24 protein-coding genes are annotated in these 50,733 nt (G+C 70.3%); 17 read left to right on the plus strand and 7 right to left on the minus strand.

Going from position 1 to position 50,733, the window contains the following annotated elements; translation table 11 throughout:
- The 10 genes from D7X12_RS07280 to D7X12_RS07320 form a co-directional block, all read left to right on the plus strand.
- On the plus strand, nucleotides 1–358 hold a 358-nt coding region (locus D7X12_RS07280; RefSeq protein WP_147443556.1), incomplete at its 5' end, for a response regulator.
- 88 nt (nucleotides 359–446) lie between these two features.
- Nucleotides 447–1,502, plus strand: coding sequence for a chemotaxis-specific protein-glutamate methyltransferase CheB (cheB, locus tag D7X12_RS07285; protein WP_120624537.1), 1,056 nt, complete (start codon nucleotides 447–449; stop codon nucleotides 1,500–1,502).
- 9 nt (nucleotides 1,503–1,511) lie between these two features.
- Nucleotides 1,512–2,459, plus strand: coding sequence for a CheR family methyltransferase (locus D7X12_RS07290; protein ID WP_120624538.1), 948 nt, complete (start codon nucleotides 1,512–1,514; stop codon nucleotides 2,457–2,459).
- Nucleotides 2,460–2,615: 156 nt separating this feature from the next.
- Nucleotides 2,616–3,479: a tetratricopeptide repeat protein gene (locus D7X12_RS07295; RefSeq protein ID WP_120624539.1), complete on the plus strand. Its 864-nt coding sequence runs from the start codon at nucleotides 2,616–2,618 to the stop codon at nucleotides 3,477–3,479.
- Nucleotides 3,476–3,601 (plus strand): hypothetical protein, encoded by a 126-nt coding sequence (locus D7X12_RS44955; protein WP_279637155.1) that lies wholly within the window; start codon nucleotides 3,476–3,478, stop codon nucleotides 3,599–3,601. The genes D7X12_RS07295 and D7X12_RS44955 overlap by 4 nt, the downstream gene beginning before the upstream one ends.
- 72 nt (nucleotides 3,602–3,673) lie before the next feature.
- On the plus strand, nucleotides 3,674–4,618 hold the full coding sequence (locus tag D7X12_RS07300; protein ID WP_120624554.1) for a bifunctional UDP-sugar hydrolase/5'-nucleotidase: 945 nt from the start codon (nucleotides 3,674–3,676) through the stop codon (nucleotides 4,616–4,618).
- 344 nt (nucleotides 4,619–4,962) lie between these two features.
- On the plus strand, nucleotides 4,963–28,029 hold the full coding sequence (locus D7X12_RS07305; RefSeq protein WP_120624540.1) for a non-ribosomal peptide synthetase: 23,067 nt from the start codon (nucleotides 4,963–4,965) through the stop codon (nucleotides 28,027–28,029).
- A complete protein-coding gene (locus tag D7X12_RS07310; RefSeq protein WP_120624541.1) occupies nucleotides 28,026–28,484 on the plus strand; it encodes a hypothetical protein in 459 nt (152 codons plus the stop codon). Before D7X12_RS07305 ends, D7X12_RS07310 begins: the two co-directional genes overlap by 4 nt.
- Before the next feature lie 175 nt (nucleotides 28,485–28,659).
- Complete coding sequence (rpmE, locus tag D7X12_RS07315; RefSeq protein ID WP_120609568.1) at nucleotides 28,660–28,911, plus strand: 50S ribosomal protein L31; 252 nt, start codon at nucleotides 28,660–28,662, stop codon at nucleotides 28,909–28,911.
- Between the two features lie 206 nt (nucleotides 28,912–29,117).
- Nucleotides 29,118–29,996, plus strand: a complete 879-nt coding sequence (locus D7X12_RS07320) for a DNA-methyltransferase (protein WP_120624542.1) — start codon at nucleotides 29,118–29,120, stop codon at nucleotides 29,994–29,996.
- Between the two features lies 1 nt (nucleotide 29,997).
- Here the strand turns inward: D7X12_RS07320 and D7X12_RS07325 are convergent, their stop codons facing one another.
- Nucleotides 29,998–31,752: a M1 family metallopeptidase gene (locus D7X12_RS07325; RefSeq protein ID WP_120624543.1), complete on the minus strand. Its 1,755-nt coding sequence runs from the start codon at nucleotides 31,750–31,752 to the stop codon at nucleotides 29,998–30,000.
- Nucleotides 31,753–31,880: 128 nt separating this feature from the next.
- Here D7X12_RS07325 and D7X12_RS07330 point away from each other — a divergent pair, with 128 nt between their 5' ends.
- Together D7X12_RS07330 and D7X12_RS07335 are read left to right on the plus strand one after the other, a co-directional pair.
- On the plus strand, nucleotides 31,881–34,271 hold the full coding sequence (locus D7X12_RS07330; protein WP_120624544.1) for a 3-hydroxyacyl-CoA dehydrogenase/enoyl-CoA hydratase family protein: 2,391 nt from the start codon (nucleotides 31,881–31,883) through the stop codon (nucleotides 34,269–34,271).
- Nucleotides 34,272–34,352: 81 nt separating this feature from the next.
- On the plus strand, nucleotides 34,353–35,525 hold the full coding sequence (locus D7X12_RS07335) for a thiolase family protein (RefSeq protein WP_120624545.1): 1,173 nt from the start codon (nucleotides 34,353–34,355) through the stop codon (nucleotides 35,523–35,525).
- Between the two features lie 53 nt (nucleotides 35,526–35,578).
- Here D7X12_RS07335 and D7X12_RS07340 read toward each other — a convergent pair whose 3' ends face one another.
- Complete coding sequence (locus tag D7X12_RS07340) at nucleotides 35,579–37,417, minus strand: MutS family DNA mismatch repair protein (protein WP_208718865.1); 1,839 nt, start codon at nucleotides 37,415–37,417, stop codon at nucleotides 35,579–35,581.
- A gap of 184 nt (nucleotides 37,418–37,601) precedes the next feature.
- Between D7X12_RS07340 and D7X12_RS07345 the strand changes: the two genes are divergently transcribed.
- Nucleotides 37,602–38,516 carry a hypothetical protein gene (locus D7X12_RS07345; RefSeq protein ID WP_120624547.1) on the plus strand — a complete coding sequence of 305 codons (915 nt, stop codon included), beginning with the start codon at nucleotides 37,602–37,604 and terminating at the stop codon, nucleotides 38,514–38,516.
- 99 nt (nucleotides 38,517–38,615) lie between these two features.
- On the opposite strand, the gene mrpC is transcribed toward D7X12_RS07345, so the two are convergent.
- From mrpC to D7X12_RS07360, 3 genes are all read right to left on the minus strand, one after another.
- The gene (mrpC, locus tag D7X12_RS07350) at nucleotides 38,616–39,362 is read right to left on the minus strand and encodes a Crp/Fnr family transcriptional regulator MrpC (RefSeq protein ID WP_014395195.1); all 747 of its coding nucleotides are present in this window, start codon (nucleotides 39,360–39,362) and stop codon (nucleotides 38,616–38,618) included.
- Nucleotides 39,363–39,643: 281 nt separating this feature from the next.
- Nucleotides 39,644–41,101, minus strand: coding sequence for a sigma-54-dependent transcriptional regulator (locus D7X12_RS07355; RefSeq protein WP_120624548.1), 1,458 nt, complete (start codon nucleotides 41,099–41,101; stop codon nucleotides 39,644–39,646).
- A gap of 7 nt (nucleotides 41,102–41,108) precedes the next feature.
- Entirely contained in the window at nucleotides 41,109–42,086 is a 978-nt protein-coding gene (locus D7X12_RS07360; RefSeq protein WP_120624549.1) for a sensor histidine kinase, read from the minus strand.
- Between the two features lie 76 nt (nucleotides 42,087–42,162).
- Here D7X12_RS07360 and D7X12_RS07365 point away from each other — a divergent pair, with 76 nt between their 5' ends.
- Both D7X12_RS07365 and D7X12_RS07370 read left to right on the plus strand, forming a co-directional pair.
- Nucleotides 42,163–45,051 (plus strand): fused MFS/spermidine synthase, encoded by a 2,889-nt coding sequence (locus tag D7X12_RS07365; RefSeq protein ID WP_244224412.1) that lies wholly within the window; start codon nucleotides 42,163–42,165, stop codon nucleotides 45,049–45,051.
- 179 nt (nucleotides 45,052–45,230) lie between these two features.
- Entirely contained in the window at nucleotides 45,231–45,497 is a 267-nt protein-coding gene (locus D7X12_RS07370) for a hypothetical protein (protein WP_120624551.1), read from the plus strand.
- 100 nt (nucleotides 45,498–45,597) lie between these two features.
- Here D7X12_RS07370 and D7X12_RS07375 read toward each other — a convergent pair whose 3' ends face one another.
- Both D7X12_RS07375 and D7X12_RS07380 read right to left on the minus strand, forming a co-directional pair.
- Nucleotides 45,598–47,070 (minus strand): hypothetical protein, encoded by a 1,473-nt coding sequence (locus tag D7X12_RS07375; protein WP_120624552.1) that lies wholly within the window; start codon nucleotides 47,068–47,070, stop codon nucleotides 45,598–45,600.
- A 17-nt stretch (nucleotides 47,071–47,087) separates the two neighbouring features.
- Nucleotides 47,088–48,263, minus strand: coding sequence for a hypothetical protein (locus D7X12_RS07380; protein WP_244224413.1), 1,176 nt, complete (start codon nucleotides 48,261–48,263; stop codon nucleotides 47,088–47,090).
- Nucleotides 48,264–48,505: 242 nt separating this feature from the next.
- On the opposite strand from D7X12_RS07380, the gene D7X12_RS07385 reads away from it, so the two are divergent.
- Together D7X12_RS07385 and D7X12_RS07390 are read left to right on the plus strand one after the other, a co-directional pair.
- Nucleotides 48,506–49,834 carry an amidohydrolase family protein gene (locus D7X12_RS07385; RefSeq protein WP_120624555.1) on the plus strand — a complete coding sequence of 443 codons (1,329 nt, stop codon included), beginning with the start codon at nucleotides 48,506–48,508 and terminating at the stop codon, nucleotides 49,832–49,834.
- A gap of 14 nt (nucleotides 49,835–49,848) precedes the next feature.
- The coding region (locus tag D7X12_RS07390; RefSeq protein ID WP_147443557.1) for a class I SAM-dependent rRNA methyltransferase at nucleotides 49,849–50,733 on the plus strand (885 nt) is incomplete at its 3' end.

A 50,733-nucleotide genomic window follows, 5' to 3' on the forward strand; every position in this document is an offset into this window, starting at 1 on the left:
CGTGGTGGACGACTCGCCCCTGACGCGCGAACTGGTGGCCAACCTGCTGGAGGCGGTGGGGTACGACACGCTCCGGGCGCCGGACGGCAACGGGGCGTTGGAGCTGCTGGGGCAGGACGGCCCCCCGGTGGAGCTGGTCGTCACCGACCTGGAGATGCCGGAAATGGACGGCGTGGAGCTGACCCGGCGCCTGAAGAGCGATCCCACCCGAGCTCGCCTGCCTGTCGTCATCCTCACCACCCGGGGAGGGGAGGCGGACCGGGCGCGAGGGCTGGCGGCCGGGGCGGACGGCTACATCACCAAGGGGGACCTCGTCCGGCAGGACCTGGTGGACGTGGTGGGCCGGCTCCTGGCCTGAAGCCGGGCGCTGGATTTGCGCCGAGCGTCCCAGGGACTCCACGCGCATTGCTATACTCCCCGTCGCGCGTACGGGGTATGGAACGTCCATGGGCAAGAAAGTGTCGGTGCTGGTGGTCGATGACTCGCTCATCTGCCGACAGCTCATCAGCGCGGCGTTGAGCGACGACCCGGATGTCCAGGTCGTCGGCACCGCGGCGAACGGCCTGGAAGCCGTTGCCCTCACGAAGGAGCTGCGCCCGCACGTCATCACCATGGACGTGGACATGCCCGTCATGGACGGGCTCACGGCCGTGGAGCACATCATGGCCGAGTGCCCCACGCCCATCCTGGTGCTGACGGGCGACCCGCGCTCGCAGGCCCCCGCGCTCACCTACCGCGCGCTGGAGCTGGGCGCGCTGGCGCTGCAGATAAAGCCCTCCATCGACGCGGGCGCGGACGCGTGGAACCTCACCAAGGAGGTGAAGCTCATCTCCTCGGTGCGCGTCATCCGCCACGTGCGCGGCCCCAAGCGCATCCAGACGGGGACGCCGCACCCCACGGCGGTGCTGCCCGCGGTCTCCATGGGCATCGTGGCGGTGGCCGCCAGCACCGGCGGCCCGCAGGTGCTCTACCGGATGCTGTCGGAGCTGCCGGCGGACTTCCCGGCGCCCATCGTCATCGTGCAGCACATCAACGCGGCCTTCTCGGAGTCGCTGGCCAGCTGGCTCGCCAACGCGAGCAAGCTCAAGGTGCGGCTCGCCCAGGACGGCGACACGCTGGCGCCGGGGCTGGTGCTCGTGGCGCCGCCGGACCAGCACACGCTCGTGCCGCTGCGCGGGCGCGTGGTGCTCAAGCCCGGCGTGGAGCGCGACGGGCACATGCCCAGCGGCACCATGCTGCTGGAGAGCGTGGCCAAGACGTACGGCCGGCGCGCGGTGGGCGTCGTGCTCACGGGCATGGGCGCGGACGGGGCGGACGGGCTCTTGGCCATCAAGCAGGCCGGAGGTCTGGCGCTCGCGCAGAACGAGGAGTCCTGCGTGGTGTTCGGCATGCCTGGCGCGGCGGTGGAGCGCAAGGCGGTGGACCACCTCATCCACGGCGACGACGTCGCGGCCACGCTGGCGCGGCTGGCGCGCGGAGAGTCCCTGCCCGCGGGGCGCTGAGCGGGTGCCGTGACGTCCCCTTCCGAGCGCTGGGCTCCCGTGCACGCGTTCCTGTCAGCGCATACGGGCATGGCGCTGAGCGTGGCCCAGCGGCGGCGGCTGGACGCGCGCCTGGAGGCCCTGGGCCCTCCGGGGTCCGCGGAGCAGGTGGTGGCGCACCTGCGAACGGAGGGCGGCGCGGCGGACCTGGCGCGGCTGGTGGGCGCGGTGGCGGTGCACACCTCGGAGCTGTTCCGGGATGACGTGCAGCTCGCCGCCTTCCGCGAGCACGTGCTGTCGCCCCGGGTGCAGCGCTCGAAGCGGCCGCTGCGGATATGGAGCGCGGGGTGCGCCGCCGGCGAGGAGGTGGCCACGCTGCTCGTGCTCCTGGCGCAGGAGGGCGCGGACCCCGGAAGCCGGGTGCTGGGCACGGACATCTCCGAACCGGCGCTCGCCCGGGCGCGTGCGCTGAGCTTCCCCTCGGACGCGCTGCGACGCGTCCCGGAGGCGCTGCACACGCGCTACTTCGAGCCCCGCGCCGGACGTCAGGTGCTGGTGGAGGCGCTGCGCACGCAGGCCGAGTTCCGCTGCCACAACCTGATGGAGACGCCGTATCCGGAAGCGGACGGCGGGTTCGACGTCATCTTCTGCCGCAACGTCCTCATCTACTTCACCCCGGAGGCCTTCCAGCGCACGGTGCGCAGCCTGAGCGAGCGGCTCGCCCCCGGCGGCGTGCTCGTGCTGTCGGCCACGGAGCCCCTGCTCCAGGTTCCGCCGGAGCTGCGGCTGCTGCCCTGTGAGCAGGCCTTCTTCTACGTGCGCGTGGAGGCGCCGGCCGAGCCAGCCCCTCCGCCCCGTCGGGACGGCCGCACTGCTCCAGCAGCATCCCCAGGAGGTAGCGCGCGGCGATGGTCGAGTACCGCCGCGCGCGGGACGCGGTGGACTCCGGCCGGGCGCGGGTGGTGCCCTTCTTCCTGAACCTGGCCCGGCTCCGGGTGGCCTGCGCCAGGGCCGTGGAGCGCCTGGAGGGCGCAAGCCCCCGTTGAAGGCAGGGGGCAGGCCGCCCGCCTGGACGGTGCCGGGAGACAAACAGAAGCGGCGCGCGGAGGGCTTTGGACCTAGGATGCCGGCCCCATGCGCAGGCTCGTTCTCTTCGCCCTGTTGACCGCCGCCGTTCCCGGATGTTTCTACCCCGCCGACCGGGGCCGTGCCCTCGAAGCCAAGGTGGACAAGCTGGGGGCGGACAACGCCCGGCTCGAAGCGGAGCTGAAGGAGGCGCGCTCGCAGCTCGTCGCCACCCTGCCGAAGATCGACGAGAAGGTCGCCCAGGTGACCCAGGCCCTGCAGAGCCTGGACACCGCCGCGCGCCGCAAGGACGCGGACATCGGCGTGCAGTTCCAGAAGACGGTGGAGGACCTGTCGCAGCTGCGCGGACAGGTGGAGACGTACCTCTACAAGATTGGCGAGCTGGAGGCGGCGCTCGGCAAGAACACCGAGGAGACCAACCAGCGGCTCCTGGCGCTCCAGGGCTCCGAAGCGGTGAAGGAAGCCGAGGCGAAGAAGAAGGCAGAGGAGCTCCAGCGCCCCACGGAGAAGAAGGAGTTCCTCGCGCTCGCGCAGGAGAAGTCCAAGGCCGGGGACGTGCTGGTGGCCCGCCAGCTGTACAACGAGTTCTTGAAGAAGTGGGCCAAGGACTCGCTCGTGGGCGAGGCGCACTTCGGCCTGGGTGAGACGTACTTCACGGAAGCCAAGTGCCGCGAGGCCCTCTTCGAGTACGGCAAGGTGGTGCAGGACTACCCGAAGACGGCCTCCGCGCCGGACGCGTACCTGCGCTCCTCCGACTGCTTCCAGAAGCTGAAGATGAAGGAAGAGTCGAAGCTCGCGCTGGAGGAGCTGGTGAAGAGCTACCCCAAGTCGGACGCCGCGAAGGCGGCCAAGACGAAGCTGGCGGAGCTGGACAAGAAGGCCGCGCCCGCGCCGAAGAAGGGGAAGAAGTGAGCCCCCGCCGGTTGGCCGCGCTCGGGCTGCTGCTCCTGCCGCTGGTGGCGGGCGCCGCGCCGAAGAAGCTCGTGCTGCTCTTCACGGGAGACAATGGGGGCGAAATCGCCCCCTGTGGTTGACGCCACAACCCGTCTGGCGGTCTGGCCAGACGAAAGACGGTCCTGAATCAGGAGCGCGCCAGGGGCGTGCCCGTGCTCGCGCTGGATGCGGGCAATGCGCTCTTCAAGAGTCTGGCGGACGGCCAGGACCCGACGGCGAAGCTGCGCGCGGGGCTGCTGCTGGAGCAACTGGGAGCGCAGGGCTACACGGCCATGGCCGTGGGCCAGCGCGACCTCGTGCTGGGCGTGGACTTCCTGAAGAAGAAGACGAAGGGCGCGAAGCTCAAGCTGCTGTCCGCGAACCTCGTGGACGCCAAGGGCCAGCGCCTCTTCCCCGCGTCGGTGGTGACGACCGCGGGAGGCCTGAAGGTGGGCATCGTCGGCGTGTCGCCCGCGTCCGCGGACCCCAAGGTCCCGGCGGCCGGGGCGGATGGTTCCGCCGTGCTGCCCGCGGGCATCCAGGGGCAGCCCGTGCAGCCGGCGGTGGCGGCCGAGGTGAAGCGCCTGCGTGAGAAGGAGCAGGTGGACCTGGTGGTGGTGCTGGCGGCGGTGCCCTACGTGGAGGCGGTGCGGCTCGCGCAGGGCGCGGACGGCGTGGACTTCGTCGTCCAGTCGCACGACGGCCGGGGCGTGGGCATGGCGCAGCGCCAGGGTGTGTCCACGTTGGTGCCTCCCGGCGAGCGGGGCCGGCAGGTCGCGAAGCTGGAGGTGTCCGTGGAGGGCACCGGCCCCTTCACCGACCTGTCCGAGTCGAACCGCGCCCGCGAGAGCCAGAAGCTCGTGGAGGCGAACATCGCGCGGGTGAGCGAGCGCCTCAAGGCGGAGAAGGACGAGGCCACGCGCCGCTCGCTCCAGGAGACGCTGGCCTCCTTCCAGGCCCGGCGCGACGCCCTGGCGCGCACGGCGGCGGCCACGGGCCCCACGGTGGGCCGCACCTACCTGCTGTCGTACGTGCAGCTGGGGGCCGACGTCGCCTCCGATTCCGCCGTCCAGCAGCAGGTGGAACGCGTCGAGCCGCCCGGCTCCGCGGGTCACTGACCTTCCTCGCGGGGCCCGACTCCTCAGGTTCTGGGACGGTGCGTGAGACACGTTGTTTCACGCATCGGTCTCCAGAGCCTCATGGCGGGGCCTCATGGCCTGTCCGGCCCCTGGGGGAGATGGCGAGCCCTTTCCGTTCATGCGCGGGGGGGCGTGAGCATGGCAGGCGGGGACTCGACCGAATAATGTGAACAGCAGGTTTTCGGCCACCCCCACGCCACTCGTTCCAGAGCGGTGGGCCGCGTATGCGACATCAGCCGACGCAGCGTTGAGGCACCCAGGGTGCCCGGTGCTCCGGGCGTCCTTCGCGGGCCCTGTCGCGTCCAGAGTGCGGAGTACGTTCGATGAGCAGCAGCGACCTGTCGAAGCGAATCGCGAACCTGTCTCCGGAAAAGCGCGCGGAGCTCCTGAAGAAGCTGGCCGCGCAGAAGCTGGCCACGGGGAACACGGGTCGCGGCCTGCTGATGGCGAGGGATCGCTCGGCGCCGGCGGCGCTGTCGTTCGCGCAGCAGCGGCTGTGGTTCATCGACCAGCTGGAGCCGGGCAGCCCGCTCTACAACGTCCCGGTGGCGGTGCGGCTGGAGGGCGCGCTCGACGTGGCGGTGCTGGAGCGCTCGCTCCTGGAAGTGGTGCGGCGGCACGAGTCGCTGCGCACCACCTTCCACGGCGGTGACACCGGGCCGGTGCAGCGCTTCCTGGACACGCCCGTGCTGGAGCTGGAGCGGGTGGAGGTGACGGAGGGGGACGCGTCAGCGCGTGAGGCGGAGGCGTGGCGCCGGGTGGCGGCGGGGGCGCTGCGCCCGTTCGACCTCGCGAAGGGCCCGTTGATGCGCGGGCTGCTGGTGCGGCTGGGCGACCTGGAGCACCTGCTGCTGGTGACGATGCACCACATCGTCTCGGACGGGTGGTCGCTGGGCGTGTTGGTGCGCGAGGTGGCGGTGCTGTACGACGCCTTCGCGCGCGGACAGCCCTCGCCGCTGCCGGAGCTGGCGGTGCAGTACGCGGACTTCGCGGCCTGGCAGCGGGACACCTTGCAGGGTGCGTTGCTGGACAAGCAGCTCGGGTACTGGCGCGAGCAGCTGCACGGGGCGCCCCCTGCGCTGGAGCTGACGACGGACAAGCCGAGGCCCGCGGCGCGGAGCCTCCGTGGCGCGCGGCATGAGCTCCAGTGGTCGCGCGGGCTGATGGACGCGCTCAAGGCGCTGGGGCAGCAGGAAGGCGCCACGCTGTTCATGGTGCTGCTGGCCGGCTGGCAGACGCTGCTGTCGCGCTACTCCGGGCAGGACGACGTGAGCGTGGGGTCTCCCATGGCGGGCCGCACCCGCTCGGAGCTGGAAGGCCTCATCGGCATGTTCGTCAACACGCTGGTGCTGCGCACGCGGTTCCAGGCGGACCCTTCGTTCCAGGGGCTCCTTCGCCAGGTGCGCGAGACGCTGGTGGGGGCGACGGACAACCAGGACCTGCCCTTCGAGCGACTGGTGGAGGCGCTCCAGCCGGACCGCGGCCTGGGGCGCAGCCCCTTCTTCCAGGTGATGTTCGTGTTGCAGAACGCGCCTCGCGGCCCCGTGGCCGTGCAGGGCATGAAGCTGCACGCGATGGAGGTGGACACCCGCACGTCGAAGTTCGACCTGCTCCTGCAGCTGGCGGAGACGGAGCAGGGGCTGCGTGGCTACCTGGAATACGACACCGACCTCTTCCACGCTGCCACCCTGGCGCGGATGGCGGAGCACCTGCGCGTGCTGCTGGAGGGCGTGGCGGCGCATCCGGCGCTCCCCGTGTCGCGTCTGCCCTTGATGGGCGACGGTGAGCGCCAGCAACTCGTGGTGGAGTGGAACCGGACGACGGCCGGGTACCCGCGAGAGGTGTCTGTTCATGCGCTCTTCGCGGCGCAGGCGCGCAGGACACCGGACGCGGTGGCCCTCAAGCAGGCGCAGGATGGACGGACGCTGACGTACGGGGTGCTGGATGCCCGGGCGAACCAGCTCGCGCACCACCTGCGCGGCCTGGGCGTGACGCGGGGCACGCGGGTCGGCGTGTACGTGGAGCGCTCGTTCGAAATGGTGGTGGGGCTGCTGGCCATCCTGAAGGCGGGTGGCGCGTACGTGCCCGTGGACCGCAACTATCCGGCGGAGCGCATCGCACTGCTGCTGGAGGACGCGGGCGTCGAGGTGACGCTGACGCAGCAGGCACTCCTGGACCAGCTGCCTGCGAGCGCGGGCACACCGCTCTGCATGGACACGGCGTGGGAGGAGATGGCCCGCCAGTCGGAGACGGCGCCGGACGTGGAGGTGAACGGCGACGACCTGGCCTACGTGATGTTCACGTCGGGCAGCACGGGCCGTCCGAAGGGCGTGTGCATCCCGCACCGGGGCATCACGCGTCTGGTGTTGGGCAATGACTTCATGCGCTTCGGCGCGGACGAGGTCTGGTCGCAACTGGCGCCGGTGGCGTTCGACGCATCCACGTTGGAAGTGTGGGGCGCGCTGCTGCACGGCGCGAAGCTGGTGCTGGCGCCGCCGCACGCGCCGACGCTGGAGGAAGTGGGAACCCTGCTGAAGCAGGAGGGCATCACCACGCTGTGGCTCACGGTGGCCCTGTACGAGCAGATGGCGCTGCATCAGGCCGAAGCCCTGGCGCTGCCAAGGCAGGTGCTCTCGGGCGGCGATGTGATGCCGGTGCAGCGCATGCGCGAGCACGTGGCTCGGTTGAAGCCTGACATGTCGCTGGTGGCCGCCTACGGCCCGACGGAGAACACCACGTTCTCCACCACCCATGCGCTGCGGCAGGGCTCGGAGTTGGAGGCTTCGGTTCCCATTGGCCGTCCCATCGGGAATTCGACGGCGTACGTGCTGGATGCACACGGGGCCCTGACGGGCATCGGCATCCCGGGCGAGCTGTACGTGGGCGGAGAAGGCATCGCCTGGGGCTACCTGAACCGGCCCGAGCTCACGGCGGAGCGCTTCGTGCCGCATGGCTTCAGCACGGAGCCGGGCGCGCGGCTGTACCGCACGGGCGACAAGGCGCGATGGAAGGAGGACGGCACGCTGGAGTTCCTGGGCCGCACCGACTTCCAGGTGAAGGTGCGCGGCTTCCGCATCGAGTTGGGCGAAGTGGAAGCGGCGCTCACCCTGCACGCCAGCGTGGCGGAGGCGGTGGTGGTGGTGCGCGTGGTGGGCGCGGACAAGCAACTGGTGGGGTACGTGGTCCCGAAGGCGGGCGCGCCGCTGGATGCGATGGAGTTGAAGGCCCACCTGCGTCAGCGGCTGCCGGAGTACATGGTGCCCGCCGTCTTCATGGTGCTGGACGCGCTGCCGGTGAGCGCCAACGGCAAGGTGGATCGCAAGGTCCTGCCTCAGCCGGAGGCCCCTCGCTCGGAGCAGGAGTACGAGGCGCCGCGCACGGAGGTGGAGGCGAAGCTGGCCGCCATCTGGGCGGAGGTGCTGCGGGTGCCGCGCGTGGGCGTGCACGACAGCTTCTTCGAGCTGGGCGGGCACTCGCTGCTGGCGACCCAGGTCGTGTCCCGCGTCCGCACGGAGCTGGGCGCGGAGCTTCCGCTGCGCGCGTTGTTCGAAGCGCCCACGGTGGGGGCCCTGGCCCGGCGTCTGGAACAGGCGTCCCGACCGAGCCTGACGGCGATGCGGTCGACGGAGGGAGACCCCACCCGGCCGTTGTCCTTCGCGCAGCAGCGGCTGTGGTTCATCGACCAGCTGGAGCCGGGCAGCCCGCTCTACCATGTGCCGCTGGCGGTGCGGCTGGAGGGCATGCTGGAGGTGACCGCGCTCCAGGCGGCGCTCGACGAGGTCCTGCGCCGCCACGAGGCGTTGCGCACGACGTTCAACGTGCGCGACGGAGCGCCCGAGCAGATCGTACACCCGCCGTCCGCGATGTCCCTGGAGGTGGTGGACCTGCGCGACTTCGACGCGGGGCTCCGGGAGGATGAAGCCCGTCGGCAGGTGATGACGCAGGGACTGCGGCCCTTCGACCTGGCGCAGGGGCCTCTCGTCCGCGCGCAGTTGATCCGGCTGGACGAACGGGACCACCTGCTGGCGATCACGATGCACCACATCGTGTCGGACGGCTGGTCCCTGGGCGTGCTCGTGCGCGAGGTCGGCGCGAGCTACGCCGCGTTCGCGCAAGGACAGACACCGACGCTGCCGGAGCTGCCCGTGCAGTATCCCGACTACGCGGCCTGGCAGCGCGGCTGGCTTCAGGGCGACACGCTCGAGCGGGAAGTGGACTACTGGAAGCAGCGACTCGCGGGAGCGCCGCCGGTCCTGGAGCAGCCCACCGACTGGCCGAGGCCCGCGGTGCGGGGCCAGTCAGGCGCGATGCACTTCTTCCACTGGTCCCCCGCGCTGACGCGAGGCCTGAAGGCGCTGGCCCAGCGCGAGGGCGCCTCGCTGTACATGGTGCTGCTGGCGGGCTGGCAGGTGTTGCTGTCGCGCTACTCGGGACAGGATGACGTCAGCGTCGGTTCGCCCATCGCGGGCCGGACGCGCTCGGAGCTGGAAGGCCTCATCGGCTTCTTCGTGAACACGCTGGTGCTGCGCGCGCGCGTGGAGGGGGACCGCTCCTTCCGCGCACTGTTGAAGCAGGTGCGAGGCACGGTGCTCGAAGCCTACGAGCACCAGGACGTGCCCTTCGAGAAGCTGGTGGAAGCCCTCCAGCCCGACCGGAGCCTGAGCCATTCGCCCCTGTTTCAAACACTGCTGGCGCTGCAGAACGTGCCGCAAGGGGACCTGCGGTTGCCGGGCCTGACGCTCAAGCCGGTGGTCCTGGAGAGCCGCACCGCCAAGTTCGATCTGAGCCTCTTCTTCGTGGAAGAGGACGAAGGGCTCCGGGGAACGCTCGAGTACAGCACGGACCTGTTCAAGGCCGTGACGGTGCGCCGGATGGTGGAGCACCTGCGCGTCCTGTTGGAAGGCGCGCTGTCGCGGCCCGAGGAGTCGGTGACCCGCCTTCCGATGTCGGAGGTGCTGGAGCGCGAGCAGGTCCTCAAGGCCTGGAACCGGACGGCCGCCGAGTACCCGCGTGACGAGTCTGTTCATGCGCTCTTCGCGGCGCAGGCGCGCAGGACACCGGACGCGGTGGCCCTCAAGCAGGCGCAGGATGGACGGACGCTGACATACGGGGTGCTGGACGGCCGGGCGAACCAGCTCGCGCACCACCTGCGCGGCCTGGGCGTGACGCGGGGCACGCGGGTCGGCGTGTACGTGGAGCGCTCGTTCGAGATGGTGGTGGGGCTGCTTGCGATTCTGAAGGCGGGCGGCGCGTACGTGCCCGTGGACCGCAACTATCCGGCCGAGCGCATCGCGCTGCTGCTGGAGGACGCGGGCGTCGAGGTGACGCTGACGCAGCAGGCGCTCCTGGAGAAGCTGCCTGCGGGGGCAGGAGCACCGCTCTGCATGGACACGGCGTGGGAGGAGATGGCCCGCCAGTCGGAGACGGCGCCGGACGTGGAGGTGAACGGCGACGACCTGGCCTACGTGATGTTCACGTCGGGCAGCACGGGCCGTCCGAAGGGCGTGTGCATCCCGCACCGGGGCATCACGCGTCTGGTGTTGGGCAATGACTTCATGCGCTTCGGCGCGGACGAGGTCTGGGCGCAGCTGGCGCCGGTGGCCTTTGACGCGTCCACGTTGGAGGTGTGGGGCGCGCTGCTGCATGGCGCGAAGCTGGTGCTGGCACCGCCGCACGCGCTGACGCTGGACGAGGTGGGCGCCCTCCTGAAGCAGGAGGGCATCACTGCGCTCTGGCTGACGGCGGCGTTGTACGAGCAGATGGCCTTGCATCAGGCTGACGCCCTGGCACTGACGAGGCAGGTGCTCTCGGGCGGTGATGTGCTGCCGGTGCAGCGGATGCGCGAGCACGTGGCCCGGTTGAAGCCCGGCATGTCGCTGGTGGCCGCCTACGGCCCGACGGAGAACACCACCTTCTCCACCACCCATGCGCTGCGGCAGGGCTCGGCGCTGGAGGCTTCGGTTCCCATTGGCCGTCCCATCGGGAACTCGACCGTGTACGTGCTGGATGCGCATGGCGACACGGTGGGCGTGGGCGTGCCCGGCGAGCTGTACGTGGGCGGAGAGGGCCTCGCCTGGGGCTACCTGAACCGGCCCGAGCTCACGGCGGAGCGCTTCGTGCCGCATGGCTTCAGCACGGAGCCGGGCGCGCGGCTGTATCGCACGGGCGACAAGGCGCGATGGAAGGAGGACGGCACGTTGGAGTTCCTGGGCCGCACCGACTTCCAGGTGAAGGTGCGTGGCTTCCGCATCGAGCCCGGTGAAATCGAGGCCGCGCTCCTGGAGCACGCCAGCGTGGCGGAGGCCGCGGTGGTGGTGCGGGACGTCGGTGGAGACAAGCGGCTCGTGGCCTGGCTCGTGGCGAAGCCGGGGCAGGACCTGGACCCGAAGGCCGTGGAAGCAGCGCTGCGACAGCGGCTGCCCGAGTACATGGTCCCGTCGGCCATCGGTGTCCTGGACGCGCTGCCCCTGAGTGCCAACGGCAAGGTGGACCGCAAGGCCCTGCCCGCGTTGGACGTGCCTCAGTCGGGCGTCCACTACGAAGCACCTCGCACGAAGATGGAGGAGCGCCTTTCGGCCATCTGGGCCGAAGTGCTGCGTGTCCCCCGTGTGGGCGTGAAGGACGACTTCTTCGCGCTGGGGGGCCACTCACTCCTGGCCACGCAGGTGGCCTCACGCCTCCGTTCGGAGCTGGGCGTGGAGCTGCCGTTGCGCGCGCTGTTCGAGGCGCGGACGCTGGAGGCGCTCGCCCAGCGGCTTGAAGAGGCCGTGGGCGTGAGTTCGAAGGGTCCGCGGCCGGTGCAAGGTGACGCTCCGCGTCCGCTGTCGTTCGCACAGCAGCGGTTGTGGTTCATCGACCAGCTGGAGCCGGGCACTTCGCTCTACAACGTTCCGGTGGCGGTGCGGCTGGAGGGCACGCTGCGCCAGGAGGTGCTGGAGCAGGCGCTGCGTGAAATCATCCGTCGCCACGAGTCCCTGCGGACCACGTTCGCCGAGACGGACGCGGAGGCCGTCCAGATCATCCATCCGAGCACGGCCCTGCCGCTGGAAGTGAAGGACCTCCAGGGGCTCGGGAAGGGCGAGAGGGGAGAGGCGGCACGGCGTCTGCTTGAGCAGGAGATGCAGAATCCGTTCGACCTGAAGCAAGGGCCGCTGGTCCGAGCACGGCTGTGGAAGCTGGATGCGCAGGAGCACGTGCTCGTCATCACGATGCACCACATCGTGTCGGACGGCTGGTCGGTGGGCGTGCTCGTGCGCGAGGTGAGCGCGCTGTACGCGGCGTTCACGCAAGGGCGCCCGTCCCCGCTGCCGGAGCTGCCGGTGCAGTACGCGGACTACGCGACGTGGCAGCGGCAGGAGTTGCAGGGCGAGACGTTGCAGCGCGAGGTGGACTACTGGAAGCAGCGGCTCGTGGGCGCGCCGCCCGTGCTGGAGCTGCCCACGGACCGTCCGCGTCCGGCGGTGCGTGGCAATGCCGGTGGTACCTACCGTTTCCAATGGCCGCATGCGCTTGAGCAGGGATTGCGCGGCCTGGGCCAGCGCGAGGGCGCCTCGCTGTACATGGTGCTGCTTGCGGGCTGGCAGACCTTGATGGCGCGGTACTCGGGGCAGACGGACGTGAGCGTGGGTTCGCCCATCGCCGGACGCACGCGTTCGGAGGTGGAGGGGCTGATCGGCTTCTTCGTCAACACGCTGGTGCTGCGTGCGCAGGTGGATGGCGCCCGGTCGTTCCGGAAGTTGCTCGGGCAGGTGCGGGAGACGGTGCTGGGGGCGTACGAGCACCAGGAGGTGCCGTTCGAGAAGCTGGTGGAGGCATTGCAGCCCGAGCGAAGCCTGAGCCACACGCCGCTCTTCCAGACGATGCTCGCGGTGCAGAACATGCCCATGGAGGAGGCGAGGCTCCCGGGGCTGGTGCTCAAGCCGCTGGAGATGGAAGGCCGTACGTCGAAGTTCGACGTGAGCATCTTCTTCACGGAGACACCGCAAGGCCTGAGCGGCGCGGTGGAATACAGCACCGAGCTGTTCGAGGCCGGGACAATCCGCCGCTTGGTGGAGCACCTGCGCGTGTTGCTGGAAGGCGTGGTGGCGAAGCCGGACGAGGCGGTAGGCCGGTTGCCGCTGCTGACGGAAGGAGAGCGTCAGCAGGTGCTGGTGACGTGGAACCAGACGCAGGCGGAGTACCCGCGCGACGCGACGATTCCCCAGCTCTTCGAAGCACAGGCCCGGAAGACGCCCGACGCAGTAGCGGTCATCAGCGGAAAGCAAAGGCTGACGTATCGGGAAGTGGAGGCGAAGGCGAACCAGTTGGCGCACCGGCTGCGCAAGCTGGGCGTGGGGCCGGAGTCGCGCGTGGGCCTGTGCGTGGAGCGCACGGCGGACGTGGTGGTGGGGACGCTGGGCATTCTCAAGGCCGGCGGCGCGTACGTGCCGCTGGACCCCAGCTATCCGAAGGAGCGCCTGGGATGGCTGCTGGAGGATGCGCAGGGCCCGGCCCTGGTAGCGCATTCGCACCTGCTGGAGTCACTGCCGGCCTTCACCGCGCAGGCCGTGTGCCTGGACACAGACGCAACGTTGGCAACGGAGTCAGACAGGCCGCTGGACACCCAGGTGCAGCCGGAGAATGTGGCGTACCTCATCTACACCTCGGGCAGCACGGGCCGCCCGAAGGGCGTGGCGGTGACGCACCGGAACGCCGTGGCCTTCCTGGCGTGGGCGCAGGAGACGTTCGAGGAGGAGGAGACGAAGGCCGTGCTGGCGGCGACGTCCCTCAACTTCGACCTGTCGGTGTTCGAGCTGTTCGCGCCGTTGGTACGGGGCGGCAGTGTGGTGGTGGTGCGCAACGCACTGCACCTCGCCGAAGAGAAGGTGGAAGCCGAAGTCACGCTGATCAACACGGTGCCGTCGGCGATGGCGCAGCTGGTGCGACTGGGTGCGGTGCCCCCGTCGGTGCGCGTGGTGAACCTCGCAGGCGAAGCGCTGCCGGAGACGCTGGCGAAGCAGGTCTACGGTGTCTCCACGGTGCGCAAGCTCTTCAACCTCTACGGTCCGTCCGAGGACACCACCTACTCAACGTGGTCGCTGGTGGGACGCGAGGAAGTGCCGAACATCGGCCGGCCGCTTACCAATACACGCGCGTACGTGCTGGACGCGTACCTGCAACCCGTACCGGTGGGTGTGGCGGGAGAGCTGTACCTCGCGGGTGAAGGCCAGGCGCGCGGCTACCTGCTGCGGCCAGAGCTCACAGCGGAGAAGTTCCTGCCGGAACTCCATGGCCCCTCGGGCAGCCGGATGTACCGCACGGGAGACCGGGTGCGGTACCGGGCGGACGGCGTGCTGGAGTACCTGGGGCGCGTGGACTTCCAGGTGAAGGTGCGAGGCTTCCGCATCGAGCTGGGAGAGGTGGAGTCCGCCCTGCGCCAGCAGGACGCCGTGAAGGACGCAGTGGTCGTGGCGAAGGGGGAGGGCGCGGAGAAGCGCCTCGTCGCCTACGTCGCGGCGAAGGCAGACGCCACGCTGGAAGCGGAGGCCCTGAAGGCAACCCTGCGCCAGCGGTTGCCGGAATACATGGTGCCCGGGACGGTGGTGGTGCTGGAAGCACTGCCGCTGAATGCCAACGGAAAGGTGGACCGCAAGGCCCTGCCGGAGCCGGAGGCCCCCCAGGCTGGCAGTGCCTACGAAGCGCCGCGCACCGCGCTGGAATCCCAGCTGGCGGCCATCTGGGCCGAAGTGCTGCGAATCCCCCAGGTAGGCGTGAAGGACAACTTCTTCGCGCTGGGCGGTCACTCACTCCTGGCAACGCAGGTGGTGTCACGGATCCGAGTGGAGGTGGGGGTCGAACTGCCCCTGCGCGCACTCTTCGAAGCGCCCACGCTGCAAGCCCTTGCCCAGCGCGTGGAGAAGGCCAGCGGCTCGCGCACTCCGGCCCCGCGCCACATCCCGGAAGACACGGGGCTGCCCCTGTCCTTCGCGCAGCAGCGACTGTGGTTCATCGACCAGTTGGAGCCGGGCACGGCGCTCTACAACATGCCCGTCGCGGTGCGCCTCGAAGGCGACCTGGACTCCGCGGCACTGGAGCAAGCCCTGCGCGAGGTCGTGCGCCGTCATGACTCCCTGCGCACCACTTTCGAGGAGCAGTCCGGCCAGGCCATCCAGGTCATCCATCCCGACCTGACGCTCGAACTGGCGCGCGTGGACCTGCGGAACGCCGACGCATCCCAGCGAGAGGCCGAGGCCCGCCGATGCATCGATCAGGAGATGATGCGGCCCTTCGACCTGGTGCGCGGGCCGCTGATCCGCGCGCGGTTGTTCACGCTCGGCGAGCGAGAGCACGTGCTCGTCATCACGATGCACCACATCGTGTCGGACGGGTGGTCGCTGAGCGTGCTGGTGCGCGAGATGGGCGCGCTGTACGCGGCCTTCTCCACGGGGCGTCCCTCGCCCCTGCCGGAGCTGCCGGTGCAGTACGCGCGCTACGCGGCGTGGCAGCGCAGCTGGCTCCAGGGTGACGCGCTGGCGCGACAGGTTGGCTATTGGAAGCAGAAGCTCGCGGGCGCGCCGCCCATGCTGGAGCTGCCCACGGACCGTCCGCGCCCGTCCGAGCGCAGCATCACGGGTGCGACCCACGCCTTCCCCCTGTCCCGGCCGCTGGTGGAGGGGCTCAAGTCCCTGGCCCATCGCGAGGGCGCGTCGCTGTACATGGTGCTGCTTGCGGGCTGGCAGACCTTGATGGCGCGCTACTCGGGACAGGATGACGTCAGCGTGGGTTCGCCCATTGCGGGCCGGACGCGCTCGGAGCTGGAAGGCCTCATCGGCTTCTTCGTCAACACGCTGGTGCTGCGTGCCCAGGTGGACGGCGCCCTGCCGTTCCGGAAGCTGCTCGGGCAGGTGCGGGAGACGGTGCTGGAGGCGTACGAGCACCAGGAGGTGCCGTTCGAGAAGCTGGTGGAAGCGCTCCAGCCCGAACGCAGCCTGAGCCATACGCCGCTCTTCCAGACGATGCTGACGCTCCAGAACGTCCCCATGGGAGAGCTGCGGCTGCCGGGCCTGGCACTCAAGCCGGTGGACCTGGAGAGCCCCATCGCGAAGTTCGACCTGAGCGTGACGCTCATGGAGACGCCGCGAGGAATGACAGGCGTCCTGGAGTACAGCACCGCGCTGTTCGACGCGGGCACCGTGCAGCGGATGGCCCTCCACCTGACGACGCTGCTCGAAGGCCTCGTGGCCCATCCCACCGAGCGCGTCGCCCGACTGCCGCTGCTGTCCGCCGAAGAGCGCGCGCAGGTGGTCTCCACCTGGAACGACACGCGGGTGTCCGTGCCCTGGGACGGGTGCTTCCACGAGTGCGTGGAGACGCAAGCGCGGGTCGCGCCCGGCCGGCTCGCCGTCCTGGACGGCACGGTGCGGCTGGACTTCGAGGCGCTCAACGCACGCGCCAACCAGCTTGCCCACTGGTTGCGCGAGCGCGGCGTGGGGCCCGAGGTGCGCGTGGCGCTCTTCCTGGAGCGTTCGGTGGACCTGGTGGTGGCGGCACTCGGCGTGATGAAGGCCGGCGGTGCCTACGTGCCGTTGGATCCGGCATGGCCCTCCGAGCGGCTGGGGTGGCTCGCGAAGGACTGCGGTGCGCGCTGGGTGCTCACGCAGCGCAAGCTCGCCAGGGCACTCCCGGAGGGGCTGGAGACCCTGTGCCTGGATGACGTGGCAGCGCGCGAGGCGCTGGAGCGGCAGTCGCGTGACAACCCGGTCCGCCTGAGCCTCCCGACGCATCTGGCGTATGTCATCTACACGTCGGGCAGCACGGGGCGCCCCAAGGGCGTGATGGTGCAGCACGCGTCGATGATGAACCTGCGCGCCGCGCTCCGGATCAGGGTGTTCGCGGGCATCGCGGAGCCGGTCCGGGTGAGCTTCAACGCGCCCCTGGCGTTCGACGCCTCGGTCCAGCAGTTGGTGCAGCTGGCGGACGGACACGCGCTCTGCATCGTGCCGGCCGACGTGCGTGAGGACGTCGCGCGCACGGCGGCGTGGTTGGAGGAACAGGAGGTGGACGTCCTCGACTGCACGCCAGCGCACCTGCGCCTGCTGCTGGACGAAGGACTGGGCACGCGCCGGCCGATGCGCGTCCTGGTGGGCGGCGAGGCCGTGGACGAGGCGCTGTGGGCGCGGCTCGCGGCGCTCCCGGGGCTCAAGGCCTTCAACGTGTACGGACCCACGGAGTGCACCGTGGACGTCACGGCGCGCGCCATCGCGATGGACACGGCGCGCCCGGTGCTGGGCCGGCCGCTGGCAAACATACAGGCCTACGTGCTGGACCCCGAACTGCAACCGGTGCCGGTCGGTGTGCCGGGGGAGCTGTACCTCGGTGGCGAAGGGCTCGCGCGGGGGTACCTGGAGCGGCCCGAGCTGTCGGCGGAGCGCTTCGTGCCAGACAGCCTGGGTTCGCAGCCGGGTGGACGGCTGTACCGCACGGGAGACCGCGTGCGGTGGCTGGCCTCCGGGGAGCTGGAGTACCTGGGCCGCCTGGACTTCCAGGTGAAGCTGCGGGGCTTCCGCATCGAACTGGGCGAGGTGGAGACGGCGCTGTCGCAACAGCCCGGCGTGAGCGAGGCCGTGGTGCTCGTGCGAGGAGACGGCGCTGACAAGCGGCTCGTCGGCTACGTCGTGGCGAAGGAGGGCCACGCGCTGGAGGCGGACACGCTGCGAAGCGGCCTGCGACAGGGCATGCCCGAGTACATGGTGCCCGCGGCGCTGGTGGTGCTGGAGGCGCTGCCGCTCAACGCCAACGGCAAGGTGGACCGCAAGGCCCTGCCAGAACCGGAGGCGCCTCGGGCGGGCAGCACCTACGAGGCACCGCGCACGGAGGTGGAGGGGAAGCTCGCGGCCATCTGGGCGGAGGTGTTGCGAGTGGAGCGCGTGGGGGTGAAGGACAACTTCTTCGCGCTCGGTGGACACTCGCTGCTGGCGACGCAGGTGGTGTCACGCATCCGCACGCAGCTGGGCCACGAGATGCCGCTGCGGCTGCTGTTCGAGGCGCCGACGGTGGAAGCGCTCGCGCTGCGGCTCTCGGAGGCGGGCCGTTCGGGTGTCCCAGCGCTGGTCGCGCGCAGTCGCCTGGTGTCGGCGCCGCTATCGGTGCCGCTGTCGTTCGCGCAGCAGCGGCTGTGGCTCATCGATCAGCTGGAGCCGGGAAGCCCGCTCTACAACGTGCCGGTGGCGGTCCGGTTGGAGGGCGACCTGGACGCGGGGGCGTTGGAGCGTGCGCTGCACGAGGTCGTGCGCCGACACGAAGCCCTGCGCACCACCTTCTCCGAGGAGGGCGGTCAGCCCGTCCAGCGCATCCATGACGTGGTGGATGCGCCGTTGACGTCCGTGGACCTCGTCTCCTTCGGCGCGGCACGCGAGACGGAAGCCCGACGCCGGGTGGCGTTGGAGCTGGCCTGGCCGTTCGACCTGAAGCAGGGGCCGCTGCTGAGGGCCCTGCTGTTGCGCCTGGACGCGCGCGAGCACGTGCTCGTCGTCACGATGCACCACGCGGTGTCCGACGGTTGGTCGGTGAGCGTGCTGATCCGCGAAGTCGTCGCGCTGTACGACGCGCTGACGCGAGGACAGCCGTGGACCCTGCCGGAGCTGCCGGTGCAGTACGCGGACTACGCGGTCTGGCAGCGCGACTGGCTGCGCGGTGAGGCGTTGCAGCGGGAGGTGGACTACTGGAAGCGGCAGCTCGTGGGAGCCCCGCCGGTGCTGGAGTTGCCCACGGACCGTCCTCGTCCAGCGATGCGAGGCAATGCGGGCGCGACGCGTGGCTTCCTCCTTTCGCCGGAGCTGTCGCAGGGATTGAAGGACCTGGCGCAGCAAGAGGGCGCGTCGCTCTTCATGGTGCTGCTGGCGGGTTGGCAGGCCTTGCTGGCGCGCTACTCCGGGCAGGAGGACCTCAGCGTGGGGTCGCCCATCGCGGGGCGCACACGCTCGGAGCTGGAAGGCCTCATCGGCTTCTTCGTCAACACGCTGGTGCTGCGTGCGCAGGTGGATGGCGCCCGGTCGTTCCGGAAGTTGCTCGGGCAGGTGCGGGAGACGGTGCTGGGGGCGTACGAGCACCAGGAGGTGCCGTTCGAGAAGCTGGTGGAGGCATTGCAGCCCGAGCGAAGCCTGAGCCACACGCCGCTCTTCCAGACGATGCTCGCGGTGCAGAACATGCCCATGGAGGAGGCGAGGCTCGCGGGGCTGGTGTTGAAGCCCGTGGAGCTGAGCGCGGGGACATCGAAGTTTGACGTGAGCGTCTTCTTCACGGAGACACCGCAGGGTCTGAGCGGCGGGATGGAGTACAGCACCGAGCTGTTCGAGGCCGGCACCATCCAGCGGATGGTGGAGCACCTGCGCGTGTTGCTGGAAGGCGTGGTGGCGAAGCCGGACGAGGCGGTAGGCCGGTTGCCGCTGCTGACGGAAGGAGAGCGTCAGCAGGTGCTGGTGACGTGGAACCAGACGCAGGCGGAGTACCCGCGCGACGCGACGATTCCCCAGCTCTTCGAAGCACAGGCCCGGAAGACGCCTGAAGCCATCGCGGTGGTCAGTGGCAAACAGCGACTGACGTACCGGGAGGTGGAGGCGAAGGCGAACCAGTTGGCGCACCGGCTGCGCAAGCTGGGCGTGGGGCCGGAGTCGCGCGTAGGCCTGTGCGTGGAGCGCACGGTGGACGTAGTGGTCGGGACGCTGGGCATTCTCAAGGCCGGCGGCGCGTATGTGCCGCTGGACCCCAGCTATCCGAGGGAGCGCCTGGGCTGGCTGCTGGAGGATGCGCAGGGCCCGGCCCTGGTAGCGCATTCGCACCTGCTGGAGTCACTGCCGGCCTTCACCGCGCAGGCCGTGTGCCTGGACCGTGACGAGGCCCTGGCTGAGGAGCCCACTTCGCCGGTGTCCGTGGGAGTTCAGCCGGAGAACGTGGCGTACCTCATCTACACGTCGGGAAGCACGGGCCGCCCGAAGGGCGTGGCGGTGACGCACCGGAACGCCGTGGCCTTCCTGACGTGGGCGCAGGAGACGTTCGAAGAGGGAGAGACGAAGGCCGTGCTGGCGGCAACGTCCCTCAACTTCGACCTGTCGGTGTTTGAGCTGTTCGCGCCGCTGGTCCGGGGCGGCAGCGTGGTGGTGGTGCGCAACGCGCTGCAGCTGGCGGAGGCTCCGCTCGAAGCGGAGGTGACGCTGATCAACACGGTGCCGTCGGCGATGGCGCAGCTGGTGCGACTGGGAGCGGTGCCCCCGTCGGTGCGCGTGGTGAACCTCGCGGGCGAAGCGCTGCCAGAGACGCTGGCGAAGCAGGTGTATGGCGTGCCGTCGGTGCGCAAGCTGTACAACCTCTACGGCCCGTCCGAGGACACCACCTACTCAACGTGGTCACTGGTGGGGCGTGAGGAAGTGCCGAACATCGGCCGTCCCTTGGCGAACACGCGTGCGTACGTGCTGGATGCGTACCTGCAACCGGTACCCGTGGGCGTAGCCGGCGAGCTGTACCTCGCGGGTGAAGGCCAGGCGCGCGGCTACCTGCTGCGGCCGGACCTCACGGCGGAGAAGTTCCTGCCGGAAGTGCACGGCCCCGCGGGCAGTCGCATGTACCGCACGGGAGACCGGGTGCGGTACCGGGCGGACGGCGTGCTGGAGTACCTGGGGCGCGTGGACTTCCAGGTGAAGGTGCGAGGCTTCCGCATCGAGCTGGGAGAGGTGGAGTCCGCCCTGCGCCAGCAGGACGCCGTGAAGGATGCAGTGGTCGTGGCGAGGGGGGAGGGCGCGGAGAAGCGCCTCGTCGCCTACGTCGCGGCGAAGGCCGGAGTGACGCTGGAGGCGGAGCCGCTGAAGGCAAACCTGCGCCAGCGGTTGCCGGAGTACATGGTGCCCGGGACGGTGGTGGTGCTGGAAGCACTGCCGCTGAATGCCAACGGAAAGGTGGACCGCAAGGCCCTGCCGGAGCCGGAGGCGCCGCAGTCCGGCAGCACCTACGAAGCGCCGCGCACGCAGCTGGAGTCCCAGCTGGCGGCCATCTGGGCCGAAGTGCTGCGTGTCCCCCAGGTAGGCGTGAGGGACAACTTCTTCGCGCTGGGCGGTCACTCACTCCTGGCAACGCAGGTGGTGTCACGGATCCGAGTGGAGGTGGGAGTCGAACTGCCCCTGCGCGCACTCTTCGAAGCGCCCACGCTGCAAGCCCTTGCCCAGCGCGTGGAGAAGGCCAGCGGCTCGCGCACTCCAGCCCCGCGCCACATCCCGGAAGACACGGGGCTGCCCCTGTCCTTCGCACAGCAGCGGCTGTGGTTCATCGACCAATTGGAGCCGGGCACGGCGCTCTACAACATGCCCGTCGCGGTGCGCCTCGAAGGCGACCTGGACTCCGCGGCACTGGAGCAGGCCCTGCGCGAAGTCGTGCGCCGTCATGACTCCCTGCGCACCACCTTCGAGGAGCAGTCCGGCCAGGCCATCCAGGTCATTCATCCCGACCTGACGCTCGAACTGGCGCGCGTGGACCTGCGGAACGTCGATGCATCCCAGCGAGAGGCCGAGGCCCGGCGACAGATTGAGCAGGAGATGATGCGGCCCTTCGACCTGGTGCGCGGGCCGTTGATCCGCGCGCGGTTGTTCACGCTCGGCGAGCGTGAGCACGTGCTCGTCATCACGATGCACCACATCGTGTCGGACGGGTGGTCACTGGGCGTGCTGGTGCGTGAGATGGGCGCGCTGTACGCGGCCTTCTCCACGGGGCGTCCCTCGCCCCTGCCGGAGCTGCCGGTGCAGTACGCGCGCTACGCGGCGTGGCAGCGCGGCTGGCTCCAGGGCGACGCGCTGGCGCGACAGGTCGGCTATTGGAAGCAGAAGCTCGCGGGCGCGCCGCCCATGCTGGAGCTGCCCACGGACCGTCCGCGTCCGTCCGTGCAGAGCATCACGGGCGCGACCTACGCCTTCCCCCTGTCCCGGCCGCTGGTGGAGGGGCTCAAGTCCCTGGCCCATCGAGAGGGCGCGTCCCTCTTCATCGTGCTGCTCGCGGGCTGGCAGGTGTTGCTGTCGCGCTACTCCGGCCAGACGGACCTCAGCGTGGGAGCGCCCATCGCGGGGCGCACACGCTCGGAGCTGGAGGGCCTCATCGGCTTCTTCGTCAACACGCTGGTGTTGCGGACGAACGTGGACGGGCGCGCGTCCTTCCGCGACCTGCTCGCCCAGGTGCGCGAGACAGTGCTGGAGGCGTACGAGCACCAGGAGGTGCCGTTCGAGAAGCTGGTGGAAGCGCTCCAGCCCGAACGCAGCCTGAGCCACACGCCGCTCTTCCAGACGATGCTGACGCTCCAGAACGTCCCCATGGGAGAGCTGCGGTTGCCGGGCCTGGCGCTCAAGCCGGTGGACCTGGAGAGCCCCATCGCGAAGTTCGACCTGAGCGTGACGCTCATGGAGACGCCGCGAGGAATGACAGGCGTCCTGGAGTACAGCACGGCGTTGTTCGACGCGGGCACCGTGCAGCGGATGGCCCTCCACCTGACGACGCTGCTCGAAGGCCTCGTGGCCCATCCCACCGAGCGCGTCGCCCGGCTGCCGCTGCTGTCCGCCGAAGAGCGCGCGCAGGTGGTCTCCACCTGGAACGACACGCGGGTGTTCGTGCCCTGGGAGGGCTGCTTCCACGAGTGCGTGGAGACGCAAGCGCGGGTCGCGCCCGGCCGGCTCGCGGTCCTGGACGGCACGGTGCGGCTGGACTTCGAGGCGCTCAACGCACGCGCCAACCAGCTTGCCCACTGGCTGCGCCAGCGCGGCGTGGGGCCCGAGGTGCGCGTGGCGCTCTTCCTGGAGCGCTCGGTGGACCTGGTGGTGGCGGCGCTCGGCGTGATGAAGGCCGGCGGTGCCTACGTGCCGTTGGATCCGGCATGGCCCTCCGAGCGGCTGGGCTGGCTCGCGAAGGACTGCGGTGCGCGCTGGGTGCTCACGCAGCGCAAGCTCGCCGGGGCACTCCCGGAGGGGTTGGAGACCCTGTGCCTGGACGACGCGGGAGCGCGCGAGGCGCTGGAGCGGCAGTCGCGTGACAACCCGGTCCGCCTGAGCCTCCCGACGCATCTGGCGTATGTCATCTACACCTCGGGCAGCACGGGGCGCCCCAAGGGCGTGATGGTGCAGCACGCATCGATGATGAACCTGCGTGCCGCGCACAAAGTGACGACGCTCGCGGGCATCACGGAGCCGGTTCGGGTGGGCTTCAACGCGCCCCTGGCGTTCGACGCCTCGGTCCAGCAGTTGGTGCAACTGGCGGACGGACACACGCTCTGCGTCGTGCCGGCCGACGTGCGTGAGGACGTCGCGCGCACGGCGGCGTGGTTGGAGGAACAGGAGGTGGACGTCCTCGACTCCACGCCAGCGCACCTGCGCTTACTGCTGGACGAAGGACTGGGCACGCGCCGGCCGATGCGCGTCTTGGTGGGCGGCGAGGCCGTGGACGAGGCGCTGTGGACGCGGCTCGCGGCGCTCCCGGGGAGCAAGGCCTTCAACGTGTACGGACCCACGGAGTGCACCGTGGACGTCACCGCGCGCGCCATCGCGATGGACACGGCGCGCCCGGTGCTGGGCCGGCCGCTGGCCAACATGCAGGCCTACGTGCTGGACCCCGAACTGCAACCGGTGCCGGTCGGTGTGCCGGGGGAACTGTACGTCGGCGGTGCGGGTCTCGCGCGGGGGTACCTGGAGCGGCCCGAGCTTTCGGCGGAGCGCTTCGTGCCAGACGGCCTGGGGCCGCAGCCGGGCGGACGGCTGTACCGCACGGGAGACCGCGTGCGGTGGCTGGCCTCCGGGGAGCTGGAGTACCTGGGCCGCCTGGACTTCCAGGTGAAGCTGCGGGGCTTCCGCATCGAGCTGGGCGAGGTGGAGACGGCGCTGGCGCAGCAGCCCGGCGTGAGCGAGGCCGTGGTGCTCGTGCGCGGAGAGGGGGGCGACAAGCGGCTCGTCGGCTACGTCGTGGCGAAGGAGGGCCACGCGCTGGACGTGGACACGCTGCGAAGCGGCCTGCGACAGGGCATGCCCGAGTACATGGTGCCCGCGGCGCTGGTGGTGCTGGAGGCGCTGCCGCTCAACGCCAACGGCAAGGTGGACCGCAAGACCCTGCCAGAACCGGAGGCGCCTCGGGCGGGCAGCACGTACGAAGCGCCGCGCACGGAGGTGGAGGGGAAGCTCGCGGCCATCTGGGCGGAGGTGTTGCGAGTGGAGCGCGTGGGGGTGAAGGACAACTTCTTCGCGCTCGGTGGACACTCGCTGCTGGCGACGCAGGTGGTGTCACGCATCCGCACGCAGCTGGGCCACGAGATGCCGTTGCGCCTGCTGTTCGAGGCGCCCACGGTGGAAGCGCTCGCGTCGCGGCTCTCGCAGGTGGGCCGCTCAGGGGGCCCGGCGCTGGTGGCGCGGAGTCGTCCGGCGTCGGTGCCCCTGTCGTTCGCGCAGCAGCGACTGTGGTTCATCGACCAGCTGGAGCCGGGCACGGCGCTCTACAACATGCCCGTGGCGGTGCGCCTGGAAGGCGAGCTGAACACCCCGGCGCTGGCGCAGGCCCTGGGCGAAGTCGTGCGCCGGCACGAAGCCCTGCGCACCACGTTCGCCGTGGGGAATGCCGAACCGGTCCAGCGGATCTCCTCCGCTGGAGCCTTCTCGCTGACCACGGAGGATCTGAGCACGACGTCCGCGGAGGCGCGTGAGAGGACGGTTCGGAGGCGGGTGGAGCAGGAGGTGCTGCGGCCCTTCGACCTGGAGCACGGGCCGCTGTTCCGGGCCCTGGTGCTGAAGCTGGACGCGCGGGAGCACGTCCTCGTCGTCACGATGCACCACATCGTGTCGGACGGGTGGTCGCTGAGCGTGCTCGTCCGGGAAGTGGGGATGCTCTACGCGGCCTTCGTGCAGGGGCAGCCGTCTCCGCTTCCGGAGCTGCCCGTGCAGTACGCGGATTACGCCGCATGGCAGCGCGGCTGGTTGCAGGGGGCGACGCTCCAGCGGGAAGTGGACTACTGGAAGCGCAAGCTCTCCGGAGCGCCGCAGGTGCTCGAATTGCCCACGGACCGTCCGCGTCCGGCGGTGCGCGGCAATGCGGGCGCGACGCTCGGCTTCACCCTTCCGCGCGAGCTGGCCGGGAAGCTGCGGAGCCTGGCCCAGCGTGAAGGGGCCTCGCTGTACATGGTGTTGCTCGCGGGCTGGCAGGTGTTGCTGTCGAAGTACTCCGGGCAGGACGACATCAGCGTCGGCTCCCCCATCGCGGGCCGCACCCGCAGGGAAGTGGAGGGACTGATCGGCTTCTTCGTCAACACGCTGGTGCTGCGTGCCCAGGTGGACGCAGCCCGGTCGTTTCAGCAGTTGCTCGGGCAGGTGCGGGAGACGGTCCTGGAGGCGCAGGAGCACCAGGACGTGCCGTTCGAAAAGCTGGTGGAAGCGCTCCAGCCCGAGCGCAGCCGAGGCCACACGCCGCTCTTCCAGACGCTGCTGGCGCTCCAGAACCTGCCCGTGGGCGAAGCGCAACTGCCGGGCCTGACGCTCAAGCCCGTGGAGCTGGAAGGCGGCACGTCGAAGTTCGACCTGAGCGTCTTCTTCGTGGAGACCCCGGACGGGCTCAGCGGCGTGCTGGAATACAGCACCGACCTGTTTGAAGCCGCGACGGTGCGCCGGATGGCGGACCACCTGCGCGTGCTCCTGGAGTCCGTGCTGGAACACCCCGAAGCCCCGGTGAGCCGGCTGTCGATGCTGGATGTCACCGAGCGCCGTCAGGTCGTCGAGGACAGGAACCGGACGGCGGTGCAGTACCCGCGTACCACGTCGGTGCACGCGCGGTTCGAGGCCCAGGCAGGGAAGACGCCCGACGCGGTGGCGCTGAAGCTCGCGGAAGGGGAGGGGACGCTGACGTACGCGGCGCTGGACGCGAAGGCGAACCAGCTCGCGCACCACCTGCGCACCCTGGGTGTGAAGCGGGGCACGCGGGTGGGTGTCTATGTGGAGCGCTCGTTCGACATGGTGGTGGGCCTGCTGGCCATCCTGAAGGCCGGCGGCGCGTACGTCCCGGTGGACCGCAACTACCCGGCCGAGCGCATCGCCATGCTGCTGGAGGATGCGGGCGTCGGGGTGACGCTGACGCAGCAGTCGCTCCTGGCGAAGCTGCCTGCGAGCGCGGGCACCCCGCTCTGCGTGGACACGGCGTGGGATGACCTCCGCCGCCACCCGGAGACAGCAACCGGCGTGGAAGTGGACGGAGATGACCTGGCCTACGTGATGTTCACGTCCGGCAGCACGGGCCGCCCGAAGGGCGTGTGCATCCCGCACCGGGGCATCACGCGCCTGGTGTTGGGCAATGACTTCATGCGCTTCAGCGCGGAGGAGGTCTGGCTGCAACTGGCGCCCGTGGCCTTCGACGCGGCGACGCTGGAGGTGTGGGGCGCGCTGCTGCACGGCGCGAAGCTCGTGCTCGCACCCCCGCATGCCCTGACGCTGGAGGAAGTGGGCGCGCTGCTGACAAAGGAGCGCATCAGCGCGCTGTGGCTGACGGCGGCCCTGTACGAGCAGATGGCACTGCATCAGGCCGAAGCGCTGGCGGGAGTGGAGCAGGTGCTGGCGGGGGGCGACGTGCTGCCCGCGCAGCGCGTGCGCGAGCACCTGAAGCGATTGCCCGAAGGCGCGGTGCTGGTGAATGGGTACGGCCCCACGGAGAACACCACGTTCTCCACGACGCACACGCTGACGAGGCACAGCGCGGTGGAGACCGCGGTGCCCATTGGCAGGCCCCTCGGGAACTCCACGGCGTACGTGCTGGATCCGCACGGCGACGCGGTGGGCGTGGGCGTGCCCGGTGAGCTGTACGTGGGCGGAGAGGGGCTCGCGTGGGGCTACCTCGACCGTCCGGACCTCACGGCGGAGCGCTTCGTGCCGCATGGCTTCAGCACGGAGCCGGGCGCACGGCTGTACCGCACGGGCGACAAGGCCCGCTGGAAGGAGGACGGCACGCTGGAGTTCCTGGGCCGCACCGACTTCCAGGTGAAGGTGCGGGGCTTCCGCATCGAGCCCGGTGAAATCGAGGCCGCGCTCCTGGAGCACGCCAGCGTGGCGGAGGCCGCGGTGGTGGTGCGAGACGTCGGCGGGGACAAGCGGCTCGTGGCCTACGTGGTGTCGAAGCCCGGACAGGATCTGGATCCGAAGGCCGTGGAAGCCTCACTGCGACAGCGGCTGCCCGAGTACATGGTGCCGTCGGCCCTGGGCGTGCTGAACGCGCTGCCCTTGAGCGCCAACGGCAAGGTGGACCGCAAGGCGCTGCCCGCGCTGGAGGTCTCCGCCACCCAGGCCGAGGACTTCCTCGCCCCCCGGGACGAACTGGAGTCGCAGCTCGCGACGGTGTGGGAAGAGGTCCTCGGCGTGCAGCCCGTCGGCGTGCGCACCAGCTTCTTCGCGCTCGGAGGCCACTCGCTGCTCGCGGTGCGCATGGTGGCCGTGTTGCGCGAACGCCTGGGCCGACACGTGCCCCTGGCCGCGCTCTTCCAACACCCCACGGTGGAAGCGCTGGCGAAGCTGCTGCGCGACGAGGCGGGGGCGTGGTCGCCGCTCGTCCCGCTGGAGCAGGGTGACGCGGGTCGCCGGCCCCTGTTCCTCGTGCATCCCGGTGGCGGCAACGTGCTCGCGTACCCGGAGCTGGCGCGGCGACTGGGCCCGGGCCAACCCGTCATCGGCATCCAGGCGCGAGGCCTCCAGGCCGGCCAGTCCGTGGTGGAGACCGTGGAGGAGATGGCCGCCCTGTACCTGGGCGCCATCCGCGCCGAACAACCCGAGGGCCCCTACCTCCTCGCCGGCTGGTCGCTCGGCGGTGTCATCGCCTACGAGATGGCCCGGCAGCTGCGAGCGCAGGGGCAGGCCGTGGGGCTGCTGGCGCTCGTGGACGCCTTCGTGCCCGGGGTGCAGGCACCCTCCGACGAGGCCCGGACGGAGGACCCCGACGGCCGCGTGCGCGTCGCCTTCGCCCAGACGGTGGCCCAGGCCTTCTCACTGACGCTGCCCGTGTCCGACGAGGCCCTGGCGCGCCTGGACGACGAAGCAATGCTGGGAATGCTCCTGACCCTGGGCGTCCAGGCCCGCCTCCTGGAGGAGGCCACGGGCCGCGAGCAACTGCGCGCCCTGTTCCGCGTCTACCAGGCCAACCTCCGCGCCATGGACCGCTACGTGCCCGGTCCCTACGAGGGCCCGGCGCTGCTGCTCGCCGCCACGGAGGCCACCCCCACGACGGGCGTGCCCCGCCACCGGGGCTGGGCGCCGTGGGTGCGGGGGGGGCTGGACGTGAGGGACGTTGCTGGGGGACACCACCAGCTCATGCAGGAGCCGTACGTGCAACACGTGGCCGCGCTGTTGCGCGAGGCCCTGGAGGACAAATCATGACCGTTGAAACACAACCGACATCCAGCGGGGGCTCGCCTTGGCCCAACCGCCTCATCCTGGCCGTGTACTTCGTGTGCTTCTCGGTCGGATCCCTGGCCCACATCGCGCAGGCGGTGATGGTCGGCTTCTTCGCCAATGATCCCGTGAACCCCCTGCCCATGGGGTTCGTCTACGTCAACGAGCTGTTCACCTTCCTGAACCCGCTCACCATCGTGCTGCTCATCTTCAAGCGGCGCGCGGGCATCATCTCCGCGCTCGCCGTGGTGGGGCTCGTGTTCGCCCTCAACCTGGCGCTGATGGCCTGGCTGTGGACCACCCAGGAGAAGCTCCACATCGTCTGGCTCTACCTGAACGGCACCATGGGCCTGTTCATGCTCTTCACCGCGAAGCGCCTGTGGCGGGCCGCCCCCCCGGAGAAGGCCCTCCCACCTGCCACCACCCCGAGTACGACCTAGCGCCCGTCCCCTCGGAAGGCCCCCCGGGCGACCCCGGGTTTCCCTCTGGGGAATCCTCGCGACATCACCTGCCCTTGAGAAAGGGCGGGCCGGCCGTTATAAGCCCCAACCCCACTACAACGCTGGACCTCCCACCCGTCAGGGGTGGGGGCAAGGCGCACTGGAGAGAAGCACCATGAAGCCCGACATGCACCCGGTCTATCCGCCTGCTCGCGTCACCTGCGCGTGCGGCAACGTCATCGAGACCAAGTCGACCCGCGGCTCGTTCAGCGTCGAAGTGTGCTCGAACTGCCACCCGTTCTTCACCGGCAAGTACAAGCTGATGGACACGGCGGGCCGCATCGACCGCTTCAAGAAGCGCTACGCGAACAACGCGCCCAGCATCAAGACGGGCGCGAAGACGGCCGCCGAGCCCGAGAAGGCGTAAGCCGCTTCAGACATCCCGCAGCACCCCACGAGCAGGGTCGTGGAGGGCCTCTCCAGACAGAGGCGCTCCCCGCCCTGCTCGCGGTGTTTCCAGCATCCGTCGTACGTCAAGTTTCAGGGTGCTACAGGCCAGAAATTCGACGTAGCAGAAGACTGACCGCACAGTCCGCCCCGTCCCGAAGACGTGTGTCCCAAGACGGAGGCGAGATGTTCGCGGAAGCTGCTGCCCCTAACCTGAAGATTGTCCGACGCTCCAACACCGACGACGTCTTCGCGAAGCGTGGGCAGGACTACACGCTCATGCAGGGCGACAGCCTGGAGCTGATGGCGAAGCTGCCGGAGCAGTCCTTCGACCTCATCTTCGCGGACCCGCCGTACTTCCTCTCCAACGGCGGCACCACCTGCAAGAACGGCAAGCGCGTCTCCGTGGCCAAGGGCCAGTGGGACGTCTCCCGCGGGGTGGAGGAGGACCACGCCTTCACCACGAAGTGGCTCGCGGCCTGCCAGCGCCTGCTGCGCCCCTCCGGCACCCTGTGGGTGAGCGGCACCCAGCACGTCATCTTCAACGCCGGCTTCGCCATGCAGAAGCTGGGCTACAAGCTGCTCAACACCGTCACCTGGTACAAGCCCAACGCGAGCCCCAACCTGGCGTGCCGCTACTTCACGCACTCCACGGAGCTGCTCATCTGGGCCTCGCCGAAGACGGGCGGCAAGCTCCAGCACGTCTTCAACTACCAGCGCATGAAGGCGGAGAACGGCGGCAAGCAGATGCGCGACGTGTGGGCCCTGCCGCGCAACGGTGACGAGGAACTCACCGCCGACGGCGCCGGCCGCATGTGGACGCAGACGGCCCCGCGCGGCGAGGAGAAGGCCTTCGGCAGCCACCCGACGCAGAAGCCGGTGGCCCTGCTGGAGCGCATCCTGGAGGCGAGCTGCCCGGAGAACTCGCTGGTGTTGGATCCGTTCAACGGCAGCGGCACCACGGGCGTGGCCGCCCTGAAGCACGGCCACCGCTACGTAGGCATCGACATGAACCCGGAGTACCTCGCCCTGTCCAAGAAGCGCCTGGACGCGGTGCTGAAGTAACTCACGCTCGGGCGAGGATGAGCTCCACGCCCTGACGGGCGATGGGGTGGTAGCGCGCCCCGTTCTTCTCGAACGCGGCGCGGGCCGTCTTGCGGTACTCGCGCGACGAGGCGAGCACGCTGTAGAGCGGCTTCAGGTACTTCATGCGGCCCACCTCGCCGAGGAACGCCTCGGCCCGGGCCAGCGCCGGCTCCCAGCCCGCCCGCAGCGCCGCCACCAGCCACGCCACCAGCACCTCCGAGTTGCGGCTCTTCGTGAGCGCGTACTTCGCGTCGAGCAGGCGGAAGACGTCCTTCGACGTGTCCGGCGGCATCGACTCCAGGTAGAGCTGCCACTCGGTGGGCGTCCAGTCCCGCACCTGCTCCTCCGACGGCACCAGCCCGCGCAGCCTGTCCAGCGCCTCCAGCCGCGCGGAGCGGGGACGGGGGGCGCTTGGAGGCACGCCGGGCCGGTGCAGGTACGCGTCCGCGTCCACCTTCGCCAGCGCCCCCGGCAGCTCCTTCTCCGTGAAGAGGACGAACTCCTCCGTGGTGAGCGCCTGGAAGCGGTACGTCGCCAGGTAGCGGCGCAGGAAGCCGTCGAAGGTCGGCCGGCCCACCGCGTCCTCCAGCGCGCGCAACAGCAGGTAGCCCTTCTCGTAGGGAATCTGGGAGAAGGCCTCGTCCGGGTCCACGCCCGACAGGTGCGTGCGCAGCGCCGTGAGCTGCGGGTGCGCGCGGAAGTGGTGCAGCGCCTCGTCCAGCGCCCTGCGTCCCAGGGCCGCGTGCAGCGCCGCGACCTCCGGCCCCGCCAGCGCCTCCAGGATGCGGCGCTCGGCGAAGACGGTGAAGCCCTCGTTGAGCCAGAAGTGCTCCGCGGACGCGTTCGTCACCAGGTTGCCCGTCCACGAGTGCGCAAGCTCGTGCGCCACCACGTTCACCAGGCTCTTGTCGCCCGCGATGAGCGTGGGCGTGAGGAACGTCAGGCGCGGGTTCTCCATGCCGCCGTACGGGAACGAGGGCGGCATCAGCAGCAGGTCGAAGCGCTCCCAGTCATACGGCCCGAAGAGGGACTCCGCGGCCTTGAGCATGTCGTCCACGCCCGCGAACTCGTCCGCCGCCTCCTCCAGCGCCTCCGGCTCCGCCCACACCCGCGAGCGCGGCCCCAATTCCTTCGGCGCGAGGCTGCCCACCGCGAAGGCCAGCAGGTACGGGGGCACCGACTGCGGCATCTCGAAGTGCTCCTCCGCCTCCACGCCGTGCTCCTCGCGGCCCACGAAGCTCGCCGCCATCACCGCCTTGAGCCCCTTGGGGATGCGCAGGGACGCGCGGTAGCGGATGCGCAGCCGGGGCGTGTCCTGCAGCGGCACCACGCTGCGCGCGTGGATGGCCTGGCACTGGCTGAACAGGAACGGTTGCTGTCCGCCCGCCGTCTGCGAGGGCAGCAGCCACTGCAGCGCGCTCGCCTCCGGGGACGTGCGGTAGCGCACCGTCAGCTGCTTGAGCCCGGCCGGCAGCTCGATGCGCAGCCGACTCCCCAGGATGGGCTCGGGAGGGGAGAGGATGTAGGGCAAGGGGCGACCCTGCGCATCCACCACCGAGCGGATGTCCAGGTCGCGGGTGTCCAGGTCGAGGGGGCCCGCTGACGCCTCCTTGAGGGTCAGCGTGGCCTCCGCGTGCAGGCGGCGCGTCCGGAAATCGACGCGGGCCTTCCAGTCCAGCGTTTCTGTCTCCGGCTGCGTGCTGTCGTTGTACGAGTGCGGGTCGAGGCGGGCCATTGCCTCCGACTTGTAGTCGGGGACCCGACCTCATGGCGAGCACACCCGGAGGTGTTGTCGGTTGACTTCCGGGTCAATCGCCTACATTTGTGCAGTCCCCTACTTCCTTTCAAGGGAGCCAATTTCCGATGACGACCCGGATCCGAAAAGTGGCGGTGCTTGGCGCTGGCGTGATGGGCAGCGGCATCGCCGCGCATCTGGCCAACTCCGGCGTTCGCGCCCTGTTGCTGGACATCGTTCCCCCCAAGGCCGCACCGGGGGAGGACACCGCCTCCAAGGCGTTCCGCAACAAGTTCGCGCAAGGGGCCCTGGCCAACCTGCGCAAGCAGAAGCCCAGCCCCATCGTGTCCGAGCAGGTGTTCACCTCCATCGAGGTGGGCAACCTGGAGGACGACCTCGCCCGGCTCGCCGAGTGCGACTGGATCATCGAGGTGGTGAAGGAGGACCTGGCCGTCAAGCAGGCCCTGTTCGCCAAGGTGGAGAAGCACGCGCGCAAGGACGCCATCATCAGCTCCAACACGTCCGGCCTCTCCATCGTGGGCATGACGGAGGGCCGCGGCGCGGACTTCAAGAAGAACTTCCTCGTCACGCACTTCTTCAACCCCGTGCGCTACATGAAGCTCCTGGAGCTCGTGTCGGGCCAGCACACCGACCCGGAGGTGGTGAAGACCATCCACCGCTTCGGTGAAGAGGTGCTCGGCAAGGGCATCGTCTACGGCAAGGACACCACCAACTTCATCGCGAACCGCATCGGCGTGTACGGGATGATGCGGACCATCTCCGAGATGACCAAGACGGAGATGACCATCGAAGAGGTGGACAAGATCTTTGGTCCGGCGATGGGCCGTCCCAAGTCCGCCGTGTTCCGCACCGCGGACATCGTGGGCCTGGACACGTTCACCCACGTGGCGAAGAACTGTTACGACACGCTGACCCACGACGAAGAGCGCAACGTCTTCGCGATTCCCGACTTCCTCCAGAAGATGGTGGAGAAGGGGATGCTGGGCGACAAGAGCGGCGGCGGCTTCTACAAGAAGGACAAGTCCGCGGGCGGCAAGGACATCCTCGCCCTGGACCTGAAGTCACTGGAGTACCGGCCGCAGACGAAGGTGCGCTTCGACTCGCTGGGCGCCGCGAAGGACATCGAGAACGTCCGTGAGCGCGTCGCGTCCGTGATGAACGCGAAGGACAAGGCGGGCACGTTCGCCGAGCGCGTGACGCTGGACGTGCTGGCCTACTCCAGCCGCCGCATCCCGGAGATCGCGGACGACGTGGTCAACGTGGACCGTGGCGTGCGCTGGGGCTTCGGCTGGGACCTGGGGCCCTTCGAGGTGTGGGACGCGTACGGCGTGCAGAAGGGCGTGGAGCGCATGAAGGCGCTCGGCCTGAAGCCCGCTGCCTGGGTGGAGGAGATGCTGGCCAAGGGCCGCACGTCCTTCTACGGCGTGCAGGATGGCCGCGACACCTACTGGGACATCCCCACGAAGTCGGTGAAGACCGTCGTTGAGAACGCGCGCACCTTCCGCGTGGAGTACCTCAAGCGCGGCAACAAGAAGATCACCGGCAACGACAGCGCCACGCTGTGGGACACGGGCGACGGCGTCACGCTGCTGGAGTTCCACTCCAAGATGAACTCCATCGACGATGACATCATCGCGATGATGAACACCGCGCTCGACGAGACGGAGAAGAACTTCAAGGGCCTGGTGATTGGCAACGACGGCTCCAACTTCTCCGCCGGCGCGAACATCATGGCCATGCTGATGGCGGCCAAGAGCGAGGACTTCGACTCCATCCGCAAGATGGCGTCCGCGTTCCAGCAGGCCAACCAGCGCATGCGCTACAGCCCCGTGCCCGTCGTGACGGCGCCCTTCAACCTCACGCTGGGCGGCGGCGCGGAGGTCACCATGGGTGGCAACGCGGTGCAGGCGAGCGCGGAGCTGTACATGGGCCTCGTGGAAGTGGGCGTGGGCCTCATCCCCGGCGGCGGCGGCACGATGATGCTGCTGCGCAACGTGTTCGGCGCGTACGCGGCGGACAAGGACTTCGACGCGCTGCCCTTCCTCAAGAAGGTGTTCCTCGCCATCGGCACCGCGAAGGTGGCGACGAGCGCGGAAGAGGCGCGCGAGTTCGGCTTCCTGTCGGCTCAGGACGGCATCACGGGCAACCGCGACTTCCTGCTGTCGGACGCGAAGTCGCGCGTGCTGGGCCTGGCCAATGGCGGCTTCCGCCCGCCGCGTCCCACGCGCTTCCGGCTGCCGGGCCCCAGCGGCGCGGCCACCATCGACATGATGTTGTACGACATGCAGCTCAACAACCAGATCAGCGCCCACGACCGGAAGATCGCCCAGAAGCTGGCGCGCGTGCTGTCCGGCGGCGACACCAGCGCGACCGCGCTCGTGAGCGAGGAGAAGCTGCTGGAGCTGGAGATGGAAGCGTTCCTGAGCCTCATTGGCGAGGAGAAGACCCAGGACCGCATGATGTTCATGCTCGAGAAGGGCAAGCCGCTGCGCAACTAGCGCGAGGCGTTTACCCAATGGGTTGCCAGATTCGAAATCCGATGCACGCCCGGACGCTGTCCGGGCAGGGAGACACCTGACATGTCCGGTCGAGTCGTGATTGCCAGCGCGGTGCGCACCCCCTTCACCCGCGCGCACAAGGGAGAGTTCAAGGACACGCGGCCGGATACGCTCGCGGCCCTTGCCATCAAGGAGGCCATGGCCCAGGTCCCCGGCTTGAAGCCGGCGGACGTGGAGGACGTCATCATGGGCTGTGCGATGCCGGAGGCGGAGCAGGGCATGAACGTCGCCCGCAACGCCAGCCTGCTCGCCGGCCTGCCGGACACCGTTCCGGGCATGACCATCAACCGCTTCTGTTCCTCGGGCGTGCAGTCCATGGCCCAGGCGGCGCAGGGCATCAAGTCCGGGATGATGCAGGTGGCCATCGCCGGTGGCACCGAGTCCATGACCATGGTGCCCATGGGCGGCAACAAGGTCTCCGCCAACCCGGAGATCATGGAGAAGCTGCCGGAGGTCTACACCTCCATGGGCGCCACGGCGGAGAACATCGCGTCCCGCTACAACGTCACGCGCGAGGACTCGGACAAGTTCGCCGCGGAGAGCCAGCGCCGTGCGGCCACCGCGCGGGAGCAGGGCAAGCTCAAGGATGAGATCTTCCCCGTCACCACGACGATGTACGACGAGGACGGCGTCCCGAAGCAGGTGACCGTGTCCGTGGACACCATCATGCGTCCGGAGACGACGGTGGAGGGCCTCGCGAAGCTGCGTCCGGCCTTCAACGCCAAGGGCGTGGTGACGGCCGGCAACGCGTCGCCGCTCACCGACGGCGCGGCCGCCGCGGTCATCATGAGCGAGGAGAAGGCGAAGGAGCTCAACGTCAAGGCGCTGGGCTACTTCGTGGACTACGTGGTCGCCGGCGTGCCGCCGGAGATCATGGGCGTGGGTCCCGTCCCCGCCATCCGCAAGCTGCTGGAGCGCAACAAGCTGAAGGTCGAAGACATCAGCGTCTTCGAACTCAACGAGGCCTTCGCGGCGCAGGCGCTGCACTGCATCCGTGAGCTGGGCATCCCGCTGGACAAGGTGAACCCGAACGGCGGCGCCATCGCCCTGGGCCACCCGCTGGGCGTGTCCGGCGCGCGCATGGTGGCCACCATCTTGCGCGAGCTGAAGCGCCGCGATGGCCGCTACGGCGTCGTCAGCATGTGCATCGGCGGCGGCATGGGCGCCGCGGCGCTCGTGGAGCTGGCGAAGTAATCCGCTTCCACTTCGCGCCCCTTGGGTTCAACCCGAGGGGCGCGGGGTGGCTGTCAGGAGGCCGGGGCGTCCGGGTCGTGCACCGGGACGCCCGCCAGGCGCAGCACCCGCAGCGCGTTGGTGGTGTCCACCACCCCCTGCCGCAGCCGGTAGTCGAACACCATCTTCCCGTCCTCCAGGTGGTCGCGGAAGTGCACGTTCACCACGTGCGAATCCTTCTCGTCCGCCAGCACCGCCAGGGACAAATCATGCGTCGTCACCGCGCCACACGCGCCGGAGGCGAGCAGCAGCCGCAGCACCTCGCGCGAAGCAATCTGGCGCTCGCGGGTGTTGGTGCCCAGCAGGATCTCATCCAGCAGGAAGAGGACCTGACCGTGCGCGGCCTGCGCCGCGTCCAGCACCATCTTCAGCCGCTGCACCTCCGCGTAGAAGTACGACACGCCGCGCTCCAGCGAGTCCTTCACGCGCATGCTGGTGAGCACCTGCAGCGGTGACAGGCGCAACGTGGCCGCGCACACCGGCGCGCCCGCCAGTGCCAGCACCACGTTGGCGCCCAGCGCGCGCATCAGCGTCGTCTTGCCGCTCATGTTGGAGCCGGTGATGAGCAGCGCGTGACGGGCGCCGGGCAGCGACACGTCGTTCGCCACCGGCGCGTCCAGCAGCGGGTGCCCCAGCGCGGTGGCCTCCACGCGCGGGCCCTGGGACTCCAGCTGCGGCCACGTGAAGGCGGGCCGGTCATGCGCCAGCCCGCCAATGCAGCAGAGGGCCTCCAATTCCGACAGGCCCTCGAACCACTGGCGTACCTGCTTCCCGTGCGCGGCCCTCCAGCCCTCCAGCGCGAAGAGGGCGTGGATGTCCCAGAGCGTGAGCCAGTGCACCAGCGCGTGGAACTGGTGCCGCTTGAACTCGATGAGCGAGTACAGCCGGCTGAAGCGGCGGAAGAGGTGCGACACCGGGGCGCCCTGGCCCGGCTGGAGCCCGGACTGGAGCTGCTTCAAGCGCGGGTGCTCGAAGGACTGCTTCTCCACGCGCTCGAAGAGGGCCGCGTAGCGCACGAAGCCGCGCTCGCCCTGTTCCACGGCCTCGTCCATCCGCTTGAGCGTGGGGCGCGTGGCCACCGCGACGCCCAGCTGCGCGAGCAATCCCAGCCACACGAGGCTGTCTGGAATCACCCCCACGGTGCCCAGGATGAACAGGGTGAGCGTCACCAGAGGCAGCACCACCGCCAGCGGGCGCGACCAGCGGATGGCGTCCAGGGACGGGCCGGCCTCCGCCCACTGGATGAAGAGGGAAGGGTCCGCCTTCTCCTTCGCCACCACGCGGGCGTCCACGCAGAGCTCCTGGCGGAAGTCCACGCGCGGGGCCAGCTCCCGGGCCGCTCCCTGCCGGGTCACCACCGTGTCCGCGTCGGCCGGCGCGGACAGCCACGCCGCCAGCCGCTCCTCGCCCGCGCGGGTCGCCGTCTCGTTGATGAGCTGGAAGAGGCTGCCCTGGCCAAAGACATCCAGGTCCGTGGCGTAGAGGTGGTTGGGGGACAGGAACCGCTCCCCGGTGTCCGTGAAGGCGTGCCAGCCGCCCTCCAGCCGCGCCAGGCCCCGCTCGTTGAGGAGCACGAAGTGCCGCGCCCGCTGCTCCTTGAGGAACACCTGGTGGTGCAGCACCGCCAGGAGCCCGTAGACGGCGAGCGCGCCCGCCGCCGCCCACCACCACGGCTTCGGCAGCCGGCCCAGCAGCGTGAACAGCGCGATCCCCGCGGCGGCCACGAAGGCCACGGTGCGCAGGTTGGCGTACCTCGCGCTGATGCGATCCAACACCGTCAGCTCCGCCTGGGCGGCGGCGCGACGGTCGGTGTACGTGCGGTGGGGACTCGGGGACTCAGTAGGGGCGGGCACGATGGCCGCGCATGCTGAGCGGCCCCCCGTCCGAGGGCAAGCGCGCCAAGCGCCGGCGCCTCCTGAATCCTCACGGCGGCTCACCTGGCGGGCCCCGTGAATTGACTTTCCGTGCTCCCCCGGGATTTGAATGCCCGCGTGAGGGGCGACCGGCCGGGCCGCCCGTCACGGACAGGGTCACCCCATGTCATTGCCCAAGGTGTTGCTGTGCGGGGGGCTGCTCGTCGGCACCCTCGCCGCGCCTCCCGCCGAAGCCCGTTTTGGCAAGCGCTCGGACTCCAACGAAACGTCGAAGCCCGTCCACCCGGCCACGGCCATCGGCGTGGACGACGACGACGATGATGACGACGACGACGCGAAGCCGGACGAGGACGAGAACCGGCCGCAGCGGGCCCCGGTGACGGTGTCCTCCTCGGAGGACTCCTTTCGCTCCAGCGCATCGGACGACGCCGCCGCGGTCATCCTCGGCGCTGTCTTCGAGCTGCTGCTCAGCGGCCTGGGCGAGGTCATCATCACCACCGGCACGCACCACGGGGCCCAGCCCTCGGACGACCCGAACGAGGTGCCCCTGCCGGGCTCGCTGAAGCACGCCGTCCCGTTCTCCTTCCGCCTGGGGATGCAGATGGCGTCCTACTCGCGCGGGACGGGCCTGGACTTCGCGCTCGGCTGGGACCTCCACCGCTTCGGCGCGGACCTGCGCCTGGCGCGGCTGGAGGTGGCGCGAGGGGCCACGGACTTCCGCGATCCGAACTTCCTGGGGGCGTTCCACCTGGCGTACGCCCCCATCGTCCAGGACACCCTGCGCGTGCGCGGCGAATTGGGCGTCTCCACCGCGACCCTGGCCCGGGGCTTCTACGTCGGGCCCAGCCTGGGCATGTCCCTGGAGGCCTGCGTCCTGGGGCCGCTGGACGTGGAGGCCCGCATGCAGGTGACGCCCTTTCCGTACCGGCAGGCGGACCTGCGCGCCGGGCTCGCGCTGCACCTGGGCAGCCTGATGCTGCGCGGCGGGGTGCACGGCCTCTTCCTGGACCCCGACGTGAGCCCCACGGCCCGGGACAGGCTCTTCGGCCCCGAGTTCGGCCTGGGCTTCACGTTCTAGAAGGGCAGGGCCCCGCAAATGCCACGGGCCCGGCCGCGGGGGTGTACGCGGTCAGGCCCGTTGGACGTCATGTGCCCGCCGCAAGGCGGGCCGTGCGGCCTACTTCTCCTTGGAGGCCAGCTTGCGCAGGGCCTTCTGGTCACGCACGCAGAGGATGCGGCCGACGTTGCCGAGCACGCCCTCGCGCTTCATCTCGTTGATGAGCGTGGACACGAAGGAGCGCGAGGCGCCGACGAGGTCCGCCAGGTCCTGCTGGGTGATGCCGCGCAGGTCCGTCTCGCCGCCGTGCGGGCAGCGCTCGCCGTGGGCTTCCACCAGCGTCAGGAGGGTGTCCGCCAGCCGGGCCGGCACTTCCTTGAAGGTCAGGCCGAGCACGCGCTTGCGCAGCGAACGCACGCGGTCCGCGTAGGCGCGCACCACGTCCACCGCCAGGGCCGGACGGGCCTCCAGCTGGGCGCGGAAGTCACGGCCCTCGATGCTCCACACCTCGGCCTCGCCCGCGGCCACGGCCATCTCCTCGATGGGCGTCCCCTCGGGGCGGAACAGCTCGCCGAACAGGTCGCCCGGGCGCAGGATGGACACCACCGAGCGGGTGCTGTTCTTGCCAATGCGCATCAGGCGCACGCGGCCGGACTTCAGCAGGTACACGCGGTCCGACGTGTCGCCGGGGCGGTAGATGGTCGAGTTGTGCGGGAAGGACTCGACCTTGAAGTAGCCCTTGAAGTCGATCGCTTCCTGGCCGGGAACCAGCTTGTTCGCCGTCACCATCATCCCGGAGCTGGTCGCCTGCAGGGGCGCCACGACGTTGGAACCGATGGGGCCGAGGGGGCGATTGAATCCGTGCATGGGGGATCTCCTGGAATCTGAGGGAAGGAAGCGTGGGGAAGGTTGGCTGGCCTGTCTGCGGCGAGCTGACCTTGCTCTTTCCAAGAGCCGTGCCAGAGGTGCTTCAACTATTCCCAGGGGAACAGTTCCAGGAATGCCGGGTACTTAGCGCTCCAACCGGGTACGAACCCCCCAACTGTGTCCGAAACCTGAAACAAAACGTTCAAACAGTCTGATCAATTTGAACGAAACGTTCAAGGAGGCCCGGGGACTGTCCGGCCAGGGACAGTGGAAGGACAGTGTCAGGAAGCATCCTTCACCGGGTAAGGGTGCACCTGTGGACCCTGGCCCTGTGCAAGACCGAACTTTTGAAGCTTTCGTTCAAGGGTCGGACGGCTGATGCCAAGAATCTGACAGGTGCGGCCCTTGTGGCCCTTGGTGACGGCCATGGCGCGGGCAATGAGCTGCCGCTCGGCCTCTTCCAGGGTGGGGATGAGGCTGGCGTCATCCACGGCGGGGGCGGCGAACATGGGGCCGCCCGGGGCGGAGGCGCGGCTGGCCTCCGGGCTGGGGACGACGGGCTCCAGGGCGGGCAGGTCGTCGCCGCGCAGCACGTCGCCGGGGGCGAGCACGACGGCGCGGGTGAGGACGTTCTCCAGCTCGCGCACGTTGCCGCGCCAGGGCAGCTGCGTGAGGCGCTCCATGACCTCCTGGGGCACGCGGGTGACGCGCTTGTGCACCTTCTCGTTGATGCGCTCCAGCATGTGCTTCACGAGCAGGGAGATGTCCTCGCGCCGCTCGCGCAGGGGCGGGATGAACAGGGTGATGACCTTGAGGCGCTGGTAGAGGTCCTCGCGGAAGCGGCCCTGGGCCACCTCGTCGGAGAGGGTGCGGTGGGTGGCGGCGATGACGCGCGCGCGCAGCTTCACGCGCTTGACGCCGCCCACGCGCTCGAACTCGCGCTCCTGGAGGACTCGCAGCAGCTTCGCCTGGAGCATCAGCGACATGTCGCCAATCTCGTCCAGGAAGACGGTGCCGTCCTCGGCCAGCTCGAACTTGCCGGGCTTGCCGGCGACGGCGCCCGTGAAGGCGCCCTTCTCGTGGCCGAACAGCTCGCTCTCCAGGAGCGTGTCCACGATGGCGGAGCAGTTGATGCCGATGAAGGGGCGCGGCTCGTCGTAGGAGTAGTTGTGGATGACGCGGGCGATGAGCTCCTTGCCGGTGCCGCTCTCGCCGGTAATCAGCACGGTGGCGGCGCTGCCCGTCACCTTGCCGATCTCCTTCACCAGCTGCTGCATGGAGACGCTGGTGCCCACGATGTCGCCCAGGCGGACGACGGCGTTCTCGCGGTGGACCTCGTCCGCGCGGCGCGACAGCTGGCGGTACTCCAGCGCGCGCTCCACGACCAGGTCCAGGGCGGCCGGGTCGGGGAAGGGCTTGTGGATGTAGTCGAACGCACCGGCCTTCATGGCCCGGATGGTCGTCTCCATGTCGTGGTAGGCGGTGACGAGGATGATGCGCGCGTCGCCGCACAGGCCCTTCATCTCCTCGATGATCTCCAGGCCCGTCCGGTCCGGGAGCATCATGTCCAGGATGACGACGCTGGGCATGTTCTCCTGGGCGGCCTTCAGCCCGGCGGCGGCGCTGGTGGCGGTGACCACCTGGTAGCGCGGCTGCCCGTCCTGCTCGATGTCCTCGAAGTGCATCGTGAGGGTTTCGAGCAGCGACACGTCGTCATCGACGATGAGGAGGGTCTCCATGGGGCTCTCAGGCTGCGAACGTCAGCGTGAACACCATCCCCGGTTCGGCGCTTCCTTCCGCCACCACGTCGCCCCCCACGCCGGTCATCACCCGCCGCAGGGCAGCCAGGGACAGCCCCGCTCCCCGGGCCAGCCGCGAGCCGAACGGATCGAACAGCGTGCCGCGCTCCTCGGGCGGCAGGGCCGCGGCCGGGTCGTCCAGGATGAGGCTCACATGGCCGGGGGTGGCCTGACGCAGGGTCACCTGCACGCGTCCTTCCTCCGGCAGGCCCATGGCCACGTTGAGCAGGACCTGGGCGAGCACCGGCCTCAACCGGTTGGGATCCACCCGAACGCGGGGCAGGTCCGCCTCTTCCTTCACATCCACCTCGATGCGGCGCTCGGCGAGTTCAGGGGCCACCATGGCGGTCGCCTCCTGGACGACCGAGCGCAGCGGGTGGGAGTCCAGGTTCGCGGCGCCCTCCCGGCCGTACTCGGACAGGAGCCAGAGCATGCGCTCCATGGTGCGGATCTCCCGGTTGGCGATGGTGAGCCGCCGCTTGTCGCGGTCCGACAGGCCGGTGTTCCGCGCGAGCGTCTGCACCGCCATCTTCACGGACGACAGCGGGTTGCGGATCTCATGGCTGAGCGACGACGACAGCCGCGAAATCTGCACCGGCGGCGCTCCCTCCAACACCGCGCCCAGGTCGAGCACGCCCGCGGAGGCCTCCTCGCCGTCCATGCCCAGCACGAGCCGCAGGTGGGTGGGGGGCGTGCCGCCTCCCGGGGCCACGACGACGAACTCCACGCCCCGGCGGTCCTCGCGGGCCCTCGCGTCCAGCTCGCGGGCGCGCTCCTGGGTGATGCCGAGGGCCGTGTGCAGGGGGATGCCCATCAGCGCGGAGGCCGCGCGGCGCAACACCGTGGCGCAGTCGCCCTCGGCGCGCGTGACCCGGAGGTTGGGGGACCAGGCGAGCTGTGCGACTTGCAGGAGTTGGGCGTTCATTGGTGGGCCTGAAACATACCGGGTAAGGTTCCGCGCTGTCCCTATGTCCGGATCCGCGCGTTTTCCGAAGAACCTTGTGGCCGCCCTTCTGTTCCTCTCGGGGTCGACCGCGCTGGTTTATGAGCTGGTGTGGTCCAAATACCTGGGGAACGTCCTGGGCAACAGCGGCCAGGCCCACGCCGTGGTGTTGGCGACGTTCATGGGGGGCCTCGCCCTGGGGGCATCTGTCTTCGGGCGGACAGCCGACCGGGTGAAGAGCCCCCTGGCCCTCTACGGCCTGCTGGAGCTGGGCGTGGGGCTGTACGCCCTGGCGTTCCCCGCCGTGCTCCGCGTGCTGGAGGCGGGGTGGCTGGCGGTGGCGCCGAGCGTGCCGGAGGGCCTGCGCGTGGGCCCCCGCCTGCTCGTGGCCGCGCTGTCGCTGGTGGTGCCCACGCTGCTCATGGGCGGCACGCTGCCGGCGCTGGTGAGACACTTCGCGGCGAGCCTCGCCGGGGTGCGGCGGGAATTGGCGCGGCTGTATGCCATCAACAGCCTGGGCGCGGCGCTGGGGGCCTACATCGCGGGGACGCGGCTGGTGCCGGCGATTGGATTGTCCGCGTCCGCGACGCTGGCCGCGGGGCTCAACCTGCTCCTGGCGGTGGCGGCGCTGGCGCTCGCCCGGAGCCATCCGCCGGCGCTCGCCGGGGTGCGCGAGGGCGACGCGTCAGGTGGGGACGAGGTGGCCTACCCGCGCCGCGCCGTGCGGGCCGCGCTGTGGGGGGTGCTGCTGTCGGGCTTCACGTCGATGCTGTACCAGGTGACGTGGATCCGCCTGCTGTCCATCGTCCTGGGCGCGTCCACGTATGCCTTCACGCTCATCCTGACGGCGTTCATCCTGGGCATCGGCCTGGGCAGCTTCTGGCTGATGACGCGCAAGGAGGGGGTGGATTCGCTCCGGCTCTACGGGCGGACGCAGGTGGCGCTCGTGGTGAGCCTCTGCGTGGCCCTGCCGCTGTACGTGCGGCTGCCGCACCTGTTCCACCGCGCGGAGTGGCTGCTGACGCGCACGCTGGACGCGTGGCCCGTGTTCCAGGGGCTCACCTTCGCGTTCTGCTGCGCGGTGCTGCTCATCCCCACGTTCTTCATGGGCGCCGCGTTCCCGGCCGCCGCGCGCGTGGCGACGGCGAAGGTGTCCGAGGTGGGGCGCCAGCTGGGCGGCGTGTACCTGTGGAACACGGTGGGCACCATCACCGGTTCGGCGCTGGGCGGGCTGGTGCTGATGCCGTGGTGGGGCATGGAGGGCAACTTCGTCGCGGGCGTGGTGGCGAACCTCGCGGCGGCGGCGCTGGCGTTCAGCGCGGCGCCGGCGAAGGCGAAGGCGAACGCGAGGACCCCGTCCAGCGCCCTGTCGTCCGTGCCGTGGCGCGCGCTGTGGCCGGTGGGCCTGGCGGCGCTCCTGGCGGTCGTGGTGCTGGGCGGCATGCGGGGCTGGGCGGTGCGCCTGAGCAGCATCGCGTCCATCCGGATGCACCAGAAGCCGCCGGACACGTACGCGGAGCTGGTGCGGAACATGGAGCGGGACATCCGCCCGGTGTTCTACGCGGACGACACCTTCGCCACGGTGCTGGTGGGCGACGTGCCGCGCGACGGGCACCGCTTCATGAAGCTCAACGGCAAGGTGGACGCCTCCAACGGCAGCGACGTGGAGACGCAGGTGGTGGCGGGCCACCTGGGGGTGCTCTTGCACGCGCGCGAGCCGGAGAACGTGCTCCTCGTGGGCGCGGGCGCGGCCATCACCGCGGGCAGCGTGCTGGCCCACCCGGTGAAGCACCTGGACATGGTGGAGATATCCCCGGCCGTGATTGACGGGGCGCGCCTGTTCAAGGCGGACAACCGCAACGCGGTGGATGATCCGCGCACGCACGTGCACGTGGACGACGCGAAGACGTTCATGGCGCTGGCGTCGCGCAAGTACGACCTGGTGGTGAGCGTGCCCTCCAACCCGTGGGTGGCGGGCGTGTCCGGCCTCTTCACGCGCGACTTCTTCCAGACCGTGGACCGGCACCTCACGGACGACGGCGTGCTGGTGCAGTGGATCCACACCTACGAGAGCAACGAGGAGCTCATCCGGCTGGTGGTGCGGACGCTGCGCGACACCTTCCCGCATGCCACCACCTGGCTGGGCCCGCACGACCTCATCCTGGTGGCCAGCCGCAAGCCGCTCGTGTTCGACGCGGCGCGGGTGGCTGAACGGATGGCCCGGACGGAGGCGAAGAAGGACCTGGACCGGGTGGACCTCCACGACGTGTTCGCGCTCCTGTCCAAGCAGGTGCACAGCGACGCGGGCCAACTGGCGTTCGCGGGGCCGGGGCCCATCAACACGGATGATCACAACGTGCTGGAGTACGCGTCCCCCATCGCCTTCTTCCTGGCGGACCTGGACGTGCGGGTGAAGGACGAGCGCCGCGCGCCGGAAGGAGGCCCGGGGCTGTTCCTGCACGACTACCTGCGCAATCACCCGCCCACCGCGGAACAGGCCGCGTTGCTGTACCGGAACATCGAGCGCTTCCACGCGGGCAATGATCCGATGGTGCGGGGCGTGGCCACGCTGTGGCGCTCGCTGGCGCCGGACAGTCCGGAGGCCGCGCTCGCCGTGGGCCGCGCGGCGCTCGCGCAGAACGACCTGACGATGGCGGCCTCGCTGCTGGATCCCGAGGTCGCGAAGGGGGGGCGCTCCCCGGAGCTGGTGGCGGCCTGGCTCCAACTCGTGACGGCCCGCGCGTGGGCCACCCGGACGGTGTGGACGCCGGTGGCCACCGACGCGGCGCTCGCGCTGGGGCGCGACGTGGCGGGCCAGCACCCGGCGCATGAGGGGCTCCAGAAGGCCCTGCGCGGCCTGTGTGGCGCGCTGCCGCAGAACGCGTGCGCGAAGGGCTCCGCGAATGCTCCGAAGCCGCCTCCCGTCGTCACCCCCGGAGGCCCGTGAAACACCTCCCGCACGCTGTTTCAGGGCGTCGAGTGGGTCCAGGTGCCTGGAATCATTGCTCTCATCCCCCATCCTCCCGATGACGGATGGAGGTCCAGGTGGGATCGTTCTACTGTCCGTTTCGACCCTGACTCCCGCAGGGTGAGTTTCCCACCGCTGCACGACCCCCGGAGTTTCCCATGAAGACGCTTTCGAAGAAGCAGCAGACGCAGCTGCGCAAGTCCCGTGGTCAGGGCATGACCGAGTACATCATCATCGTTGCGCTGATCGCCATCGCGGCCATCGGCGTCATCACGCTGTTCGGCGACAACATCCGCCTGCTGTTCGGCGCCTCCGCGGCGGCCCTGGCCGGCCAGGACGACGTGACGAACGACGGCAAGGCGTCCGACGACACCCTGAACAAGAAGACGATGAAGACGTTCGGCCAGAACAACACCGCGTACTGAGCCGCGCCCGGAGCCGGGAGGCGTGGGCAGGACCCTCGGGTCGGCCGTGCTTCCCCTCCAGCGAATGGCAGGTCCCTCCATCCGGAAGGGCCTGCCATTTTCATTTCGTGCGCTCGCGGATCCAGAGGACGTAGACGCCTTCGCGCGCCGCCTCACGCCAGCCGCCCCGTGCCCGCAGGTGATCCAGCAGCAGGTTGCCCGGGTTCACCGTGTCCCAGACGAGGTAGTCCGGATCATAGCGCTCCAGCGCCTCCTCCCAGCCGGGCTCGGACAACACCAACCGCTGGTAGTCGTCGTGGACGGCGACCGGGAACGGATCATTGCGGCTGTCGATGAAGACCTTGAAGCCCGTGCCCGCGAAGTAGGAGATGGGGCCGCCCAGGATGAACCGGTTGAGCACCCGGCCTGGAGGCTGCTCGCTCAACGTCTGGAGCAGGTGGAGCGGGAGCATGGCGTGCGTGCCCGCCTTCATCGGCAGGGGCCGGCCCGCATGCAGCACGGTGAGCCCCAGGAGCAGGACCGCGGGCCACAGCGCCAGGGACGCGCCGGTGCTCCAGCCCTCAAGCCCGCGCTCCACCCGGGACCGCAGGCGCTCGAGCAGGGCCGGGAACCCTGGCGCGTGCGCCGTGGCGGCGTGCTCCCGCAGCGCCAGGGCCAGGAGCACGGCGGCGAAGGGCGCGTGGCGTTGGACCTTCAGCGCGGCGATGCCCAGCACCAGCGAGGGCAGGAGCACGGCGATGCGATGGGTGCGGGCCCGCCCCACGACGAAGAAGAAGCCCGCGAAGAGGGCCAGGTACGCCCAGCTCCACCGGTACTCCAGGTCCAGGGGCTGCCACTCGTAGAGGGTCTGGGTGGACGGCAGCAGCGCGTGCTGGAGCGGGTACAGGTAGATGTGGAGGCCGTCCGGGGAGAGGCCCGCGACGAGGAACATCGCGAGCGCCGCCGCGAGCGCCTTCACGGTGCGGCGGCGCGACGCGGGCGTGGGGTCATCCAGGCACTGGCCCAGCGCGACGGACGCGAGGAGCGCGGGGCCCAGGGGCCAGCTGCCGTGCAGGTTGGCCCACGCGAGCCCCAGCACCGGAAAGGCCCAGAGCCAGCGCCCGTTCCCCGCCCGCCACGCCTGGACGCCGAGGACGGCGAGGGTGAAGAACAGCTGCCCCACGTGGAAGGGGCGCTCCTGGAGCCACGTGGCGGAGTGCACCCCCATCACCAGGCCCAGACAGAGCAGGTCGAGCAGGTGGGCGTCGCTGCCTCCCGCGCGGCGCAGGGCCACCGACAGCAGGAGCACGTTGCTGGCGACGAGCGCCGCGATGAGGAGCGCGGGGCCCGCCGCGCCCAGGGCCTTGAGGAGCAGGGTACAGAGCACCCCGAAGCCCCACTCGTGCGGCACCCAGCCCGCGGTGCCCGTCAGGCTGAAGGGATCCACGCGGCTGAAGCCGTGCTCCAGGATGTAGCGCCCTCCGGCCAGGTGGAAGAACAGGTCGTAGTTGCGCAGGGGCCTGGCGGCGAGCCACAGCAAAAGCCCGCAGGCAATCAGGCCCACGGGGGCGGGCAGGTAGGGACGGATCCGCATGACGTTCTACGGGGAGCCTACCGCGCTCCGAGCCCCAACCGGCGCAGCATCACCTGCCGGATGGAGGGGATGCGGAAGCGGAAGATGAACGCGTCCGCGAAGTAGTGCGCGAGCACCACCGCGAAGCCCAGCGACGTGAGGCCTCGGAGCAGGGGATGCGCCTGCGCGCCGCCGCTGATGCTGAGCGAGCCGCGCGCGGGCCCGTCCAGGAGGAAGCCGTGCACCACGCCCAGCGCGAGCAGCGGGAGCATGGAGACCACCATGGCGGGCCAGATGAGCTTGCGACCCAGGCGGGGCGCGTCGCCCTCGCGGGGCTCCAGCATGCGCGCGCTGAGCACGTAGTACTCCAGCCCGTGCATGCCCGGCAGCATCACGTAGCCCCAGGAGGGGGCCACGAGCGCGAGCCCCGTCGCCGTCGCCATGCCCAGCAGGTAGAGCACCTTGGGTCCGCTGGCGGTGCCGGAGCGCAGCACCGCGCGGAACAGCAGCAGGAAGTAGACGAGCCAGATGCCGATGAGCACCGGCAGCGTCTGCCACGGCAGGACGACGCCCTGCCCCACGTCGAGGTAGGCGGGGGCGTTGGGCGCGGCCGACTCCGCGACGAAGAAGATGCGCGTGAGCAGGACCGACAGGAGCAGCGGGACGTAGAGCTGTTGCAGCCTGCGCTCGAGAGGGGAGGGCGCGGGCAGCCCCGCCTGTCCGCCGCGAAGGCCGTGCAGGGACCACAGGCCCCGGTGCTGGGACAGGGTGTGGTGCATGCCGAAGACGTTGAAGATGACGGCGACGGCGAAGAGGTGGACGGCGCGGTCCGCGTAGGAGGTGAAGAACAGCGCCGCGCCCACCAGGAGCATGGCCAGCGAGCCCGCGAGGATGTTGCGGGGCTGGTTCGGGGCGGCGGTCAGCACGTCCCGGTGCACGCCGAAGAGCAGGAACGTGAGCACCACGTGGGTGGCGTTGCCGAGGATGTTCTGGGCCGTCCACGCCATCAGCCGGTGCGCGCCATCCGCGGCCAGGGGCGCCATGAAGGCGCTGGCCCCGGCGGCGGCCAGGGTGAGGGCGAGCGGGATGACGAGGATGGCCAGGTCCGCCCCGGGCGAGAACAGCCACAGGCGGCGGAAGCGCAGCGACCCTGGCACCGCCGGCGCGTCCTGCTCGTGCTCTGGCTCGGGGCCGGTGGCGACTCCGGGGCTCATCGGTGTCATGGGCGGCGAAGTATACCGACACACCGGGGTGCCACGAACCCTCGGCCCGCGCGCCGCAGTCGGACTGGAGCCCTCCTGCCGGGCAGCCGCGCTCGGGCTCCTCGCGGTGACGCTGCCACTGCCTCCAGTTCCCACTCCCGGGGGGCCAGGGGCTGCATCGGTCCGGCCCTCCCGGCCTCTAGAAGGCGACGGGGTTCATCCGCCACCCACCCCGTGCTAAAACGGGGATGTCCATGGAAGGCCGACTGCTGCTGAAGAACTGCGCCGTGTTCCGTGCGGACGGTCGCGTCCGCCACGGCATGGCCGTCGTGGTGGAAGAGGGCATCATCCGCCGCGTCGCGCCGGACTCCGAGGTGCCCGTGCTCCCCGGTGACTGGGAGGTGGCGTGTCGTGGCCGCCTCGTCGCCCCTGGCCTCGTGGACTGTCACTCGCACCTGGTCAACGGGCAGCTGTTGCCCCCCAATGGCGACTTCCTCCTGCGCCAGCCCCGCTCGCGCCTGGAGCGGATGCGCGGGGTGGCCAACCTCCTCGACGCCGGGGACGTGGAGGTCCTCACCCGCTTCGCCGCCGCCCGCGCGCTGCTCGACGGTGTCACGCTCGTCATCGACCACCTGTCGTGCCCATCGGACGTGTCGGGCGGCCTGGACGCCCAGGCCCGCGCCGCCGAAGCGCTGGGCCTGCGCCTGGTCGCCTCCCACTCCACCCACAGCCTGGATGGCGCCGCGAAGGCGGAGGCCCAGGCGGACGCCAACGCCGACTTCGTGCGCCGCCACCGCGGCCACCCCCGGGTGCGCGGAGCGCTGGGCTTCCATGCGTCGTACACCTGCGAGGACGCGCTCCTGTCGCGCATCGCACGGCTGCGCGAGGAGCTGAACGCGCCGCTCGTCTTCCACCTCGCGGAGAACGAGGACGACCTCTCCACCACCTACGCCACCCACGGCCGCCGCGTGGTGCCGCGCCTGGATGCGCTGGGCCTCCTGGGGCCGCATGCCATCGCCGGCTACCCCCGCGCCGTGGAGCGCGCCGAAGCCGAACGGCTGGCCGCCTCCGGCACCTTCGTCGCCCTCACGCCCCGCGCCTCCCGCGCCCTGGAGCGCGTGGGCGACTCCGCGGAGGGCCCCCTGTCCAGCCTCCACCTCGTGGGCCTGGGCACCGGAGGGCATGGCTCGCTCCAGGAGGAGCTGAACGCGGCCCTCGTGGGCATGCTGCACCTGGCGCGCTCCGGCCGGATGCCGGACCTGGACGACTCGCTCGCGCACCTGTTCATCAGCGGCCCCGCGGAGCTGTGCACCCGCCTGTATGGCCTGCCGTCGGGCGGCGTGGACGAGGGCAGCATCGCGGACCTGGTCGTCTACGACGCCATCCCCGCCGCCGACCCGGAGACGGGCTACTCGCCCTTCCTCCTGGGCCAGCTCGTCCCCGCGCGGGTGGCCTGGACGCTGGTCCATGGCCGCGTGTGCGTGCGCGAGGGGCAGCTGTTGGGCCATGACTACGTGGACCTGGCCCGCGACGCCGCAGCGGCCCTGGCCCGCGTCTGGTCCCGCGCGCGGCTGGGCACGTAGGGTAGAAGGGGCGCGTGAGTGCCCTGCCTCCCCGCCTCGTGGACACCCTGCGCGCCGCCCGCGCCCGCCGGGGTGCGCTCCTCTCCGACGCCGCCACCACCGCCTTCCGCCTGCTGAATGGCGCCGGGGACGGCGTGCCCGACGTCACGGCGGACGTCTTCGGTGACGTCGTCGTCGTGAGCCTCTACCGCGACCTGTCCGAAGCCGAGGAGGCCACGCTCCTCGACGCCGCCGTCACCGCCTGGACGCCCCGGAGCGTCTACCTGAAGCGCCGCCCCCGCGAGGCCCGCGTGCTGGCCAACGTGGCCAAGGACGCGCTCGCGCCGGAGGCCGCCGCCCGGGGGGAGGCCGTGGAGGACTTCGTCGCCAAGGAGAACGGCCTCTGTTTCCACATCCGCCCGGGCCAGGGCCTCTCCGTGGGCCTCTACCTGGACATGCGCGACACCCGCGCGTGGCTCCAGGCCCAGGCGGGCGGACTCACCGTGCTCAACCTCTTCGCGTACACCTGCGGCTTCGGCGTGGCCGCCACCGCGGGCGGCGCGAAGCGGGTGCTCAACCTGGACGCCAGCCGCCGCGTGCTCGAATGGGGCGAAGAGAACGCGCGCCTCAATGGCCAGGCCGTGGACCGCTACGACTACGTGGCGGGTGACGTCTTCGACTGGCTCCAGCGCCTTTCGAAGAAGGGGGAGGCCTTCGACGTCGTGGTCGCCGACCCGCCGTCCTTCTCCACCACCCGCACGACGCGCTTCTCCGCCGCGCGCGACTACTCCCGGCTGGCGGAGGCCGCCTCCCGCGTGGTGGCCCCGGGGGGGCGCCTGGTCGCCTGCTGCAACCTGGCGGGCCTCCCCGTGCGCCGCTTCGAGACGATGGTGCTGGAGGGGGTCACGCGGGCGGGCAGG

The sequence above is a fragment of the Corallococcus sicarius genome (genome assembly GCF_003611735.1).
Lineage (GTDB): Bacteria > Myxococcota > Myxococcia > Myxococcales > Myxococcaceae > Corallococcus > Corallococcus sicarius.

Bases quoted from the DNA above. Each gene is read 5' to 3' on its own strand.
- D7X12_RS07375 (WP_120624552.1), bottom strand. From the start codon at position 47,070: ATGCGGATCCGTCCCTACCTGCCCGCCCCCGTGGGCCTGATTGCCTGC.
- D7X12_RS07325 (WP_120624543.1), bottom strand. From the start codon at position 31,752: ATGGCCCGCCTCGACCCGCACTCGTACAACGACAGCACGCAGCCGGAG.
- D7X12_RS07385 (WP_120624555.1), top strand. From the start codon at position 48,506: ATGGAAGGCCGACTGCTGCTGAAGAACTGCGCCGTGTTCCGTGCGGAC.
- D7X12_RS07380 (WP_244224413.1), bottom strand. From the start codon at position 48,263: ATGAGCCCCGGAGTCGCCACCGGCCCCGAGCCAGAGCACGAGCAGGAC.
- D7X12_RS07360 (WP_120624549.1), bottom strand. From the start codon at position 42,086: ATGAACGCCCAACTCCTGCAAGTCGCACAGCTCGCCTGGTCCCCCAAC.
- rpmE (WP_120609568.1), top strand. From the start codon at position 28,660: ATGAAGCCCGACATGCACCCGGTCTATCCGCCTGCTCGCGTCACCTGC.
- cheB (WP_120624537.1), top strand. From the start codon at position 447: ATGGGCAAGAAAGTGTCGGTGCTGGTGGTCGATGACTCGCTCATCTGC.
- D7X12_RS07355 (WP_120624548.1), bottom strand. From the start codon at position 41,101: ATGGAGACCCTCCTCATCGTCGATGACGACGTGTCGCTGCTCGAAACC.
- mrpC (WP_014395195.1), bottom strand. From the start codon at position 39,362: ATGCACGGATTCAATCGCCCCCTCGGCCCCATCGGTTCCAACGTCGTG.
- D7X12_RS07310 (WP_120624541.1), top strand. From the start codon at position 28,026: ATGACCGTTGAAACACAACCGACATCCAGCGGGGGCTCGCCTTGGCCC.
- D7X12_RS07330 (WP_120624544.1), top strand. From the start codon at position 31,881: ATGACGACCCGGATCCGAAAAGTGGCGGTGCTTGGCGCTGGCGTGATG.
- D7X12_RS07345 (WP_120624547.1), top strand. From the start codon at position 37,602: ATGTCATTGCCCAAGGTGTTGCTGTGCGGGGGGCTGCTCGTCGGCACC.
- D7X12_RS07370 (WP_120624551.1), top strand. From the start codon at position 45,231: ATGAAGACGCTTTCGAAGAAGCAGCAGACGCAGCTGCGCAAGTCCCGT.
- D7X12_RS07305 (WP_120624540.1), top strand. From the start codon at position 4,963: ATGAGCAGCAGCGACCTGTCGAAGCGAATCGCGAACCTGTCTCCGGAA.
- D7X12_RS07295 (WP_120624539.1), top strand. From the start codon at position 2,616: ATGCGCAGGCTCGTTCTCTTCGCCCTGTTGACCGCCGCCGTTCCCGGA.
- D7X12_RS07335 (WP_120624545.1), top strand. From the start codon at position 34,353: ATGTCCGGTCGAGTCGTGATTGCCAGCGCGGTGCGCACCCCCTTCACC.
- D7X12_RS07320 (WP_120624542.1), top strand. From the start codon at position 29,118: ATGTTCGCGGAAGCTGCTGCCCCTAACCTGAAGATTGTCCGACGCTCC.